This window comes from Methylobacterium sp. UNCCL125 (assembly GCF_900116795.1).
GTDB lineage: Bacteria > Pseudomonadota > Alphaproteobacteria > Rhizobiales > Beijerinckiaceae > Methylobacterium > Methylobacterium fujisawaense.
This window is the reverse complement of the sequence record NZ_FPBW01000026.1, coordinates 1-54,744: the sequence shown is the minus strand read 5'-3', so window position 1 is coordinate 54,744 and position 54,744 is coordinate 1. Positions and strand designations below refer to the sequence as shown.

Genomic DNA, 54,744 nt, shown 5'->3' with positions numbered 1-54,744 from the left:
GCCGCGTTTCATGGAAAGGTCCGGGTGGAAAGACGCCAAGTTCAGCCGCCTGTCATGAGATGGACGCCCGAGGTCGTCAGCGTTCCGACCAAATCCTCATCGCCGGCGCACAGGCGAAGCACTTGATTAGCCCTCATTCGGCTTGGTGAACTTGCACTTGCCCTGCAGCGACCACGGCCCCCGCGCCCCGACCTCGGCGCAGAACGCATCGACCGCCCGGGTCACACCCGGGAAGCGGCCGCCCAAGCGATCGTAATCGTCGGCGATCAGGAGGCCTCCAGGCCGCAGGACCGGCCACCAGGCGCGCAGGTCCGCCGCGACAGACGTCTCCTCGTGCCCGGCATCGAGATGAATGACGTCGGCGGTCACACCGCGCAGACGCAGGAGTTCCGCGGCATTCAACGAGTCGAGCGGCAACGGCACGATGTGGTCCGTCATGCCTTCGCGCACCACATTGGCCAGGAAGGTCCGGTAGAGGCTCGGATAGCCATGCTCGGTGGCGAGTTCCGCGAACAGCGCCTCGTCCGCCCAGTGATCAACGGCTCCGAGCCACGTATCGACCGCGATCACGGTGCCGGCGACCTCGTTCTCGGCCATGGTTCGCGCGAGGAAGAGGGCGCTGGCCCCCTTCCAGGTGCCGATCTCGATGACCACACGGGGCCGGAACTCGATCACCGCCTCCTCGAGGTAGGAGTGGATGCTGCGCCAGCCCTGCAGGTCGGCGGGGCGTAGGTCCGCCGGGGGATCCGCGAACGGGTCGCGGCCGTGCCACAGGGCGGCGATCAGGTCCTGACGGGTCATGGCACTCTGATTTGAGGGTGTTGGAAGGCCCAGGAGGGGCAGACATTTAGGAAGAGCAGTGGGGTCATCGAACGGCGCGGGCCTGCGCGTAGAGCGCCTCGCATCGGTCGAGCCAGCATGCGCGGGTGAACAGGCGCAGGACACGCCCGCGCGGGATCGGCCGCGGGATCGCGAGCGCCTCGCCGATGGCACGGGCAAGACCCGCCTGGTCCCCTGGTGCCGCGAGGGATCCGGCTTCGCCGACGACCTCCGGGACGGCGCCCCGGGCGAAGCCGGCGACCGGCAGGCCGCAGGCCATCGCCTCGATCGCCGCCAGTCCGAACGGCTCGTCCCAGCACGGTGTGGCCAGGAACACGGAGGCGCGGCCGACCTCCGCGGCCAGGGCCGTCCCGCTGAGCTGGCCGCCGTAGCGGATCGAGCCGCCGAGCAACGGCGCGACCTGGGCCGCCCAGTAATCCGGCTCCTCGACCGGGCCGAACAGGGTCAGGGGCAGGCCGGCTTGGCGCGCTGCGCCGATCGCGTGCTGCGCGCCCTTGTCGGGCGTGATCCGCGCGCACCAGACGGCGCTGCCGTCGCCGTCCGGACGATACGGCCAGGCGGCGGGATCGATGCCGTTGTGAAGCACCGAGGCCTCCGGGGGCGCCCCGTCCGGCCACCACGCGTCGAGATGCGCCCGGGAGGGCGCGGTGATCCGGTGTCCCGGGGCGGGGCTCGCCTGCACGAACCAGCGCAGGGCGTCGTAGGGCGGTACGTGCAGCGACGTGACGGTGGGCGTCGCGGCGGTGCGCCGTTTCTCCAGGGGCAGACGGCTCAGGCTGTTGTTGTGCAGCACATCGAAGCCCCCGGCAGCGATCCGGTCGCAGGCGGAAGCGTAGCCGTCGTCGAGATGAGCCTTCAGGCCCGCATCGCCCCGGTGCTCCAGGCCGGCATGGCTCCGCTCGTGATGGACCGGGATCACAGGATCCAGGGCGAAGCGCGCGTCGCTGTCGCCGGAGGCGAACAGGGCGACGCTGTGGCCCCGGGCGGCGAGACCGTCCGCGAGGCTCCACGTATAGGCTTCGAGGCCCCCCGCGAAGGGCGGGGCGATCGGATGGCGGAGATGGGCAAGGAGCGCGATCCTCACGCCGTCACCGGCGCCGGCGATTTCGCGGCGGCCCCGGCATCCGTCCGAGCCTCGATGGCGCGGATCACCGACGCCGAGTTGGTGTAGGGCTGGTGGCCCAGCTGACCAGTCAGCGCGAGGTCGGCGGCGTCGGGCCGGCGCAGGATGCGGATCGGCCGGTCGGGCGTGTCGTCGATCAGGCCCATCACTTTGAAGGCGTAGAGCCAGTGGCCCATGGTGCGGTAGCCCCACTTGGCCTCGAACAATTCGGCGTTGCGCACCACACTCTCGAGGTGATGGACCGGCGGCATGTGGTGCGGGTGGTACTGGTGATAGGCGCGCGCGCCCTTGATCCAGGCGATCGGGATGCCGCTTCGGTCGAGGAGCTTGCCGAAGTCGGTGTCCTCGCCGCCGTAGCCGGTGTAGCGCTCGTCGAAGCCGCCGGTCGCCAGGAAGGTCGCCCGCCGGATCGCGAAGTTGAGCGACCAGAAGCAGCGGTAATCGTTGCAGATCTCGATGCCGGAGGCCGGGGGGCCGCGGCGGTCGGAATGCCGCTCCGCCACGGCATCGAGGCCGGCATAGTCCCAGGTCACCAGCGTGGCGCGCTCGGGCAGATGAAGCACCTCGCCCATCAGCAGCCCGTCGAGTTCGGAGAGCCCCCGCGCGTAGTCGGCGATGAGGTCGGGCGCCGGGATGCAATCGACGTCGAGGAAGACCACGGCGTCGCTGTCGACCGCCGCCACGCCGCGGTTGCGCGCCGCCGCCAGCGGCAACTCGCGGCCCCCCACCGGAATCTGATGCACCGGGAAGCCGACCTCGGGCAGGTCGTAGGGCGTCTCCTGCATCACTGCGACGATGAAGGCGGCGGGGGGCTGCGTCTGGCGCTCCAGGCCGCGGAGCACGTTGCGCAGATGCGTCGGCCGGCCCTTCGCGAGGGTCACCACGGAGACGGTGGACATAAGGCGATCGGGCTCCGGTTGGGTTGGGGAGACGGCGGCGGTCACTCGGCGGCGATGCCTGGAAGCGGGACGGTTTCGGCGCCGGCCGGTCCGCAATCCCAGAGCGCGTCGGTCAGCCCTTCGAGCCAGCCGGCGGCGCGGGCAGCGGCGTCGGGGGCGTAGAGGCTCCGCAGGGGAGCCCCGTCGAGGGCGCGGGCGCGGGCGAGGAGGTCCCGCCAGCCCCGGAGATCACCCGGCCAGGCGGGCGCCTGCACGGCGGCGCCGAGCCGGACCAGGGCCTCGGCCTTGCGGGTCTGCTCGGCGAAGTAGCGCCATTCCGGCATCACGATCAGGCGGCCGCCGACCCGGGCGATCTCGTGGACCGTGTTGTCGCCCGCCGAGGCGATCACGATGTCGGCGGCGGCGAGGTAGTCGGTGACCGAGGACACCCAGCCGAGTTCGCGCAGATTCGAAAAGTCGGTCTCGTGGCCCTCGCGGTGGGTCGGCCCGAGGGTGAGCCACAGGGCGTCGGGTTCGGCGCGGGCCGCGACCGTGAGGGGCGCGTAGGGCGTGCCGCTGCCGCCGCCGCCGGTCACCGCCACGACGATCTCCCGTGCAGGATCGAGGCCGAGCTTGGCGCGGGCCTCCGCGCGCTCCGGCACCCGATCGACGCTGGTGCACAGGCCGCCGCTGTAGAAGGTCTTGGCGCGCAGGTGTGCCGGGTAATCGTCTTGCTCCAAGCGCTCGTCGAAGGGGGCGAGCATTCCGACGCAGGCCTCGTAGGCGCCGACATGGCCGATATCGGACCGGTCGCCGTGCATGCGGATCTGCACCGCCGGCACGCTGGCGATACGCGCGAGCAGCGCGATCTCCGCCGAGACATCGACCACGAACAGGCCGATTCCACGCTCGTCGAGATGGTCGAGGATCGACCGCATGGTCCGGCGCATCGCGTCGAGACCCAGGGGAACGCAGTGCATCACCTGGGGCGTCGGCTCGGCGTAGAGGCGCGCCGTCGGCACGGCGGCGCCGATCATGTTGGGCAGCGCCACGATCTCGATGTCGCGGCCGAACCCGTCGAACAGGCGTGGATCGGCGGTCAGCACCGAGACGGCCCGGTCACGAGCAAACTCGGCGGCCACCGCCATCGTGCGGTTGGCGTGGCCGCGGCCCTGATGATGAACGAAGAACGCGATCGGCTTCTTCATGGCGGTGGGTTCGGGCTCGCTCTCAAGAGAACAGGGCGTCGGGCCGCAGGGCCGCGGCGATCTCGGGTTCGGTCGGCGGGCGGATCAGGCGGATCGCGGGGGCGGCGACGTCCCAGTCGATCAGCCCGGCCGCGCGGAACTGGTCGAGCCAGTAGGTCATGCACCAGCGCCCGTGCCGCGCCCGGAAACGCGCCGCGTTGGCGAGGATCGACGCGAAATGCTGCAGCGGCGGCACGTGGACCGGATGGTGCTGGTGATAGGCGCGAGCCCCCGCGACCCAGAAGACCGGCAGCCCGGCGGCGGCAAGCCGGGCGGCGAGGTCCGTCTCCTCACCGCCGTAGCCGACGAAAGCCTCGTCCATGCCGCCGGCCGTGCGCCAAACCGCGGCCGATAGGGCGAAGGACAGGCCCCAGAGCTGGCCTGCATCGGGTTCCGGCCGCAGGCCGTTTTCGGGCAGGGCGGGCCGGGCCGGATGGGCTCGGCCGAGGCGGTCGAGTACCGCCGGCTTGCAATCGCCGGTGCCCGCCCCCGGCGGAAGGTAGAGGACCTCGCCGAGCAACAGCCCCTGCGCCGTAGCGCCGGCCCGCGCATAGGCGTCCGTCAAAGTCGGCGACGGGATGCAATCCACGTCGAGGAAGACGAGGAGTTCAGCGCACGCTGCCTCGGCGGCCCGGTTGCGCGCGGCGGCCAGCGGCATCGGCTCGCCCGGCACGTGGAGGTGCCGGATCGGGCAGCCGGGATCGGGCAGGTCCGGCGCACGCTCCGACTGCATCCAGGCGATCACCAGCTCTCGCGGGGGCAGCGTCTGGCGGGCGAGACCCTGCATCAGGTTACGGAGGCGGTCGGCCCGGCCGCGGACCAGGGTCAGGACGCTGGGAGCCGGCCCCTCCTCGTGCTCAGCCGGCATCGGCGAGCATCCGGCGGAAGTGCGAGACCCCTTCAATGATGCCCCGGGCGTGGGTCCGGCGGGACACGTAGGAGTGCTTCAGGGCGGCATGGCTTGCGAGGTCGTCGGAATAGTTCGCCACGATGATCGCCTGCACGCGGGCGCCGAGCATCTCGATGTCGTTGCCGGAATCGCCGGCCACGAACACGGCGTGCTCCGGCAGGTCGTACAGGGCCCGGACGTGGTCCACGGCAGTGCCCTTCGAGGCGGCCTCGGGCAGGACGTCGAGATACCGTCCATGACTGTGAATCACACGCGCGGCGATGCCGGCCTCTGCCAGACGCGCGCGGACGCGCCGTTCGGTCTCGGTGTCACCGAAATAGCTCAGCTTCAGGGCCCGCTGCTCCAGAGGACCCTGGGGGCTCAGCCCATCAAGCCTGTCGAGCGCTGCCTGCACGGCGGGCCGATCCCAGCCGGGCTCTATGATCCGGCGCCACGCGGCGTCTGCCGTGTATGTCACGCCGTTGGCGTCGAGGTGGTAAATTTCGGATCCCACCGAGGTGATCATTACCTGGGGCCGGGGGCTGTCCTGTTGCTCCAGCACGGCCATCGCGCTGTGGAAGGACCGGCCGGTTGCGACGCCGAAGGCGAGCCCCGCCTGCCGGCTGCGCCACCGGCGGAAGATTCCCATCGCCGCATCGCAGCCGACCAGCGTGTTATCGATGTCGCAGACGAGCAGCTGCCGGGGTGTCTGGGTGGGCGGCTCCGGGGACAGCAGCGCGCGCAGCAGGACGTGATAGCGGGCGGCGTGCCGGTCCCAGTCGTAGGCTGCAGCCGCCCGGGCGCCGCCAGCCACGCAGCGTGCGTAGAGGACCGGATCGCCCAGGATCCGCAGGCACGCTTCCGCGATCGCCCCGTGGGTGCGTGGATCGACCAAGAGCCCGTTGCCGCAGGTCTCGACGATGTCGTTGGGGCCGCCGCTGTCGGTGGCGACCAGCGGCAGGCCGGCGGCAGAGGCCTCGAGTAGCGTCAGGCCGAAGGGCTCGTTGAGGGCCGGGTTGACGAACAGGCCGCCGCGCGTCCGGGCATGGGCGTAGATCGCCGGAACGTCCTCCGGACGGTGCGTCTTCGGGTAGGCGACGCGCCCGTAGAGATCGTAGCGATCGATCAGGACGAGGAGGTCGCGCATGGTCGCGGCCATGTCGCCGTCGAGGGTATCGATGTCGTCACGGGTCCCGGCGATGATCACGAGGTTGGCGTGGGCCTGGAGCGCACGACTCTCGCCGTAGGCACGCACCAGCGCAGCGAGATTCTTGCGCGCCACCGGCCGGGCGAGCGCCAGGATTGCCGGCCTGTCCGGATCGTCGAGGAAACGGTCGATCGCCGCGTCGACCCGGGGATGGGTCTGGGCCGCGGCGAAGCGGGCGAGGTCGCTGCCCGGAGGCAGGACGCGGACGCGTCCGGGATCGTAGGCCGCATAGCCGGCGTACTGCACCTCCGCCTCGTCCCGCGAGGAGGCGATCACGAGCTGGGCTCGCGCCACAGCCTCCTCCTCGGCGGCGATCCGGCGGGCGAGATCAGGCCGGACGGGGGCCGTGCCCAGCATCGTTGCCTTCACGCGTCCGAGGGAATGGGCCGTGAAGACGAAGGGGATGCCCAGGCGATCTTCCACCAGGGCCGCCACCGTCGCCGCGTCCGCGTAATGCGCGTGAATGAGATCCGGCGCCCGGGCCTGGGCGGCGATCCAGGTGATGAGGTTTTCGGCGAAGGACGCGACCTCGGCGTGCATCGCCTCCTTGGCGCGGTAGTCCGGGGACGCGCTCGCGAGCCGCACGAGCGTGACCTTGTCGGCGATCGGCTCTTCGGGCACGGCGTAGGCGGCCCCGAGGGAGCCGCGAAACAGACGGGTCGCCACCACGATCCGCGTGAGATCGCGGTCCTGCACCGAGGCCGAGACCAGATCGAGCAGGTAGCGGATATGGCCGCCCGTGTCGGCGGTGAGCCCGTAGACGACGCCGTCGCCGCGCAGGCAGCCCTGCAGGGCGATATGCAGGACAAACATCAGGCGTGCGCTGCGGCTCTCGCGCGCCGCAGAACGCTTAACTTATGTAAAGCGAACGCCGCGCCCCGGCTTAACATATGTAAAGAGGTTGCCGTGCTTCGCGTCGCGCAGGTCGCTCCGAACATTTTTCCCGTTCCCCCAGACCATCACGGCGGCACCGAGCGGGTTGTGCACGATCTCAGCACGGCGCTACGAAGCTTGGGTGTGGAACTAACATTATTCGCCCCATCGGACAGTGCGACAGACTTACCGCGCGTCGGCAATTACCCGAGTCTCGCGGCGCTGGAACGGCAACACGGGCGCGTCGCACCCGGGGTGCCCGCCGCCCTGGAGGCTCTGCAGCTGGAGGACCTGCGGCAGCGGCTCGACGATTTCGACATCGTCCATTGCCACGGCGAATTCGCCCACGCGGCGCTGCTGGGCGCGCGGCGCCGACGCAGCCTGACCACCATCCACTGGCGGGTCGACGAGCTCGACCGGGCCTTGTTCTTCCAGGGCTTCCCCGACCTGCCCGTCGCGGCGATCTCGGCCGCGCAGGCGACCGGCATCCCGGCCGTGAACCTGGCCGGCATCGTCCATCACGGCATTGACCGGGCGCGCTACGCCTTCCGCGCCGCGCCGGACGACCATGTCGCCTTCGTGGGTCGCATGACCGACCAGAAGCGGCCCGACGTGGCGATCCGGGTCGCTCGCGCCGCCGGTCTGCCGATTTGGCTCGGCGGCACGATCGATGTCGGCAACCCGGACTATTTCGACCGCTGCGTGCGTCCCCTGCTGAGCGTCGACGCGACCTATCTCGGGCCCGTCGACGATACCCGGAAGGGCGAGCTCCTGGGCGGCGCCCGGGCGCTCCTGTTCCCGATCGACTGGCCCGAGCCCTTCGGCCTCGTGATGATCGAGGCGATGGCCTGCGGCACTCCGGTGGTCGCCTGGAACCGCGGCTCGGTTCCCGAGATCGTCGAGGACGGGGTGACGGGCTTCATCGTCTCCAGCGAAGCCGAGGCGGTCGCGGCCCTCGCCCGGATCGGGCAGCTCGACCGCGCCGCGATCCGCCGCCGGTTCGAGGAGCGCTTCACCGCCGAACGCATGGCCCGGGATTACCTCGCCCTCTACCACCGCCTGCACGCCGCCTGATGCGCACCGCCTTCCTGGCCTGGGACTACCCGCCATCGCCGAGCGGGCTCTCCACCGCGGCCCGAGAGATCGCCGAGAGCCTTGCGCAGGCGGGCGCGGAGGTGACGGTGTTCACCCTCGACCGGACCGGACACGAACGGATCGGCGGCGTCACCGTGTCGGGGCTCGCCCTGGCGCCTGGCAGCTCCCTCGCGCGCCTGCGCCTCTGGGGCTCCGCCGGCCATCTCGCCGCCCCGCTCGCCTTCCGGCGTGCCGTGCTGGAGGCGCATCGCCAAGGGCCCTTCGCCGTGATCGAGGCGACCAATTGGTATGCGCCGGCTGCCCTGCTCGCCGGCCGGCGGGATCTGCCGCTGGTGACCCGCAGCTCCACGCCGGCCGCCTTCACCCGCGAGCCGGCCGGCAGCCTGCGGAACCGCCTCGACGGCTGGACGGCTGACCGCCTGGAGCGTCGGCAGGCTCAGGCGAGCGCTGGGCTCATCGCAAACACCGCGACGCACGCGGGGGTGATCACCCGTTGCTACGGGCTGACCGGGCGGCAGCCCGAGGCGGTGATCGGTCTCAGCCTGCCCCCCGAGGTCGCCGAGGCCGCGAGTGGCGCCCCCTATCCGGAGGCGGCGGAACCGATCAGCCTGCTCTTCGTCGGGCGGGCGGAGGCGCGGAAGGGGTTCGATGCCCTTCTCGGCGCGGTCGCGATCCTCGGTGCCGAGTGGGCGAGGGGCGCGCTGCCCGCCTTCCGGCTCGACCTCGTTGGGGTGCCGCCGGACGATCTCCCGGCCGATCTGCCCGATGTGGCGCGGCCGCACATCCGGGCCCGGGGCCGGATCGACGGCCGGGCGCTGTCGGCGGCCTACGCCGAGTCTCACGCGGTGCTGGCGCCCTCGCGCTACGAGAGTTTCGGCCTCGTCTACCAGGAAGCGCTCGCCTACGGCCGGCCGGTCGTGGCCTGCGCCGAGGATGCGAGCGCCCGCGCCTTCGTCGGCGTGCCCGGCGCCGGCCCCCTGGCCGCGGCCGCGACCGGGCCGGCCCTCGCCGACGCCCTGCGTCCGCTCCTCACCGATCCGGACCTGCGCCGCGCCTATCGCGCCCGCGCCCTGGCGGCGGCCGGGCGCTTCAGCCGGGCGAGCCTCGGGCGCGAGACACTGGCGCTCTACGAACGGGCGATCACGGCGGCGCGGGGCCGCTGATCGTGCAGCCGCAGCAGATCCGGTCCGCTCCGACCCGTCAGTCTGCGTAGGGGCGCAGCAACGCGGCCTCTTCCTCCAGACGTCCGCGCCCGGGATCGAGCGCCTCGTAGCGCCGCGACCGTGCCCGGACATGGGCCGCGCTCAGGCGATGCTCGATGCCGCCGTGCAGGGCGATGAGGCTCCCGGGCCAGCCGCGGTCGAGAACCGGGCGCTCATGGACGCGGCCGGCGTAGACCAGATGGGTGCGGTTCAACCGATACTGGACATCCGGGAACACGTCCGAGAGGACGCCGTCGACCCGGTTCGCCCGGGCGAGCCCGATCGAGACGACGGCCTCCGCCTCGGCCAGGGCCGCCAGGGCGGGCAGCAAGCGGCCGGTCGCCGGGCCGAGCGCCTCGTCGGCGTCGAGCTGCAGCATCCAGCCGTGGCGGGCGAGGCCCTGGAGGGCATTGCGCTGCGCGGCGAAATCCCCGTCCAGGGGGCGGGCGGCCACGCGCACCGCCCCCGCGGCGAAGCCCGCGACCGGAACTGGCTCCGCCGCCCGCGCCGGCCCGTCGATCAGGATCGCGACGTCGTCCGTCCAGCCAGCCTGCGCCGGCAGCGAGGCCAGGACCGCGTCCCGGTCCGCCGGACGGCAGAGGAGGCCGAGGGACACCGGGCGCCCGTCGGCGGCTTCGAGGGCGAACAGCTCAGCGTCGGCCGCCCGGGTACCGTGGGGGTGTCGGAGTTCCGCGCGGCCGGCTGCGTCGCGGGGACGGACGCCGAGCCGCCAACGGGTCGCGGCGCTACGCAGGGTATAGAGGTCGAGGCCGTAGGGCGCCTCCGGGTCGGGCGCGAAGACGGGACCGGCGAGGCTTCGGGCCAGATGCGCGCGGCAGGCCTCCGGGGCCGCGCCGTGCGCGAGCAGGACCCCGCAGGCGTTGCAGGCCAGCGGGAAGGCGCGGCGCGCGCCGCCCGGATAGGACAGGGTCCGGTCGCTCGGCCCGATCATGGCGGCGGCACAGACGAAACACCGGCGCATGATCCCATCTCCCACGCCCGCGATCCAGCAGAGGGGCCTGGATGCGTCGGGCCCGCGCCTTACCTCCGCGGTTCCCATAACCCCTGCCGCACGTGATCCCGGACGTCGACTCCCTCCCTGCCGGACGCGCCGGCCTACCAGCCGACGGGTCCCTCGCCATCGTGGGCAACGCGCCCGGAGCGGGTGCGTGCGCAGCCGCGATCGATGCGGCGGACAGCGTGGTCCGCTTCAACAACGCGCTCGGCTTCGGCGGCGGCACCGGCCACCGCGTCACGCATCTCGCCCTGGTCAACCGCGGCGGCCAGCCGCGGGAATGGCTGGCGGACCGGCGCTTCCTCGAGCGCCCGGTGGTCCGCGCCGCGCAGGCCTTCATCCTGCCCTTCCCGATGCTGCCGGCGGAGCACAACGTCCCCGAGCCGATCTGCTGGACCCGCGAGCTTCTGGCGCGGCTGCGTCCGTTGGGCCGCCCGGTCCTCCTCCTGCCCGAGACGCTGCACCAGCAGGCTCACGCCCTGCTCGGCCCGCGCACGGCGGGACACCCGAACCCGAGCACCGGCGTCCTCGTGACGCTCGCGCTGCTGCTCGGCCGCCCGGCGGGTGCAGGACCGGCGCAGGTCTTCGGCTTTGGTTTCGACGGCTGGCCCGGTCATCCCTGGGCGGCCGAGCGTGCATGGTTCGCCGAGGCTGAGGCGGCCGGACGCATTCGTGTGCATCCACCATCTCTGACCGAGCAATAACGTCATGACCACGCTGATCACCGTCCTGAAGGGCGGCGGGCGCTACGACGCCACCTGGGTCGCCCGCCTCGCAGGCGGCATCCGCCGCCATGCCCCGGCTTTCGAACGGATCGTCTGTCTTACGGACCTGCCAGTGGCCGTCGCGGGCGTGGAGACGATCCCGCTCCGGCACGCTTGGTCGGCCTGGTGGGCGAAGATGGAGGCGTTCCGGCCCGGTCTCAGCACGGGTCCGACCCTCCTGTGCGACCTTGATACGGTGCTGACCGGCCCAGCCGATGCCCTCGCCGAGCCCGGCCTCGCCGCGATGGAGGACTTTTTCCACGCGGGGCGCCTCTCCAGTGCGCTGCTGCGCTGGTCCGGGGACGAGCTCGCATCGCTTTACACGACCTTCGCGGCCGACCCCGACCGCTGGATGAGCCCAGGATCCTGCGGCCCCGTGCCGAACGCGGTGCATGGCGATCAGGTCGTCATCGACCACCTGCTGCGTCGGAGTGGGCGGCAACCGGATTTCATCCAGCGCCTCCATCCCGGCCTGCTCGATTTCTATGACCCCCGGCGCGATTCCCATGGCCCGGTCGTGATCTTCATCGGACCGGCGAAGCCGGATACGGCGACTGGAGCCGTGCATGCTGCGTGGACGCGTAGCTGATGGAGGATTCTCGACGTCGTCTCGGCTACAACTTCTGAAGCGTTATCGTGATCAGGTCGGCCGCGGGTAAAGACGACCTATCTGGACAGAAGCTCCGAAGCTGCCCTTTGCCTACGGGCTACGTTCTTGCATGATCCTACGCGTGCCAGTGGCTCGCAGTCGGGCAGGGAGAATGTCCGCATTTCGGGCGGCGGCATTCCGAAGCGGAATGGCAGGTTTCGGCTAGACCACGTCACGCCGACCCACAAATGCGCGCAGCAGCGGACATTCGGCTTCGTGTCCATCCCGGTCATTCAGCGTGTTTCGAGGACGCTCCGAAGCGGACATCCCTTCCGCAAAGATCCCAGGCCGGAGAAGCTCCTACACGGTGAAGATTTTTGCGCCTTCCACCGGTCGCCGCTCGCAGGCAGTGGCACCGATCAGGCTGGCGCCGACCGCGAAGGTCCCGTCATCGACCAAACGCTCGCCGGTGCGGTGCTGCACAGTGATCCTGAACGCCGCTCGAGGTAGGTCGTCCCGAGCGCCCGCGCTTCATCCGGCAGCAGCCACGCTTCACAGCCCCCTCACGGGCTGGTCGGCACCACGGCCCCGACGCTTGCCGCCCGAGCCTTCAGCCTTGCGGCGGCCGCGGCGTAGCCTCCGCCAGCGCCATCGATGAAGTGCATGTGCCCGCGGCCGGGCACCGGAGGGCTGATGCAGGTCAACTGCGCAGCCAATTGCCGTTCCAGCCCGAAATGGCAGATCCCCCGCGCCTCCGCACCGGCGAGCTGCGCCTCCAGCTGATCCGCGAAGGCCTCTGTGCAGTCCAGCGTCATCCGCAGCGCATCATCGTATTTGCGGAAGTCCGTATTCCCGACGATCTCGTGCCGAAGCGCGGCCGGATCGAACCCTCCCACCCGCAAGCCGATGCGGTAGATCAGGTATTCGGGGATCGATCGTGCCACGAGGCGAAGCTTGCGCCAGAGGCGGCTCAGACGGGAGCCCGGCATGGCGCGCAGTTCAAGATCCAGGCCCGCCCACGGTCCGTGCATCTGCGGTCCCTCATCCTGCATCGGATGTGCGACCTCGGCACTGATCTCCACACTGTGCAGGATCTCTTGCACGAGTTGCCGGAAGGCCGGCGCGTCGCCGCTGTGCTGCGGCACGAGCATGAGCGAGAGAATCAACGCGTGGCGGGGACGGATTGCCTGCCAGCGGCAGGAGAGGCCGGTCAGGTCGGGCTGGCTGCCAGGCTCAGCCGGTGCGACGGCATAGTCGCCGGCCTTCATGGCGGCCTCTGCCCAGGGCAGGCCGCCTCCGCTGAACATGGCATAGGAAACGTGAGCACTGGGCGCGTAGCGCGCGACGCGCACGTCGAGTCCGCGATCGCGCACGGCTGAGACCGGTACCAGAGCGGTGCGCAACTCGAGCTGCAGCGCCTCGCGGACCCAGACGGCCGTTGCGGCCAGCGCTTCTCTGGCGGCGTCTACGTCTTCCGGGGCAATCGCGAAGCTTGCCCCGTCGCCGGCGAAGACGAACGGGAACGCGCGCCGGCCGAGGGCATTCGAAACGGCCGCGATGATGGCTGCGCCGGCCGCATTGACCGCCTTGTAGCGGCCGAGCCCGATCTGCTGCTGAGAGCCGACGACATCGGTCACACCCAGCCACCAGGTCGTGGGAAGCGGCCGATAGAGGCCTGGATCCATGAGGCTGGAGAAGGCGGTAAACCGGGGCAGGCTCGCGTAGAAATCAGGGGTCGTGCGGCCCATTGCGGGTTCGATTGGCTCCTCTGCACGTCCCGATGTCCTCGTCGCCGTCATCGCCCTGCTCCCCGGCACAGCCTCGGACGCGCGGCGCGCCCGGAACGCGGCACCGACATCTTCCTTGGTGGGACCACCATCACCACGGTCGCGTGCACGCCTTCAAGCGAACGCGCTACGGCGGCGACAAACTCACGACCGCTCCGCGCTGCCGCTCGGCTCATGTCTAATGCGGTTGCGGTTTGACTTTCGATATTCGAGCGGCGTCTTCGAGACGAATGGGTCCGGGGTGCCGGCTCCCATCCCGTCGTCACGGCAAGCTTTGGTGTGACGACGTCGGCCAACCGGCCGCCGCTGCGGGTGCAGCGGCGGCCGATCGCGCACCGGGGCCTCAATCAGCCGAAGACGGATGCTCCGTCAGCTGCAGACGCGCTCATGTCCGAAGAACAAGGGGTTGTAGACGACGCGGCAATCCCTGAAATCCGAGCTCAGGAAGTAGCCACCCGTGGGATAATTCCAGTCGAACCCGCCGAAGTGCCGACGGTAGCCACGGTGGTGGAAGTATCGATGGTGGCCGAACCCGCCGTTTCCGAAGCGACCGTACCCGAATCCGCGATGGCCGAAGCCGCCGTGATGGCCGAAGCCGCCGTGACCAAATCCGCCGTGACCGAACCCGCGGGCATCGGCGCTGGCGGCACCGCCGGCCAGTGTCGCCAGCGCGAGACCTGCGACCATCATCGTCTTCGTCGAAGTCGTCTTCATCGTGCTTCTCCCTGTTGGGGTGACAGCACTCTGCGCCCGACGATGGCCGGCCGCTGTGACCGCGGTCACAGAGGCCCGGAAACGCGGCGTGGCGCGGGATCTATGGCAGCCGCGCAGGTTCGCGCGTCAACCAAACCGCGATGGGTTGGGACCGTCCGCGGATGGAAGCCGTCCGCCGCTCGTCGAAGAGGCCGGCCGGCTCAACGATGCCGGCAGCCGTCAGGAGATCGGCGCTGACGGCGAGGCGGGCCTTGGCCTCCGACGCCACGGCCAGCAGGCGGCTCGCGACGTTGACGGTATCACCCGTCGCCGTGACCTGCTGATTGGTGTCGCTGCCGAGGCGCGAGAGGATCGCCGGTCCGGAATGCGCGCCGATCCGCACGTCGAGCGCCCGTCCGGCGCCTGCCAGTTCGGGATCGCGCGCGATCCAGTCGCGGGTCCGGACGATGAGATCGCTGGCCGCCCGCACGGCGTTTTCCGCCTTCGCGGGATCGGGGTCCAGGGCGCCGAACACAACCATCGCGCCGTCGCCCATGAAGTTGACGACGAGGCCTTTGTGCGACGAGGCGGTCTCGTCCACGAGATCGTGGAACGTTTTGAGGAGGGCGCGGGTGCGGACCGGGCCCAGGCGCTCACTCTGGCCGGTGAAGCCGGTCAGATCGATGAAGAGCACCGGGATCTCGCGCGTGAGGGGTGCGGCCAGATAGGTCGGGTCCCAGGCGAGCCGTTCCGCGAGCGCGGCGGGTTGAAGTCGGCGCAGGGCCTGCTCCGATCGCGCGAGCCTCAGGCCCTGGCGGCGATCCAGCGTCTGGCGCGCCACCGCGCACAGGAGCGTCGGCAGGCCAGCGGCTGCGAGCGGCAGGGCGGCGCTCATCCAGATGCCCTGGCTGAAGGCGACGGTGCCCAGAGCGAACCAGGCGGCCAGGAGGAGGAGTACGAGGATGGCCGCTGGGAGCGGTGGGGCCAGCGCGATCAGGAGCACGGCGGCGCCCGCGAGAATCCCGGCCGCCACCCCGTCGAGCCGCCGAACGCGCGCATCGCGCACGAGTCCGTCGCCCGTGGTCAGATGGGCGATGCCGGTCGCCAGCAGTTCGACGCCGGGCATCACGGGATCGAACGCCGTCGCAAAGGTGTCGCTGCCCCCGAGTGCCGTCGCGCCGATCACCACTACACGGTCCGCCAGAGCGGCGACGGGTGCCGTTCCATCGAGAAGTGCGGCGGCGCTCAAGGTCTGGATCGTGCGTCGCGGCCCGTAGGGACGGAGAGGAAGATGATAGCCGAGGTCGAGCCGGATGACGGCAGGCCCGATCCGGACCTGTCCCTCGGTCAGGACCGGATCGCTCCGGGCCGCCAGGGCCGCTGTGCGCAGGACGAAATGGGCCGCAACGCCGTTGTCCGCCCTGGCAACGAGAGGAAGGTGCCGCGGAACGCCGGCGGCGTCCTCGGACAGGTTGACGAGTCCCGTCAGCGCGGCCGCGCCGATCACCGGGATCGGGCGATGCACGGCGGTGGCGACCGGGATGCCCCCTTCGTTCGTGGCCTCGTCGAAGACGGCTGCCGCCGCCAGGACGGCGGGCACCTTGCGGAGGGCGGCGGCGAGGGCATGATCCGCCTCGGGCTGGCGCCCGTCTTCGAGGAACAGGACATCGACGGCGAGCGCACGGGGGTGGGCCGCGGCGATCGTTTCGATCAGCCGCGCCATCGTCGTGCGCGAGATGGGAAAGCCTCCTTCCCGGCGGACGATTTCGTCGTCGATGGCGACGATCGCGACATCTTTGGGCGGCATGCGTGGACCGGCCAGGCGCATGCGCAGGTCCGTCGCCGCCGCCTCCAGGTAATCGAGGGGCGTTGCCCGTCCGGCGATGTGCAGGTGCGCGAGCCAGCCGCTCCACCCCAGCGCGGCCACGAACATGAGGAGGGCGAAGCGTCGCTTGGTCCGCCCGGGGCGCGAGATCGACTCAAGCCGCGGCACCGGACCCGCGGCTCTCACCGCCCGAAGCGCTCGAGCAGGCTTCTGACGCGCTCCTGCGGCCACCGTCGCACGTCCAGGGGGGCCTGATCCTCACCGACATCGACGCCCTCACCCGGGCCGAGCGTGACGAACACGGCCGGGGTGTTCCGGCGCGCGACGGCGACGCGGCCGCGAGCCACGAAAACCGCCGTCTTGGCGGTGGTCACATCGACGGCGTAGATCGTGCCGCGCACGGAGGCAATCGCGTGGGGGGTGAGGATCTGGAAGCCGCCCCGGCGCGTCTTCGAGCGCGTCGGCAGGGTCACGAGTACGGCGCTGCCGCCGATCTCCGCTCCCTCGAGCTGCCCGTCGCCGTCCCGATCCACCGGCCGTAACGTGGCCGCTCGCTCGGCTTCGAGCGTGAGCCCGTCGGTGCATCGCAGGATCCGCAGAGGCGGGTCGAAGCGGGTCGTTTCCGTGCAGCGCGTCTGGGCATGGACGGTGACAGGGACGACGACGGCCGCGAATGCGGTCACGACGCGCGCGAGATTCCTCATGGGGTGGATCCCTTCTGCCGCCTCAGAGCCGTGAGGGCGCGCCGAGGGCCGCCAGACGCGGCGCGACCTTCACATGCACGCGTGAGCGCCCAAGATCGATGATGCCGGATCGACGCCAATCCTGAAGGACGCGATTGACGCTTTCCCGCGCCGCGCCAACGTAAGCGGCGAGTTCTTGCTGTGTCACCTGGATTTCTGCGCCGTAATCCTCGGACAGCATAACCAGACGCCGCGCTAGCCGGGCATCGAGGGGAAGGAGCGTCGCCTCCTCCATGCGCTCGCTCATCCAGCGCAACCGTCGGCACAGGAAGCCGATGATCCGCGCCGCCAGGGCCGCGTCGTGCGCCAGGAGTTCGAGGAAGTCCCGCCGGTCGATGACGAAGAGATCCGTCGTCTCGAGCGCGATGGCCTCTGCGGTGCGGGCATGGCCATCGAGCAGGGCGATCTCGCCGAAGACATCGCCGGGGCCGAGGAGGTTGAGCGTCACGGACCGGCCGTCCTCGGTGCCGGTGGCGATGCGGATCTGCCCGCGACGGATCGCGTAGAGGGCATCGCCTGGGTCCCCCTTCTGGAAGAGGATCTCGTGACGCGCAACGCTGCGCATCCGGCAAAGGCCGGCGATGGCTTGTAGAGCGTCTTGGCCCAGCTCGGCGAAGAACGCGTTGGCGGCCAAGAGCCCGACAAGCCTGTTCGGCGCGCTCACGACATCCTCTCTCGACTGTGCCGACCCAGGCTCGTGTGCGCTCCGCAAAGTTCTCCGCGGCGCAGCCTGGTGTCAGCATGATGCCGCACCGTGTCGCCTCTGACCGGCGGGCGGGTCCGTGACAAAACTCACAGCCCGGCTGGCCACGCCGTTCCACGAGGACCGGCTATCGGCCAGCGATCGCGTATGGCCGCCACCGCATCTCGGGGAGACGCGATCCGGGCTGCCCGCCGAACCTTCGGACGGCGCTGCTATGTCGGAGGTTCCCGCAGCCGGGATGCGGCTGTGACCGAAGGATCGGTTCGCCCCGAGGCTTTTCAGAAGGCCGGACCAAAACGCATCTCCGTCGGCAAGATCGACAACAATGGCGTGAGGGCGAACCGAGCCTATCACGCGAAGCGCGACATGCAGATCTGCGAAGATCTCTGTAACGCATTCGGGAGTCGAAGCGAACAGGCCCTCGTGAACTTCATCCCGCGCTTCCAGTGTGACGTCGATCACAGTCGCGGGGGTCGAAGGCATGGAACATCGACCCGAATTCCTGCGGCTCAGGATCATTTTCGCGGGACCCGCCGTGTTGGCGGGACAAAACGCTCCGTTAATCAGCAACGGCAGCGCAGCATTAGAAGGATGTTACATATCATGAGCCAGTCTCGTCGCGAGGACAGCGATTCATCCCGGCGCGCGCAGGAGAACCAGCAGCGCCTGGTCGCCGACCTGCGCTCGCAATACGATGTCATCATTTGCGGCGCCGGATCCTCGGGCTCGGTCGTGGCGCGGCGCCTCGCGGAAAATCCCGACCTGCGCGTGCTGCTGATCGAAGCCGGAGGCAGCGACGATGCCGAGACGGTGCTCGACCCTGCACAATGGCCGGCCAACTTGGGCAGCGAGCGGGATTGGGGATTTGAGGCGCAGCCGAACCCGCACCTGAACGGTCGTGCCCTGTCGATGTCGATGGGCAAAGGTCTCGGGGGCGGCTCCAGCATCAACGTGATGGTCTGGGCGCGCGGGCATCGCAGCGACTGGGATTACTTCGCTGCGGAGGCGGGCGATGCCGAGTGGAGTTACGACAACGTCCTCCAGATCTATCGTCGAATCGAGAACTGGCAGGGTTCACCGGATCCGCGGTATCGCGGCGAGTCCGGGCCGGTCTGGGTCCAGCCCGCCTCGGATCCCAGCCCCATCGCATACGCGATGCTCGATGCGGCCCGCGAGGTCGGCATCCCGACCTTCGCGCATCCGAATGGCGAGATGATGGAGGGGCCGGGCGGCGCCTCGATTTCGGACATGCTGGTTCGCGACGGCCGGCGCCAATCGCTTTACCGGGCCTATGTCCATCCTTGGCTCGACCGCCCCAACCTGACGGTCCTCACCGACACGACCGTGCGGCGCGTCCTGATCGAGCAGCGGCGCGCGGTCGGCGTCGAAGTGGTCCGCGCCGGGCAGGTCCTGGAGATCAGAGCCCGGGCCGAGGTGGTGCTGTCCCTGGGCGCCATCCAGACGCCCAAGGTTCTGATGCATTCCGGCATCGGGGACCATGCGGAGCTGACGCGCTTCGGCATCCCGGTGGTGCAGCACCTGCCGGGCGTCGGCCAGAACTTTCAGGACCATGTCTCGTTCGGATGCATCTGGGAGTATGCCGAACCCATCGCCCCCCGTAACAGCGGCAGCGAGGCGACCCTGTATTGGACGAGCCGCCCCGGGCTCGATGCGCCGGACGTGCTCTTCTGCCAGGTCGAATTTCCCGTGCCGAGCGATCGGACCGCGGCGCGCGGTGTGCCGGCGCAGGGCTGGACGATGTTCGCCGGTCTGGCGCGCCCGGCGAGCCGCGGCCGGCTTCGGCTGACGAGTGCCGATCCCGGAGTGCCGTTGGCGATCGAGGCCAACATGATGTCCGATCCCGCGGATCTGACGACGGCCGTCGCCTGCGTGGATCTGTGCCGCGCGCTGGGCAACGCCCAGGCGTTTCGTCCGCATGTCCGCGGAGAGGCCATGCCGGGCGACATCCGGGGAGACGCACTCGAAGACTTCATCCGTGATGCCGCCGTGACCTACTGGCACCAGAGCTGCACGGCCAAGATGGGCCGCGATGCCATGTCGGTGGTCGATGCATCGCTGAACGTCTACGGGATCGACGCTCTGCGCATCGCGGATGCTTCGATCATGCCGCGTGTGACGGCGGGAAACACGCAGGCCCCCTGCGCCATCATCGGCGAGCGGGCGGCACAGATGATCGCTCAGGCGCACGGCCTGTGATCACCCTGCGGGTCGCGGCCCGGCCGGGTTCTGCGGCTGACGGGTCCGGCTCTTCTGCTTCGGGCGCCATGCCGCGTCGTGGTGAACTTCATTCTGGCGGTCGCCGATGACTTTCCAAGACCTTCAACACACGCTGCGGCAGATGGGCGATGCGGCAAGAGGCCTTGCCGCGATCGGTGCAGCCCTACGCCTGCGGCAGGAGGCGCCGGATATTCATCCCGAGGTCGCGCGCCGGTTGCACGACGTGGTCGCCGCCGTGGTGCCGGGCGGCCTCGGTGACCTTGATCAGGCGCAGGTCTCCGCGTCCCTGGCCTCCGTCACGCACGCCCTGCAGGAGGCGCGGGATCTGTTGGAGTGTCCCGAGCGACCGCCCGTCTGGCAGGTCCGCGATCCTGCGATGTTGCAGGCTCAGGGCCAAGCCTCGCGGGTCGTCGTACGGCGCTTGGCGGCCCTGGCGGCCGACCGCCCGGCGCTCGCGGCCGCCCTCACCGGGCGCTTCCTGGATGTCGGCACGGGTGTGGGCGGCATTGCTCTCGAAGCCGCAGCGCAGTGGCCCTCGCTGCGTGTCGTGGGCCTGGACATCTGGGAGCCGGCCCTCGAACTGGCCCGTGCGAACGTGGCGGCAAGCCCATTCCGCAGCCGTATCGATCTCCGCCTGCAGGATGTGACCCAGTTCGATGATCCAGCCGGCTACGCGCTGACGTGGCTTCCGGCACCCTTCCTCTCCCAGGACGCGGCTCGGACAGCGCTCGACCGGCTAACGGTTGCCCTTGAGCCGAAGGGATACCTTGTTGTCGGTCTCTACGCTCCGCCTCCGGATCCGGTCGGCGCCGCGCTTGCAGCCCTGCGGCTGGCCCGAAGCGGCGGCCACCTATGGTCGTGTGCTGCGATGGAGGCTGAACTTCGCTCCCGTAAATTCACCGCCATCGAGACTTCTGCGGGACAGCCGGTCACGCTCATGATGGGACGACGCGCGTAGAACGCTTTCCGTCGAGGCGGTGGCCTGCCGCGACGGGGCGCATCAAGCCGGCCAGTACCGACCGGGTCCAAGGCAGCGCGATCAGGACCGACGATCGGGCGGCTCGAGAGCCGCTGCCGCGTCGCGCCTGCGAATGACTTTCGAAGGCGCGATCCGGTTGATGGGGCGCACCCTGAGGCCTCTGCCTGAACCGCTTCGAGTGTCCGCTCCGGTGCAGTTGGCCCCCCAGAGCGGACCGGCGGGTCTCGGCCAAATCCCGTCGTGGTGGCGGGCGCCCCTGAATGACTGGGTTGGGTGGTTTGCCGCCCTTCCGCTTTATAGTGCAGACCGGAGAAAGCGGACGTCCGGCGATTGCGCTCAAGCTCACCGAAAGTAAGGGGCCCCAGCGGAGATTGTTCGCCGCCAGATCGAACGACATTGAAACGAACTGACTAAGGTGAAGGTGAGGCGGTCATCCTGAAGCTCTCAAATTCTCAATGCATCGACAACCGCAGTATCCAGCGAAGTGCACGGCACGTCGCCGAGGAGTTCCATCAATCGACTTCCGTCGAGGCGCATCGCGTGCGCCCAGAACGGACGGACCTCCATGACTTCTCGGGGGAACCCACCGAACGGTGCGAGCGCGCGCATCAGCGCCCAGGGGAATCGGCGCTCGGGCAGGTCGGTGCGACCCGAAGCCCGGCGGACCGCAGCAACCATCGCGCGACCATCGGCATCGTAGTGGCCGGGAAACTGGAGCCGCTCGCATGGCAGCAGGCGATCTGCAGGCAGTTCCAGCAGGTGAATGATGGTCTCAGCGAGGTCGGGCAGGTACGCCCAGGCATGGCCAACGTCCCGCGTTGCGGGATTGACGATGCGCGTGAGCGGCGGCTTCGCCAGGGTCTGCGCGAACCAACTCTGGCCCGCCCCCGGTCCGAAGAAATCGCCCGCTCGCACGACGAGACTCCTCACCTCCGGGGCGGCCTCCGCCAAGCGCTTCTCCATCTCGACGCGGATCGCGCCCTTGCGCCCTCGCGGATGCTGCGTGGTCGTCTCGTCGATCACCGGGGCGAGGGTCGGGTCGTAGTTGTAGATCGTGCCCGGCAGGACGATCCGGGCGCCAGCCTCCTGCGCCGCCGCGAGCGTGTTGTCGAGCATCGGCAGGACTAGCCGATCCCACCCGCGATAGCCGGGCGGGTTCACCGCGTGGACGATGACGCTCGTCCTTTCCGCGGCGCGAACCACGTCCGCCCGGTTCATGGCGTCGCCAGCTTGCCAACCCGGTGCGACCGGGGCGCTCCAGGCAGCCGCCGCTCGGCTCGGATCACGTACCAAGGCAGTGACGTGCCACCCACGCGCCAGCATCGCTCGGGTCACCGCACCGCCGACGCCGCCCGTCGCCCCCAACACCAGAGCCGTTCTCATCGTCCTGTTCCTCCGTTCGTCCCCGCGTTGATGCGTCGAACGAGAGGTCCGGTAAATTGACGAGCTTCGATGGTCAGCCTATCGAATTTCGATGAGCAATGCGGATTGCGACTGGGACGATCAACGCGCCTTCCTAACGGTGCTCGACACCGGTAGCCTTTCGGCCGCGGCGCGAGCCCTCGGCCTCACCCAGCCCACTGTCCGGCACCGGATCGAGGCGCTGGAGCGGGCCGTCGGGCAACCGCTCTTCGTCCGCGGCGTGAACGGGCTGGCGCCGACGCCCGAGGCGCTCGGCTTGGTTGGGCACGTCCGGCGCATGGCTCACGCGTCCGAAGCGTTCCGGCGCGAGGCGAAGGGAGCGGCGTCCGAGGTGGCCGGCCCGGTCCGACTCAGCGTCTCGGACTTCGTCGGCATCGAGGTCGTGCCGCCGATGCTGGCGGCTTTGCGAGAGCGCCACCCGCGCCTCGCGGTCGAACTCCTCCTCACCAACACCAACACCGACCTACCCGGCCAGGAGGCGGACGTGGCGGTTCGCATGGCGCGGCCGAGCCAGAACTCGCTCGTGGCGCGCCACGTCGGCAGCATCCCGCTCGGGCTCTTCGCGTCGCCGGCCTACCTCGACCGGAACGGCATTCCCGAGACCGTCACGGACCTTACCCGGCACGCCATGGTCGGGCCCGACCGCATGCCGGCCTACCTCGCGATCCTGGACGCCCTGGGACGCGAGGCGGGCGGGCCGCTGCACGTCGCCCTGCGCAGCGACAGCCATCCCGCACAACTCGCCGCGATCCGCGCCGGCCTCGGCATCGGCGTGGTGCAGGTGCCGGTCGGCGAGCGCGATCTCGTGCGCGTCCTACCGGACCGCGTCGTGTTCGACCTCGACACCTGGATCGTGGCGCACGAGGACGTCCGGCGCAGCGCCCGCATCGACGCCCTGTTCAACCACCTCGTGGAGTCTTTTCAAGCCTACTGCTCCCGGTAGAGGCCGCCCTCAGCCGCTGGGCGCCGACGACACCAGGAGATCCCGCAGCCATGCCTGGGCCGGGTGCCGGTCCGAGCGCCTGTGCCAGAGCAGGTGGAACTCTACTGGGGCGAGTTCGACGGGGCAGGGCCTGACCGTGAGGAGAGGTGCCATGCCCGAGCCGGTCACGACGCCTTCCATCAGCGTCGCGACGAGATCCGTGCGCGCCACGAGCGCCGGTGCCGCGTACATCTGGGGGAGCACCACCCCGAGCCGCCGGCGAAGGCCGCGTTCGGAAAGGGCCTCGTCGACGGCGCCGAACCCGTCGCCCTCGGGGGAAACCAGGACATGCCGGGCGGCAGCGAAGGCCGCCGCGTCGCCGAGGCATTCGGCGGCCGGCGAGCCGGCCCTGGCGACGGACACGAATCGCTCGCGGAACAGGGGCCGCGCCAGGATACGCGCCTCGGTGCCGGGAGGTACGCCAACCGCCACATCGGCCAACCCCTCGTCCAGCAGGCGGACCGCCTCGTTCCTGTCCGTGAAGCCCCGGATGCGCAGGTCCACTCCCGGCGCCGCGGCCGCCAACGCCTCCGCGAGCGGCGGCAACAGGACGTGGGCGGGATGCTCGGAGAGCGCCAAGGTGAAGACGACGGACGCCTCGGCCGGACGGAAGTCGTCGCGCAGCGCCAGAGCCTCACCGACCGTCCGCAGCGCACCCTTCAACGGGGCGGCGAGATCCTGCGCCCGGGAGGTGGGGGCCAGGCCCTTGGGGCCGCGCACGAACAACTCGTCGCCCGTCGCCTTCCTCAGCCGGGCAAGCGCCGCGCTCATGGCGGGCTGGGTCAGACCGATGCGACGCGCCGCGCGCGTCACGTGACGCTCCTCCATCAGTGCATCGAACGCCACGATCAGGTTCAGGTCGAGCCCACGGTAATCCATGGCGTGGATGTTCACACATCAACACCATGCGTTTCAATGATGACCTACACCATCTTACGTCTCCGGGATTGGAACGGAGATCAAAGATGCCCCACCCCCGCATTCCCGATGGCGCGGCCCTCGTGCTCACCCACGGACAGCGCACGGCGCTGGAAGCCTTTTACGGCGCTCTTGGGCGCCGCGACGTCAACCTGCTTGACGGGGCCACGACGCCGGACTGGGAAGATATCCCGCTCGCACCGGGCCAAGGCCCCGGGCCGGAGGGCGCAAAGCCGGTTTTCCGGATGCTTCTCACCGCGTTTCCCGACCTCGTCGTCGAGATCGTCGACGTCCTGGCCGAGCGGGACCGGGCTGCGGTCCGCGCGCGCGTGTCCGCCACCCATGCCGGCCCCCTCTTCGGGGTTCCGGCAAGCGGCCGCCGCGTCGCGTTCGTGCTGCACGAGTTCCACGACTTCGAAGGCGACCGGCTCCGCCGCACATGGCACCTGGAGGACCTGTTCGGCCTGTTCTCGCAAGCCGGGGCCTTCCCGGCGCTTCCCGGAAGGCAAGGCTGATGCGCGCCCTTCTGATCGACGGCTACGCGCCGGTCCCGTCCGCGCACCTCGGCACCGCCGCGGATGTCCGGCCCGGGCCCGGGGAGGTCCGCATCCGGGTGGAGGCCGCGGCCCTCAACCCGCTCGACGCCAAGCTGGCGCACGGCGACATGACGGGCTGGTTCCCGCTGGCATTCCCCTACGTGCCAGGCACGGACTTCGCCGGTGTCGTGGACGCACTCGGTGAGGCGGTCACGGATCTTCGACTGGGTGATGCCGTCCTCGGACGCAGCGACCCGGTGGCGGGCGGTGCCCTGGCTGAAGCCATCATCGTCCCTGCCCGCTGCGTGACCCGCCGCCCTGAGGGACTGGACGCGAGCATCGCCGCTTGCCTTCCGACCCCGGCCGGCATCGCGTACCAAGCTCTGTTCGATCACCTCCGCGTCCCGGAAGGGGCGGTGCTGCTGATCCTCGGGGCGGGCGGCGCAGTCGGGCGCGCGGCGATCCAGCTGGCTCCCGCGGGGGTGGAGGTCGTCGCCTGCGCCGGCCAACCGCGCGGGACCGACCCGGCCTCCCCCGCACGCTGGGTCCGCCCCGACGAACCCGATTTCCTTCCTGTGGCGGCCAAGGCCGATTGCGTCCTCGATTGCGCCGGTGGGGAAATCCAGCACCGGGTTATCGCGGCGGTGCATCCGGGGGCCAAGCTCGCGGCCATCGTGGCGCCTGCGGACGAGGCGGCCGTTGTCGCTCGGGGCATCGAGGCTGCCTTCCTCGTCCTGGAGACGCGCCGGGATACGCTCGCCGCCATCGCCGATGCCGCGGCACGGGGTGTCCTGCATCCGGAGGCCCCGGCCGTCTTCGGCTTCGAGGAATCGGCGGCGACCTACCGCGACTATGTCGCCGGCCGCACGATCGGCAAGCTCGTGATGACGACCGGAGGCGGGCGATGAGCGGGTTCGGACACGGGCGCGGGGCCATCGTGACGGGCGCATCCCGCGGCATCGGCGCGGCCATCGCCCGGCGTCTCGCCGCCGAGGGCTTCGGCGTGACCGTCGGCTTCGGCTCCGATGCCGGCGCCGCCCATTCCGTCGTGGCCGAGATCCGCGGCCGCGGCGGCGATGCGGTCGCGGTGGAAGGCGACGTCACGCGTGAAGAGGACGTCGCGCGCCTCTTCGACGAGGCCGCGGCACGCTTCGGCGGCCTGGACGTACTGATCAACAACGCCGGGGTGATGTCGCCGATGCCGCTGGCTGGGCTGGATGGGGCTGCCTTCGACCGTCTCATGGCCGTCAACGTCCGTGGCGTCGTCAATGGCTGCCGGCAGGCTTGCGCGCGGCTCCGGGACGGGGGCCGGATCGTCAACCTGTCGACCAGCGTCCTGGCTATGGCCCCGGCCGGATACGGACCGTACTGCGCCAGCAAAGCGGCGGTCGAGGCCCTGACCCGTTGCCTCGCCAAGGAACTCGCGGCTCGCTCGATCACGGTCAACGCCGTCGCACCGGGACCGACCGAGACGGATTTGCTCACGGCGGCCAACGGCGCGGACCGCCTGGAAGGCTATGCCCGGATGACGCCGCTCGGGCGGCTGGGGCAGCCGGACGACATTGCGGGCGTCGCGGCTTTTCTTGCCGGGCCCGAGGCGTCCTGGGTTACGGGACAGGTGATCCGCGCGAACGGAGGCATGGCCTGACCGCGTTGCAGGACCACGGCCGTCGTTCGCGCCGGGGCGTGCCCTGAAACTTCAGAAGCGCCGGTGCCAACCGCCATGCCGGAAGCCGCCCCAACGGTGGCCGCCATGCCAGGCGAAGCCGCGGTGCCAGCTGTCTCGTCCGGCGGGGCATCCACGATGTCGGCCCGCAGCGCCTCGCCGTTGATGGCGCGCAGGATGGCGGGCCTCTGTGCCGGGTCGGCGTCCCCCAGGAGGGCCATGATGCCGCCGGCCTGGTCGAGGCGGGGGAACCGGGTGGCGTAGGGCGACCGTTCCTGGCCGCGCTGCCACTGGTCGATGCCGATGGTTGCCACGACCAGCAGCGAGAGCGCGCCCAGCAAGACCAGCATGATCCGCCCGAGCAGGCCAACGCGGGCCATCAAGGGGCGGCCCTCACGGGTGCCGCGAGGATGTAACCCGCGTTGCGCACCGTCTTGATCAGGGCCGACGCCGTGCTCCCAGCAACGTCGAGCTTGTGCCGGAGGCGGCTCACCTGCACGTCGATGGTGCGGTCGAAGTCGTCCGCCGTGCGGCCCCGTGTCCAGTCGAGGAGCTGGTCGCGAGAGAGCACCCGTTGGGGCCGCGTGACGAATCGTCCTCGAAGATGGCGATGGTGGTGCCGTCTGTCATGCCCCGAGGTTAGCTCGCCGGGGCGGGGCGGCAACGCAAAAATAGACGTCTTTACATATCGTTACACGCTTCCGGCGTCCCGTCACATCGGGGAACGGGACCGGCGCGATGGTCTTCCGCATCAAGACGGGCCCTTCGCCAGGGCGAGAGATGCGGAAGTGAGATCAGCATGGAGACATCCCCGATCTGGCACATCGTATCGGCTCTGGCCGTGGCCGGGACACTGGCGGTTCATGGCGGACCTGCGCACGCGACGCCGCGGCAGGCGCCTGCCGGCACGCTGCACTTCGATGATGGCGGCGAACGCTACCACGGCTACCGCATCGAGATGGCCCGGGACGTCCCGAACGCCGAGATCGGCCAGTTGCGTCAGGCGGCCGAGCATCAGGTCGACATCGTGGAGGCGACGAGCCTGGACGAGGGCACCAAAGCCTTCCTGCGCCGCTTCCCGGTCGTCGTCCATCCCGGGGCCGGTGAGCGCAGCCATTACAGCGGCGGCGACCACGTCGACATCGCGGTCGAGGACCCGAAGGACGATCGCCCCATCCTGCTGCACGAGTCCATGCACGTCTACCACTTCCGGAGGCTGCCGGGCGGCCGGAATAATCCGGACATCCTGACGTTCTACGGGCGAGCGAAGGACGGGGGCTTCTACCCGGCAGGCGCCTACCTCCTGACGAACCAGGGAGAGTTCTTCGCCATGACCGCCAGCGTCTACCTGCACGGCAAGCTGGCGCGCGAACCCTTCACCCGCGACGAACTCCGGCAGAAGCAACCGGTCTACTACCGCTTCCTCACCCGGCTGTTCGGCCCGGTCGGGACCTAAGCCCCTTCGCGCAACCGTAGCCAATTCCCGACACCCTGACATTCGAGGGAATGACCGATGACCACTCGATACATCGCGGCCTGCGTCCTGCTCCTGGGCATCGGGCCCGGCGTTGGCTGAAACCCTGCCCCTGCGCCACGGCGCCTATGTCGGCGTGGGCACGGATTGCACGAACCCGCGGAACGTCGAGTTGCGAACGTACGACGGAGGCGGTCTGGGGAGTTCGAAGGCGAATGATTGCCGGAGCCGGGTTCTGCACCAGCAGGGAAACGTGTTCGAAATTGAGCAGGATTGCCGCCAATTCGGCGGCCCGAAGGTCGAGGGTAGCACCGAACGCTCCACCATCCGGGTCGACGGGCCGGACCGCTACACGGACATGACGGACGGCGGCAACGAGAGCTTTCGCTTATGCCCCGGACTGAAACCGTGACGGCAGGAAACCTGGAGTCGACTGGTTCGTAGGACCAGAGATGGACCCTGATTCACGCCCACTAGAGACGATGCCGATCTTGAGGGCTGGACTGGTTCGGAAGCGTGAGGGCCGTTCAGGGTGGATTTGTGCCTTTCCGCTTCCGAGCCCAAATGGATTGAAGCGGACAATGGTTACTCCGCCCATACTGCTCGCGCAGGCTGTCTGCCCCGGCGGATTGATCCAACACAAAGTTCCCGTCGCTCGCTGGCGCAGCATTGCGCGCTGGCCCTTCGGGTGTCAGCCGCGACCGCTGGCGTCTGGGTCGGTTTTTCCTCCCCCAAGATGCTGGCGGTCGCGTCACTCGCCGAGGGCGGTGCCATGTCAGACGACGAGGATGAGGCATCCACGCCACCGCCATCGTTCGTCCGCATGCGATACACATTCGTCTTGCTCAACGAATACGCCGAGTGGTGCGATCTCTGCACGCTCTACGCCTTCGATGATGCCGAGGCTTTGGCCGTCTCGAAGACCTTGGCAAACGGCCGACCCATCAAAGTGTGGCTTGGGTTCCACTGCATCGGCGTCTTCTTAGGCACGGAGCACTGAGACCGAGCCCGGTCCGCCCGACCGTGCGCGCAGCCTCCGGAGGTGATGCGTCGAACAACTGTACAGGTCGGCGCCGTGCCGCTCTGCTTAGAGCGGCGAAGCCAGAGGACATCAGCTCTCGCCCCATCACAGGCTTTCGTGAGGCCTGCTCTACGCCCGCTCAAGAGGCATGCCGAGCCGGTTCGAGCCATTCGCCAGCGCCAGTGTTCAGTGGAGGCGGCGGGTGAACTCGGCAATGCCCTGGATCAGACGATGCAAGTGGTAGGGTACAAGCGTAGCGCCCGTCCGGACGGCCAAGACCTCAATCAATCCATCGACGAAGTGGGCTGAGCCGTTATAGGCGAGGGTCCAATCCGGGAACTGCCGCTCCTTGATGTCCTCGTAGACGAGGATCTGGACGTCCCGATGTCTCCGATCTCGGCTGATGCTCGTCATGAGCGTGTCGATTGATCCGCCAGAGCCTTCGAGGATCTGGGCGAACCAGTGTTGCAAGGCGACCAACGCGCCCGTGACGTCGAGCACGGCGTTGCGCGCGCGTGAAATCTCGACGATGTCGGTGATCTCGTCGGGCGTGGCCAGCTTCTGACTTATGTAGAGCAATGAGCAGTCCATCCTCGAAGCGATGCACTCGGCACGCTGACCGACTTTGATCCGGATCAATTTTTAGGCGGCGGGTTCCCTGCAGACAGATCGGTACGGCGCCTCGGTGAGCAGTCTTTCCTACGATAGGCGCTTGGGCGTTCATGATGCGGAATGCTCGCATTCTGGAACTGCGCGCTTCGGTCTCCAATCGCAGGCAACTCAAGCCGAACTTGCCGGATGGTCGCGAATGACCGGTTTCGAGAGGCGCCGACGATCATCGGCACGTCTCATATGAGTCGGCAGCGGGCCGTCCGCTTTTCCGGCGGACCTCCTCCGAAGCGGACTGGCGGCTTTCGGCCAGACTGCGTCACGCCGGATCGTCAGCGCACGCAGGACCAGACATTCGGCATTGCGCCCAAACCGATCTGGGTCGAAACGCGGACATCTCGAAAGCTGACCTGCGGCTTGAGCGGACATGCGGCTTGACGACCGCGCTGCAGGCCGCCGCGGAGGGCATCGGAGGCATCCCTTCGGTCTCGACGCGTGTCGGCATTCAGGGGGTCGATGCCGCGCTCGCAGATCCCGGCAGACATCTGGGCGAGCGTCGGATATCGCTTACGCGTTCCGCAGGAGGGGGGAGCCGCATCCGGGCGCACCTCACTGCACCTGCTCCGCGAGCCTGAGCAGTTCGGCGCATGAGGCGTTCTTGCCGGCGAAATCCTTCCAGGCCGTGTCGCGGGCCGCCTCACGCCATGTCTGAATGTGATCGGCCGTGAGTTCGTGGATCTTGGCACCGCGGGCGGCGTAGATCTTGGTGATCTCCTCGTCATCGGCCTTGGCGGCCGCGAAGGAGAAGGCCTCCAGCTCCTGGCCGATCTCCTGAACAGCCCTCTGCTGCTCCGGCGTCAGCGCCTCGAACGTTGCCTTGGAGATGATCAGCGGCTCCAGGATGAACCAGAAGGAGCGCCCCCGGCCGGCGGTGAGGTTCTTGGTCAGCTCGTCGAGACGGAACGAGATCAGGCTCGTGGAGGCGCTCACCGCCGCCTCCAGCGCACCGGTCTGCATGCCGATATACATCTCGCTCGACGGCATGGTGGAGACGATGGCGCCGGAGGCCTGGAACACGAGGTCCATCTCGCGGCCGCCGCCGCGGATCTTTACGCCCTTCACGTCGGAGGGCACGAGGATCGGGTGGACGCGCGAGGCGACCGCTCCCGATTGCCAGACCCAGGTCACGATCATCACGCCCTTGTCGTTGAGCGTTTTGGCGAGCCGCTCTCCGACCGGGGCGGTGCGCCACCGGGCGGCCTGATCGTAGTTCGTCACCAGGGCCGGCATCAGGGCGATGTTGGCCTCCGGCAGCTCGCCGCCCGCGTAGGAGAGCGGCACGAGGCTCAGGTCGACGGCCCCTTTGCGCACCGCGCTGAACTGCGCGAGCGTCTTCACCAGCGAGGAACCCGGATAGACCTGTACCGTCAGGCTGCCGCCGGTGCGCTTCTCGAGCTCATGGCCGAAGCGGCGGCAGATGCGGTCGCGGGCGTCACCGGACTCCAGAGTGCCGCCCGGAAACTGGTGCGAGATGCGCAGCACCTTCGGCGCCTGTGCCCGCAGCACGGCCGGGCTGGTGATCAGGCCGGCGCCGATCGCCGCCGATCCGAGCAGGTTGCGGCGTGTGACGATCATGCTGAGTCCTCCATCTTTTCCTGACGGTGAAGCCTGTCAACGATAGACGTGTTCGATCTCGGGTTCTGGGGCGACCGGCCGGCGGCACCCGACCCGGGCCGGGAGCCAACGTGTGCGGCGCGCGCCTCACAGGTGCCGCTCGCCGGCCTGGTCAACAGTTCTCAGGCGACGGTGCGGGCGGGTTCGGGCTGGATGCGCCCGCGCAGCCAGTTGATCACGCCGCCCGCGAGCAGGATCTCGATCTGGCGCGGCGACAGGTCGTGCCGCAGCCGGATCGTCGCCTTGCCGCCCCGGACGGTCGCGGTGATCTCCCGGCCCGCCGCCAGCGCGTCGGCGACGCCGGTGATCTCCACCGTGTCGCCCATCTCCAGCCGGTCGTAGTCGGCCAAGTCCTGGAAGGTCAGCGGCAGGACGCCGAAATTTACGAGGTTCTGCCAGTGGATCCGGGCGAAGCTCTTGGCCAGCACGACCTCCAGCCCGAGATAGCGCGGGGCGAGCGCGGCGTTCTCGCGGCTCGAGCCCTGGCCGTAATTCAGGCCGCCGACGATGGCGTGGCCGGCGCGCTCCTTGCCGCCTTGCTTCGCCCGCTTCGGGTAGGTGTCGTCGATCGGCTCGAAGGTGAACTCGCTCGTCTTCGGGATGTTCGACCAGTAGGGCATCACCCGGGCGCCCGCCGGCATGATGTCGTCGGTGGAGATGTCGTCGCCGGTCTTCAGCATCACCGGCACGCGGATGTCGGGCCCGAGCTTGCCGAGGTCGGGCAGCGTCGTGATGTTTTCGGATTTCTCCAGCCGCACCGCCCGGGCCTCCGCCTCAGCCAAGGGCGCCACCAGCATCGTGGTGTTGGCCGGCACCATCGCGGGCGGCACGATCCGCGGGTAGGGCATGTCGAGGGTGCGCGGATCGGTGATGATGCCGGTGAGCGCCGAGGCCGCGGCCGTCTCCGGGGAGCACAGGAACACGCTGTCCTCCCGGGTGCCGGAGCGGCCGGGAAAGTTGCGCGGCACCGTCCGCAGGGAGTTGCGGCCCGAGGCGGGGGCCTGGCCCATGCCGATGCAGCCGTTGCAGCCGGCCTGATGGACCCGAGCGCCGGCGTGGATAAGGTCGGAGAGCTGGCCGTCCCGGATCAGGGTCTCCAGCACGACCCGGGTCGAGGGGTTGATGTCGAAGGACACCCGATCGTGGGCGGTGCGGCCCTTCACGATGGCGGCCGCCACGGCGAAGTCGCGGAAGCCCGGATTGGCCGAGGAGCCGATGTAAGCCTGGTAGATCTCGGTGCCGGCGACCTCCGAGACGGGCACGACGTTGCCGGGGCTCGACGGCTTGGCGATCATCGGTACGAGGGTGGAGAGATCGATCTCCTCGTGGTCGTCGTAAGCGCAGCCCGCGTCGGCCGCGAGCGGCGTCCAGTCGCCGCCGCGCCCGACACCGTCGAGGAAGGCCTTCGTCGACGCATCGGAGGGGAACACGCTCGTGGTGGCGCCCATCTCGGCGCCAATGTTGGCGATAACGTGCCGGTCCATGGCGGTCAGGCCCTCCAGGCCCGGCCCGTAATACTCGATGATCCGGCCGAAGCCGCCCTCGACCCCGTGGCGGCCGAGCAGCGTCAGGATCACGTCCTTGGCGCTCACCCAGTCGGGCAGCGACCCGGTCAGCTTCACGCCCCAGACCCGGGGCATGCGCAGCTGCAGCGGCTCGCCCGCCATGGCGAGCGCCACCTCGACGCCGCCCGCCCCGAAAGCCAGCATGCCGAGCGAGCCGGCCGCGGGGGTGTGGCTGTCGGAGCCGACCAGCGTTTGGCCGGGCTTGCCGAAGCTCTGCATGTGGACCGGATGGCTGATGCCGTTGCCCGGCCGCGAGTACCAGACCCCGAATCGGCGGCAGGCCGAGCGCAGGAACATGTGCTCATCCGCGTTGAGCTGGTCGTTCTGGACAAGGTTGTGGTCGATGTATTGCGCCGCGAGACCGACCTTGACGCGCTCGACGCCCATCGCCTCCAGCTCAAGCATGACGAGGCCGCCGAGCACGTCCTGCAGGAGGGTTTGGTCGATCCTGAGAGCGATCTCGCCGCCCGGGGTGAGGTCGCCCTCGGCGAGGTGGGACTGGACGAGCTTCTGCGTCAGGTTCAACGCCATCGGGGGCCTCCCTGGTGATCCGTGTCGCGGGCTGCCGGGCGCTGGCCCGGGCTCCCGTCTTGTCGTCGCGTCCAGGCGCCAGGTCTTGCAGTATTGTCCAGCTTTGACCGGCGCGCCGTACCTCTAGTTACCTTATTGCAGAGTGAACGGGTTCGTGATGGACGATTTTGGATTGATAAAGACGCTCTTTGTCTCAAGGTACTCAAGGATCGCCGCGAGCCCGTTCTCCCGACCGATGCCGGAGTTCTTGAACCCGCCGAAGGGCGCGAGGTAGCTGACCACACGGTAGGCGTTCACCCAGACGGTGCCCGCACGCAGGCGCCTGGGCAGGTTCAGGGCCCGTCCGAGATCCGTCGTCCAGAACCCGGCGGCGAGGCCGTAGGGCGTGTCGTTGGCGATCGCCACGGCTTCATCGTCGGTCTCGAACGTCATGATCGATAGCAACGGGCCGAACACCTCCTCGCGGGCGATCCGCATCTGGTTGGTCACGCCCGTGAAGATCGTCGGCTCGACGAACCAGCCCTCGCCGAGCCGGGGATCGCTCGCCCGCTTGCCGCCGAGCACGCAGCGGGCGCCCTCGGCCTTGGCGATCTCGATGTAGTCCAGAACCTTCGCGAGCTGCGGCTCGGTGGCGATCGGGCCGACATCGGTATCGGCCGCGCGGGGATCGCCGAGGCGGGCCTCCCGCATGCGCGCCACGAGCTTCTCGACGAAGGCGTCGTGGATCGAGGCGTGCAGCAGCAGCCGCGAACCCGCCATGCAGGTCTGGCCGGCGGCGGCGAAGATGCCGGAGATGACGCCCTTGACCGCCGCGTCGATGTCGGCGTCCGCGAATACGATGTGCGGGGACTTGCCCCCGAGTTCCAGCGACACGCGCTTGAACTGGCGGCCCGCGGCCTCCGAGATTTTGGCACCGCCGAGGTCGGAGCCCGTGAAGGCGATGCGCTCCACGAGCGGGTGCTCGACCAGCGCGCGGCCGGCCTCGGCCCCGTAGCCGGTCACCACGTTGACGACACCCTTCGGGAAGCCCGCTTCCTCGAACAGCCGCGCCAGCCCGAGCATGGAGGCCGAGGCGAACTCGGAGGGCTTGACGACCACGGTGTTGCCCGCCGCGAGCGCCGGTGCGAGCTTCCACACCGTCAACAGGAGTGGCGAGTTCCACGGCGTGATCGCTCCGACCACGCCGATCGGCTCGTGTACGACGTAGTTGAACATGCCGACCTTGTCGGTCGGCGGCACCGAGCCCTCGATCTTGTCGGCAAGACCGCCGTAGTATTGGAACCAGCGCGGCAGGTATTTCATCTGGCCGAGCATCTCGACCATGAGCTTGCCGTTGTCGCGGACCTCCAGATCGGCCAGCTCCTGCGCGTTCGCGGCGATCACGTCGCCGAGACGGTGGAGCAGCAGCCCGCGGTCGCTGGCGGTCATGCGCGCCCACGGACCGTCGGAGAACGCGGCGTGCGCCGCGCGGACGGCCGCGTCGACATCCGCGGCGCCGGCCTCGGGGATCCGCGCCCAGACCCGGTTGGTGTAGGGATCCTTGGTCTCAATCCATCGCCCGGTGGCCGAGGCACGCCAGTCGCCGTCGATATACATGTCCAGGTCGCGCACGCCGGCCTCCGGCCCGCGCTCCGACGCGGCGCTTGAACCCGGCTGGCCGGGGGTCGAGGACTCGTCCATCCCTGATCTCCTGATCTGTGTCTGGTTCCCGCGCGTCCCCTGGGCCTCAGCGGCCGAGGCAGCGCTCGTAGATCCGAGTCGCCTGCGCGACGGTCATCGGCCGGGCCGCCGGCGCGACGATGTGGGTATCCTCGTCGATGTGCGGCGGCGTCTGCGGCGCGTAGAGGCCCGGAACCGCGAGGCGGGCCATCTCGGCGCAGCGCTCTGGCGGCAGGTGATCCGGCGTCAGATGGCGGGCGAAGCCGATGTCGTCGTAGAGGCGGAACAGGGCCGCGACGCCGGCCTCAATGGCCTGCGCGTCGGTGAGGCCGGCGACGTCGGCCCCGAGGGCCTCGGCCAGCCGTCGGCCCTTGGCGGGCACCGCCGCTGCGTTGTGGGCCATGGTCCAGGGCACGAGCGTCCCGACGCCGAGCGGGTGCGCGAGGTCGAGATGGCCTTCGAGGGGCAACGACAGGGCGTGCGCGTGGCTGAGCCGGGCGTTGCCGCAGGCGATGTTGGACATGGCCGAGGCGAGCAGGTTGTCGGCCCGCGCGGCCTCGTCGCCGTCGAGGATCGAGGCGCGCATCGAGGCGGCCTGCAAGCGGGCCGATTCCAGCGCCAGCGCGTCGGTGAGCGGCGAGGCGAGATCCGACAGGTAGGCCTCGATCGCGTGCGTCAGCGCGTCGACCGCGGGCAGGACCGCCGCGCTCCGCGGCAGCGTCGCAAGCACCGCGGGATCGAGGACGGCGACCGCCGGGAAGCTCAGCGGCCCGCCGGCGAGGAGCTTCAGGTGCCGTTCCTCGTCCTTGACGATGGTGAACTGCGAAACCTCCGACCCCGAACCCGCCGTGGTCGGCACCATGACCATCGGCAGCGCCGGCCGGTCGAAATTCCCGGCGCCCAGGTGATCGCGCAGGGTGGTGCCGTTGGCCGCGACGATCGCCACGCCCTTGCCGGTGCACATCACCGAGCCGCCGCCGACGCAGACGATGCCGTCGATCCGCTCCGCGCGGCAGCGGGCCGCCTGTTCGTCGATATGCGCGAGCCGCGCGTCGATCCCGCAGGCGTCGAACAGCGCGGTCTCGAGCCCCGCCGCTCTCAGGCTGTCTAGGACGCGGGCGAAGAAGGCTTGCTTGCCGATCACCGGATCGGTGACGACCAGAACGTTGCGACATCCCAGGCCGTGGGTCGCCGGCCCGACGCCGTCGAGGGAACCGGGACCCCAGACGACCCGGGTCGGCATGAAGTAGGTCAGGCTCATGGCACGCTCCGCTATGGCATCCGGCGTCAGGGCGCGGACTGGGTCAGGCCCGGGAGATGTCCGTCCCGCGCGTCTCGCGCGCGAACAGGAGGCTGAGGATTGCCGCGGCGACGGCGACGCCGATCGGGTAGTAGAGGCCGGAATAGACGTTGCCGGTGGCCGCCACGATCGAGAAGGCGGTGGCCGGCAGGAACCCCCCGAACCACGCCGAGCTGAGATTGTAGGGGAACGACATCGCCGTGTAGCGGATGCGCGAGGGGAACATCTCCAGCAACGCGGTGGTGGAGGCCGAGAAGGTCATGGTGCCGAAGCTCAGGAGGACGAACAGCAGCAGCACGATCATCGGCTTGTTGATGGCGTTCGGGTCCGCGTCGCCGAGCGGGTAGCTGGCGGCGGCCAGCGCGGCCTTCAGCTCGCGCTCGAACCGCGCCTTCTGGGTAGCCGCATCGGGCGTGTCGCCCGCGTAGCCGGCCACGCGCGCGGAGCCGACCTGCACCGTCGCCGGACCCGTGCCGCTGCGCCGGTCGTAGCTGAGGCCGAGCTTGGCGACCGCGTCCGTCACCACGTCGCAGGACGACGTGAACGTGGCGGTCCCGACCGGGTTGAACTGCACCGCGCACTCGGCGGGATCGGCCACCACGGTGATCGGCGCATTCTCCTGCGCCCGCGCCAGCGCCGGGTTCGCGTAGGTGGTCAGGGCGTGGAAGATCGGCAGGGTCAGCACCGCCGCCAGGACGAAACCCATCAGGAACACCGGCTTGCGGCCGATGCGGTCGGCCAGGGCGCCGAACACCACGTAGAGCGGCGCCGAGAGCGCGGTGGCGATGATCAGGAGCAGGTTGGCGGTCAGCCCCTCGACCTTGAGGACCTTGGTCAGGAAGAAGAACGAGTAGAACTGGCCCGTGTACCAGACCACCGCCTGGCCGGGGACGATGCACAGGGCCGCGATGAGGATCAGGCGCAGGTTGCGCCACTGGCCGAAGGCCTCGGCCACGGGGGCCTTCGAGCCCTTGCCCTCCGCCTTCATGCGCCGGAACTCCGGGCTCTCGTCGAGCATCAGCCGAATCCAGACCGAGATGGCCAGCAGGATCACCGAGACCAGGAATGGGATGCGCCAGCCCCAATCCGTGAACGGACCTGCCCCGAGGCTGAGGCGGAGCGGGATGATCACCCCGACGGCCAGCAGGAAGCCGAGCGCCGCGGTCAGGACCACGTAGCCGTTCCAGGCCGCACGACGGTCGGCCGGAGCGTGCTCGGCCACGTAGATGATGGCGCCGCCGAACTCGCCGCCGAGGGCCAGCCCCTGGATCATGCGCAGGGTGATGAAGGCGATCGGCGCCGTGATGCCGATGGTCGCGTAGGTCGGCACGAGGCCGACCACGAAGGTCGAGAGGCCCATCAGCAGGATGGTGACGAGGAAGGTGTATTTCCGGCCGACGAGGTCGCCGAGGCGGCCGAACACGACGGCGCCGAACGGGCGCAGCAGGAAGCCCGCGGCGAATCCCAGAAGTGTGAAGATGAAGCCCGCCGTCGGGTTCACCCCGGAGAAGAAGGCTTTGGCGATCTCAGAGGCCAGCAACCCGATCAGGAAGAAATCGTAGAACTCGAACACCGTGCCGAGTGATGCGGCCACGATGACGCGCTTCTCCTTGGCCGTCATGCTCGCGGCACGACCCAACACAGCGGCTGTCGCCATCTCACATCCCCCCGGACGCTGAGGACAGCACTGTGAGGCCGCCCGTCCTGTTCTGAAGTTCGACATCCGAACAAGGAGGTTCGGTGGTCGAGTGCTCAAACTCCGGGGCGGAGTCGGTCTGGGTGAGGCCAGGCTTCGGACGACGTTCGGGCGAAGAGTCTCGCGCCAGCACCGCACGGCCCCGGATCTACGGATCCAGGGGGCATTCTAGGCGCTTCCTCCCCGATCGGCCGTCTCGGCCTTGTTCACCCCGCCCGCGCATTCACGGCCGGAATTGGTGATTCGCGATCACATTTTTCTTCTATAGAAGAATTCACTGGATTGATAGGGGATGATGGAACGGCCCGCGGGCTCATCTTTTCGACGACGCTTGGATCGCCGGTGTAAAGCCCTGTATGGCGGCCCGTACTGCCGGGATCCTGGGATGTGGCTCGCCTTCGATGAAGACCTCGCCCGATCGTAATCGTGCTTTGACGGCCGACATCGGTCCATCACCGCTCGGCGACGAGAGCAGCAAGCACTACAGGGACGCTGAGTCGCAGGGGCGACTGGGCGAAACGGTCTCGAAAAATCTCGGCGGGCGCGTCCGTGACCTGCGCAAGAAGCGAGGCTTGACGCTCAACGAGTTGTCCGGGCGCTCTCAGGTGAGCCGGGCCTTCCTCTCCGCGATCGAGCGGAGCGAAAAGTCGCCGACCCTGCCGATCATCGTGCGCATCGCGCGAGGGTTGAACGTTTCGATGTCGGCCCTGCTCGGCGTCGAGCCGGCGGCGACCGGGGTAGCGTCGAACCGGAGCGCGGACCAAGTCACGTTCCGCGATCCGCAGAGCGGCTTCGAGCGGACGGTGCTGTCGCCCCTGCGCGAGGGCGGGGGCGCCGAGATCGTCAAGCACTGCATTCCGCCCGGCCAATCATCCGGGCTTCTGCCCGTCTATCCGACCGCGGTCGAAAAACATATCCTGATGCAGGAAGGCGAATTGACCGCCCTGATAGATGACCAAGAGTACAAAATCTCGTCCGGGGACACCCTCTCCTTCATGATCGAGTCGTCTTACCGTCTGTGTAACGAGGGGTCTGTCCCCTGCGTGTACATCGTCGTCATGGTGGAGAGGGGCTAGCGCGGGCAGCTGGGCGGGTCCGGCGGCCTGCGAGTCGTAGCGGCCTATGCGCGGCGGCCCATGCTTCACTTGCGCCGGGCCCGGGGCGAACCCGGCCCCGTGAACCGGCCAGCCACGACGGGGGCGGCGTTCGGGATCCGGCTTACGGCCGGATAGATCGGGTCTGCTTTCGCGTCGTGTCTCCTCCGGAGCGGACCAGCCGCTATCGGCCAGACTACGTCATGCCAAATCGCCATCGCGCGCAGAACCGGACGTTCGGCTTCACGTCCATCTCGGTCGCCGGCCTCAGTAAGGCGCTCAGTGTAGCGGATGCTGACGTAGTGCGAGCCGCGGTCGGAGTGGCAGACGAGGCCACTACCAGCGGAGGGGCGGCGCTCGTGCCTGGCCTGCTCCAGGACATAGAGGAGGCCTTGCTCCGCCCACATCGTCTTGTCCGCCGACGTTCGCAGGTAGTCGCTCACCGCACAGGACGTTTCGTCCAGCCCCGCCTCGATGATCTCGAGCTGGCGGACGAACGTAGGCCGGACGGCCAACAGGGCTTCGATGTCGCCGGGCACGGGCTTGGGAGCCAGGGAGACCAGAAGGTCCGGCAGGTTGTGCCTTTGGATGAAGGAACGGAACTGCCGCTTGTAGGCATCTCCTTCGATGATCGCCGGCCTGCCTGCGCGGATCAATTCGTCGGCCCATTGCTTCGCGATGCCGATGGCGCTCCTGGCTATGGCCAACGCGAGTTCCGGCGGATCCGTCACCTCGATGAGTTTCAGCAAAGGTGAAACGGGAGAGTGGTCGCCGTTCTCCAGACGGAACCGAGCAATCACGCATGCTCGAAGGTCCTTGTCCGCGGCTAGATATCTTTTCAGATGCGATGCGCACGCGGCGGATGTCGCGGTATTCTAGACCAGTCTTCCAGCCTTCGCGTCGACCGAAGCCACCTCGTCTTCGCTGCGGGCTTCGTCAAGCGCCTGGACCAACTTTCCTGTCCGCGTCGGCACCCTCCAAGCCAATGCGAAGGTCTTCCAGAGATCGGCCGTCCTGTCGGGCACCGGATTCTGCCTGGGCCCGCTCTTGCATTGCTCAAGCAGGACGGAGCCGTCCGGGTAGTGAACGGCGACATCGTCCAGGTGCTCGAGCGGGACGAGCGCTCCCGGCGGAGCCGTCAGAAGGTGATGGCAGAAGCGCACCGGCTGAAGCGCGAAGCCATTATACTGGCCAGGCGCCGCATGCGCGGCTTGCTTCGAGGCGATGTCCATTTCGTAACTTGAGGAACAGTTCCGCGAGAGAGAGGGAAGGTCATCTCCCTCGAGGTGCCCGTCACCCGATTTCCGTCGTCCTCCGCAGGTGCCGATGATGAGCCGCTGCCCCCGACTCGGCGAGCTCTGATGCAAGCCACGCGGGAGCACGCTTCCGGAGAGGCGGTGGGAGGCGACGATAGGACGTCCGCCGACTTGCGATCGGACGCCTCTCACCTCCGACCTTTGGATGGGAGGAGAATGCCGCCTACAGGACCCGTCGTCGATGGCGACACCTTCCACGGTGCGACGGCCCAGATCGTTGCCGGTCACGCCGCACGGTTCCTTCCGGCCGCCTGGCTCAGGCCGGGTTGAAGGAACCACTGTTCCTTCATTTCGAGCCTATCAGCTGTGTCGCGGCGCTTGGCGGCGCGAGACCGGTGTACCTTCAGAAGCTGGAGCCGGTGCCGCCGTGGGGGGACATATCGGGGTCAAACCGCGAATCTAACTTTCGCAAAATCCAGCAACCGCAGCGACTTAGATGATGTCGAGTCATGCTGGCGGAGACGGAGGAAGTCGAACCCTCGTTCCAGCTTAGAAGATGCAACTACAAAAAGATGCCGATGCGACTCCCTTGCTGGCGCAGGACCGGTGGCCGACGTGCCATCACCATCGGCGCGGTTGCCGGTCGTTGATCGCTTGAGCTGAAAGAACGAAAGCGCCATTTTAGAGCAATGGACCTGAAGCGGTCCATGCACACAGGCGACATCGGTACCAATCCGGTACGAGTTTACCGGTCGAATCGTCCGTGGCGCCGAAAAGCTCGATAAAATCAGTGGTAGCGAGGGAGGGATTTGAACCCCCGACACAAGGATTATGATGCCCGGCTTATGTGTTTCAGCTCAAGCGCTTAGCTGCTGAAATCGCGGCAAACCGCACCACCAGTACCAATGGTTTAGGTGTCGGATTGTCAAACCATTTGTTGCCACCTCGACACCCGAGCAGGCCGGCGTTACCCCTCGGCCATGGCCAAGGATCCCGCAACCGTCTCCGAGCTGCGCAAGGCCGGCGAGGTCAGCGATCAGGAGGTCGACGCCGCGGTCGACGCGGTGCTCGCGGATCTGGCAACCGAGGCCTTCCCGCTCGCGAAGGGCTGGACCCTCGACCTCGTCGAGACGCTCCGCACAAACACCCGCGCGGCCGAGGCGCTCACCACCGACAAGCCGGCCTGGAAGCGCAACATAGTTCGGACCGCGATCCTGCTGGCCAATCCGATCAAGGGATGACACCGCAGACGGCACCCGGGTGAATCTTCTTCGCCACCATATAGCTCTCAGAACCTATCCTCGGTTACTCGGCATGCAATGGCTTCGCGGTTGGGATCTTCGGAAGCCTGATGCTCGTCAGGGCGCTGCTGCTCATGTTCGTTGAAGGTCGATAGGCCTACGCCATGCCCAGAGACCGCACTTTCCGGTTCGTGATGTACTCACTGGTCGCTGTCGGCGTCGCTCTGCTGTTGCTGCGAGAGTTCTTGGGGTGATGAGATGACCGAGGCTCCCGCTCCTCTACGCCAGCAAGCCGCGATCCAGTACATGATGCGCCGCGTTGACGGATTCGCGCGCGGGCTAGGTCTGGACGAAGCAGTCACACGACAGATCGTTGAGAAGATCGCCGCCGACCTGCTTGATCGATCGGACGAGGAGCGGCTGGAGACGGCTCGCGAATGCCTGCTGATGGCCGCCTTGGCGTAGCAACATGACCTTCGTTTGGCGCCGCGCCTTCCCCGACACGCACCACGATTTCGTCGCCGAGGAAGCGGGTCAGCACGTCGGGCGCATCAAGCGGATCGACGGGGGGCCGCAAAACAGCTCGTGGACTTGGACCTGTACGGGCTGCCAGCGCGGGCACGAAGCGACGGGCGTCCGGCCGCTGAACGGCGAGGCCGCGACCCGGGACGAAGCGATCGAGGCGCTGGCCGCCGCGTGGGACCGAGCGAAGGCCTGGAGCGCGCGGACCGGGCGACCGCTGGCGTAAAGGTCAGCGCCTCTTCGCCGCGAACTCCCAGACCGGCGGCCCCAGGTCTGCCCCGGCTTCGTCCGGTAGCCGGAGAACCGGTCGAACACGATCCGGTCCGGCTCGACGCCAATGACCGGGCTGTCGCTGACCAGCAGTGCGCCGGCATATTCGCCACGCAGGAAGCCGTGCTCCGGATGAACGCCTTTGGGGCCATTCAGACCGAAGCCTCTGCTAGATCGAATAGCGGATCGCGGAAGAGACTACTGGAAGTTCGATTGTAACTAAGAGATATTCCTGGATCTAAAATTGGATCTTTGCCAAAATAAGCGGCAATTAGACCATCTCCGCTGAAACTTTCGGCTACGCTGTGCTCAGCTATGATTGAGCCACCAGCCGCCTCAATGATACGCAAGCAGCGCTGATGCGTTAGAGGGTCGCCGGATATGAAGTGGTGGTGTGTTGAAACAAGGCAAAATCGGATGGCGCCCGTTTCAAACAGCTTAGCACACGAGAGAAGGATCTCGGTTTCAACCCCCTGCGTATCACAATGCAAGAGATCAAGCCGATCTATGCCGGCGTCAGCCATCAGTTGCGGCACGCTTACTTGCGGGATTACCTTCACACCCGAAGACTCGGTTTCGAAAGGGCGAGGATCCAGTGTTTGCCCACCCACAGAAGCTTCAACGAATGTCATTTTTCGGCTGTTAAGCGCCGCGTTTTGCTTTCCGATCTCAATGTGCTTTGCATCAGGCTCAACTCCGATCACCGATGCATCTGGGCGCGCCTGCAACATCCAGAGCGAGTAATATGCCCAGAAACAACCGAGCTCTATCATTCTAGGCTTTTCAGGCATGAGCTTGATGATCTCGTGGAAGACTGCCTCTTCTTGCGGTTCGTGGTGCCCGCGAAGGCGCTTGATAATCTCAGCCATCCAGGCGCCGTGGTATCCACCGGACACAACGCGAAGCCCATTATGCATGATCTGCACGTCGCGCTCGCCATCCCTGACGATCTGCCCTGCGCCGAGCACTTTAGGGATGGCCTCCGCATCCCGACAGTTGGCCGTCATTTCGATGCGGAATCGTTCCTCACGGGCACGAGGTTCGTCGAGGGGCGTGAGGTGGGACGATATGCTTGAGTCTACCATGTCGATCCTCGAGACCGTCCAGCTGGGTCGCGGCGCTGAGCGATCACTCTATACCGCGCCATTCTGCTGATGGGCGAGGCGTGCTCGGACAGGCGCTCGATCTGGTCGCGCCAGGTGGCGACGGCGCGAGGGAGGTCGGACATGTTTCGGCGGTAGCGCCGCAGGCTTAATGGATCCTCATCAGCAGATGCCTACGAGGTTTCGTGCGTGCGCGATCCGATCGTAGTCCCTTGCGACACATACGCACAAAGCGTACATCCGAGCATGATCTTCGAGTGGGATGACGCGAAGGATGAAGCGACGCGCGACGAGCGCGGCTTCGGGTTCGCGGACGCCGCCGGCATCTTCTTCGGCCGCTACGTCGAGTGGCAGGACACGCGCCGCGACTACAGCGAGGTTCGCATGGTGACGGTCGGTGAAGCGGACGGCCTTTTCTACACCGTCGTCTACACCGACCGGCAAGACGCCGAAGGTCAGCAGGTACGCCGCCTCATCTCGGCTCGGCTGGCGAACAAAAAGGAGCGCTTGCTATGGCGCGCATGACGCTGGACGAACTCCGTAATCGAGCCTCGACGGTCGATCGGGCGAAGGTCGAAGCTACGACCGAGACTGAGATCGAAGCACATCGCGCGGCCGACGGCGACGATAATCTGCCGGTGCCGGCCAACGCGCACGTGGTCGAATCCCCGCGGGCGCTGCGCGTGCGGCTTGCCTTGACGCAGCCCGAGATAGCGGCGGCCCTTGGGATCCCGCTCGGGACGTGGCGCAACTGGGAACAGGGACGTGTGAGCTTGGAGCCCGCTGCGGTGTCACTTCTTAGGCTGGTCTCTCTCGATCCTGTTGGTGCCCTCTCGGCACTCGGGCAGAGTGAATGGTTCGAGCACAAGATCCATTCCGACAACATCAAGCCCTCCGTCCGGAGCGGTACATACAGCCAAGTTGGGCCTCGGGTCGTGATGGTGAAGCGGCAGGCGAAGCTCTACCCGATGACCATCAAGCGGTCGGCGGTGTCGGGCGGCTTCGTCAACGTGCGAGCAGCTGGGGCCAAGCCAAAAAGCAACAAGCCCAAGACGGCCTGAACCTCTCGACAGCGTCATCCCGGCGGCTATCCTGCCGGAATGCGCACAGCCTAAGCCGCTCGGCCCCGCCCCGATCTGCTCACGGGGCGGGGGAGCTTCCGATCTCACCAGCGTGTGAGCCGAGCCGATACGCAACGCGGCTCAGTCAGACGATGTACAGAGGCGGTTACCGCGGGGTGCCTGCGCTGAGCGAGCGGGCGGCCCGCGGTGGGACCCGATCGGAAGCGGCCAAGGCGGGCGAGCCGTGCGCACCGATACTCACCAAGCCTTAACCAACCGGCGGCACGTGACGGGCTCGGTTTCCAAGGAGACGCCGTTGCCGAAGTGCCTGATCATCACCATCCCGCACGATCTCGGAGCAGCAGAGGTCCGGCGCCGGATCGATAAGCATATGGACTGGGCCCTCCGACGCCTTGAGGCGGAGAAGATCCAGGTCGAGGCCGAGGACTGGTTCGGCAATCGCCGCGCGTTCGCCGGTCGAGGCTACGGCCAGACGGCAAGCATTGCGATCCAAGTGGCTGATGATGCGCTGCAGATCGAAGCGCTGGTGCCCTGGATGGCGGGCATGTTCGCGCCAGTCATCGAAGCGGTGGGACGGTACTACGCCGGGCGATTGCTTTCGAACGAAGGCGCATCCTGACGCGAAAAAGCCCGCGTCGGCGGACCGGGCGGGCCTTCCCAGATCCGAGCCCCGGGGGATGTGAGGCCGAATCTGGACCGATGGTAACGCGCTCATGAGCATAAGAAAGCCCCACGCGGCGGTGCCGGCGGGGCTGCTAGTTTTGCATGCACCCATGTGCCCGAACGGGACTGTCGCGTCGAGCCGAGTGAGCTAGAGTCCCGGACGGTGCGCTCTGCGCGACACGCGGCGGTCATGAAATGCATTTTGCTATTCGCCCTGTCCAGACAGGAGAAAAGCCGACTGAACCTGGCTGGTATGTCGTTCATGTCCCACGTACAGGACAAAATGAGATCGTGCGCGTGCACGAAAGGCGTACTTCCACATCAGAGCCGATCCTGAGTGTGACCTTCACTGGCTCGGGTGATCATTATCCAATGACCACGGTGGCAGTCACGTTCATCGCCCAAATTGATCCAGAGCAGATCCAACGAAGCTGATTTTTCGGCCGCCCCTCCAACGACACAGGGTTCGAAACGACGAAAGGCGCCCCGGTCGAAGCCAGGGCGCCCAGAGCGTTGACAGATGTTAACGGCGGCCGGTCAATCCGGCGGCCGATGCATGAACGCCTTCAGCATCGCCTCGCGGGTCTCCTTCATCTCACCTCGCACCGAGCTGACCATGTCGTCGATGCGCCGCTCCAGCCGGGTGATGACGTCGCCCGTCACGTAGGTCCGCGCCACCTCAATCTTGAAGGCGTTCAGCTTCTCGTCGAGAGACCGGATCTCGATCTTGGCCGCCGCCATGTCGATCGTGAGCGGCGAGACCGCCTCCTTCGTGCCGGTGCGCAACTTCCCGATGATCCAGTCCGCGCCCTTGCCGAGCGCGATCAGGAACAGCGCGAGCGCGATGAGCTGCGCCCAGGTGATCGGCCCGGGCGACAGGAAGGACGTGTCCATGGCGACGGTCTTTCGCGGCCTACCCCCTGCGGGGGAGGTGGAGGGTGAGGGCTACTTGCCGAAGATCCGGCGAACGGTCGGGGCGATGCCGGCGACACCGATCACCGAGAGCACGATGGCGTTCTCCATCGCGTCGTACGGCGCCGGCAGCTTCGCGACCTGCCAGTTGAACCGGAAGGTGCTGTCCAGGACGATCGCGCCGAAGTGGATCATGCAGAACCCGAACGCCGTCGGGATCATCCAGGCCGTCCAGGGCGAGAGGTGCTGCTCGGCGCGCTCCTGCGCCACCACCTTCCGCTCCTCGACGTAGGCGGTGAGCTGCGCCTGGGCGACCGTGACGTCGCCGGTGACGTTCTGCGCGTTCGTCAGCACCCCGTTGTCGGAGCGCTTGTTGAGGTAGGCGAGCACCGCCTGGACGATGCCGGAGCCGAACAGCTTCACGAGGAGGCTGCCGGCCATGGCGAAGATGGCACCCATCAGCGCGGTCCTCCGGCCGGCGGCGGGCCGACCATGGCGAGGCGCCGGATCACGATGCCCAACACGACGCGCGCGATGGCGAGCATGGAGGCGGCCTTCGCGCCCCAGCCCGGCGGCAGCAGGACGGTGAAGTCCACCCCGGCCAGCGCGTCGAGGATGTCGGGCACGGCGAGCACGAGTGCAAGCGCGTAGATCCGGTACCCGCGCGCGGCGGCGTACCAGCGCAGGATGCCGCGCCGGACCCGGCGGAAGCGAGGGCGCAGCATGTCAGGCCACCTTTGTCTTGCGGGAGAGCAGGGCGTGGACGCGCGCCCAGAAGCCGGGCTCGGCCACGGCGGTCGGCACCGTCGAGGCGGCCGGAGCGTAGGAGGCCGGCGTGGCGGGCTGAGTGGCGACCGGGGTGGCCTTGCCGAGGGCGTCGGGCATCCGCGCGCCGAGGAGCGGCATGCCGGCGGCGATCAGCGCGGCCTCGGCCTTCTTCGCGTAGCTGGCGATCAGCTCGGCCTTGTCGGTGCCGTTCACGGTCCGGCGGGCGCCGACGTAATCGCAGACGTCGCCGTGGATGTAGTCCTCCAGCGCCTTGCCGGTGAAGTCGCCCTTCTGGGACACGCCGCGGGTGACGCCCTCGACGAGGATCCGCTTCGAGATGGTCGGGTCGAGCGCGAGGTCCGGATCTTCGGCCAGCGCAACGCCAAGCAGCAGGCCCATCCGGCGATAGTTGTCCTCGAAGGTGAGCTGCACGTCGCCGCGGCCGTAGAAGCTCAATCCCTTCGCGTTCGGCAGCGCGTAGTTCCGGCTGATCGCGCCCCGGGCAAACAGCTTCGCCACCGCCGCGCGCGCGCCGGCATCGGTCGTCGCGAACCCCTCGCGGACCGGCTGCATCCGGCGCCCGGTCTCATGGAACGAGGTCGCGATGATGTAGGCGAGCAGTCGCCGGTCTAGGACGCGCGCGTAGGCCAGGAACACGTCGAGCAGGTGGTTGAGCCCGTCGACCTGCGCCTGCGTATACGAGCCGAACATCGGCTTCAGCGCGGCGAAGAACTTGGTGCGGTCCAGGCGCGTTCGCGCGCCCTCGTCGGTGGACGTAGCCATGGCGGTCTCCGGGTCAGCCGAGAATGGCGAGGTGGACGCGGCCTACGCCCGACAGGCCGATGGCCCGGGCCGCGCCGCGCGAGAGGTCGATCGCCCGGCCGGCGATGAACGGCCCGCGGTCCGTGATCCGGACGACGACCGAGCGGCCGGTGGCTTCGCAGGTCACCCGCACCCGGGTCCCGAACCGCAGCGTCTTGTGCGCGGCCGTGAGGGCGTCCTGATCGAAGCGGGAGCCGTCGGCGGCGCGCCGCCCATGGAAGCCCGGACCGTACCAGGAGGCGACTTCGGCATGGGCGCACGGGGTCGATCCCGCGAGCACGAGGCACGCGAGGGCGGCCCGCACCGGGAGGCGCAGGAGCATCAGGACCTCTTGAGAGGAGAGCTTAGGAGGGGACCTTAGTGGCCGGTGCTCACCGCTGGATGGCGGCGAGCGTTGGTGTCAGCTCTCGGGTGACGCGGGAGGATCGTCGAGGCTCAGTAGTTCGACGTCGGCAGGGATCTGCCGACCATACCGGCTCTGTAGGTCAACGACACGGTGGCATTGACCAGTGCGGCGCCGGACGCATCGGAGCAGCGCACGCCGAGCGTCGTGGCGTCGGCGTAGTACAGCCGCGCGTCGGGACAGGACGGCGATGGCGAGAGTTGCACGTCGTTGGGGGTCTGGCCGACGTTATGGGGGAAGGCGAACTGCCCGGTCGCGCTGGTGGTCGAACTCAGAAAGCCCACGTCGAACGTCGCGAATACGCCCGTCCCGCCCGCACGCGGCGCCCCGCCGTTAGGGGCCGACCAGCCCGTTACGCCCGCCAGTGCCCCGGCGCCGTAGATCGTCTGCGCTGCATTGGCTCGCAGGTACTGGCCGATGCGGACCTGAGCACCGTTGACGGCTACAAACGCGGGCGCGCCTGTGCCGGCCCGATTGAACTGTCCCTCGTGGAACGTGCCGATCGAGAGCAGCGCACCGGCGCCGGTCATATAGGCGGCACCGCCCCGCAGGTTGTTGGCCTTCCAGTCGTCGATCGCGACGGAGACGTTCGGCGCGCCGTTGTTCTCGATGCCGTAGTGCGCTCCTGTGCTGTAGGGGTCCTGGTACATCGTCCCCCAGCCGATATGCAGGTTCGCGTACTGCGCGCCCGCATCGAAGGTCAGGAACGTCCGGGCATTGTCGGCATAGACAGCCTTCCAGCTGTGCTCGGACGCGACCCCTGTCCCCGCGCCGGTGGCGACCAGCTGGCTGTATCGCAGGGCCGACTTCGCGAAGATTGTGAACAGGTAGCCGCCGTCCAGGCCATCGACCCGCTGCATGATGACGGTGTCGAGATTGTTGGCGGTGTAGCTGTTAACGAAATCTGTATTCTGCCAATAGGGCCACGCATCGACATAGTCGATCTTATTCTTGTCGTTAGCGCGCTCAATCAGAAGCGCGTTCTGCATGAACTGGCCGCGCAGGCGCTTGACCCAAGTCCGCATCCCAACGTTGCCGGTGACCTTCAGCCCCTTTGTGGCGTTCAGCATCGTCATGTCGACGACGCTCTCGGCCGCACTCAGCACCACGTCGTAATCGGCGGCCAGGGGCGCCCAGCCCGCGGCCGGCGCGGGTTGATCGCGGTACGTGCCGATGCCGACGAGCTCGTTCGCGCCCGCGTACCCGGTGTTCTGGAACAGGAAGCCTACGCCCGCATGGGCGAGATGGAACCACGAGCCGACGCCGCGTGAGCCTTGAAGGTTGCCGGGGTCGATCCCGCTTCCGCGAACCCGCAAGGGCGCTCCGGAAACCGTGACGGTCGAGGTGAGCTTGAACCCCTTGCCCGCAGCGACGGTCGGAACCGAAATCTCGGCTCCGAGCGCGGCGGCGGCACTGAAGGCGGCTTGAACCCGCGCCGTATCGTCGGTCGTGTCGTCGCCCTTAGCTCCACACTGGCGCAGATCGATCGTGACCTTCCAGTCGAGCTTCCATCGCGCACCGTCCGCGCCGACCAGGACCGTGCAGCCGTTGTCGGCTGAGGTCTTGTCGGTCGGGTCGAAGCGGTAGCTCGCGCCACCACCGTCGCCGGCGGCATAGAAGCCAAGGGTCGACACAGCGCGGAAGTAGGCGCCGCGCGGGCTGCCACGCAGATCTGCGACCGTGCTTACACCCGAAAGCCACGCGACGACCCGGGCCAGGGTGCCGTCGAGCGCGCCGAGGCTGGGCACGACGCTGGTGCCGGAGACGTTGCCGCGCGAGCTGTCTCCGCGCAGGATCACGCCGTCCAGGTTCGGCCGATACAGGTCGGGCGAATTATAGCGGGGCGCCTGTGCCGGATCATAAGCCGCCGCCTGGAGAGGCAGCATGATGGCGAGTGCGCCAGCTACGGTACGAAGAAGCATAGAGTCGGCCCGGATATTGGAGGGATCGCGCGGCGCGGATGAGGGCTCACTGGCTCTCATAGAAGCCGGAGATGTAGAAGACCGCCCCGTCCTGGCCGGCGTAGGAGTTGTTGCTCGCCGCGGTCACCGAGGCGAAGGCGGCGCCAGCGGGCGTGTAGGCCTGGAGTGCCGCTCCGGTTTTCGCGTTCTCGCGCCCGAAGGCGGTGTAGGGGCGCGCCGAGGAAACCGGCAGGCCGGACGGCAGCCCCACGTTGAGCGCGGTCGCGCAGGTGCCGTTGGTCGTGATCGTGACCGTGGCCTGCCAGAACACGATCTTGCCGACGACCTGGTACCCGCCGGTCGCGGTCGCGCTGGTCAGAGACCCGCTCGGACAGGCGAGGCTCGGGGTGTAGGCCGTGAACGGCCCTTGCGGGACGGGCGGCGGCATGAAGGCGGCGCGTGCCGGCAGGACGAGCGCGGCACACAGGGCGAGGATGAGCGGCAGGCGGCGCATGCTCAGTGCTCCCGGGCGGTGATGGCGAGGCCGGCCGCCGAGCCGATCGCCGACATCGCGCCCGTCTCCACGAACCCGGGTTCGCTGGAGAGGTACGAGCCGGCGGGCACCTTGATGTTGCCGCCGCCGGGCGCCGCGGTCGCGGTCGCGTCGAAGTTGATCCAGATGTCCCCGGCCGAGTCGTTCTTGATCTTCCAGCCTTGCCGGCTCGTGTTGGCCGCCATCAGGGGCGTGGCGGTCGTGCCGACGGTCGTGGACCGGTTCGTGCCGGCGCCGCGGACGGTGGTCGGGATGGGCACGCCGGCCGCGGTTCCCTGCACGCTCAGCGCGGTGCCTGCAGCGGTGCCCGCGGCGTTGGCGATGCCGGGCAGATAGGTCGGGACAGCATTGGCGCCTGTGACGGCAGCACCGGCCACCCGGAGATCGGCCGAGAGCGCGCCGCTGTTGACCACGACGCCATTGGTGGTGCCCGGCGTGGTCTGGTCGATGCCGAACCGCCCGACGATGGCGGTCCCGGCCTGAAGGGTCGTCTTCAGCGTGCCGCCGAGCTGTCCGGCGATGGTTGCGAGCCAGCCGCGGATGCCGGTGCCGGCGTTGGCGACTGCCGGCGATGCCGGGTCCGCCCCATCCTTCGCCGCGCCGGTGAGCTTACCGTCGATAGAGGACAGGCTGGTGTTGCCGGCCTGGGCCGTCGCGTCGAGGGCGAAGGCGTTACCGATGGTGCCGATCTGCGCCGCGCCGGCACCGAGGCTCACGGTCCCGGAGACCGGTTGCGTCGCGGGGAAGTTGCCGACCGCGACCGGCTGCACGACGCCGGACCCGTCGACGGAGAGGCGGCCGCCGACCAAAGCTGCCGGTAGGCGGTCACGGATCGCGGCGAGGACTGCGGCGATGCCCGACTGCGTGCCGAGCAGGCGCGTCACCTTGGCGATGAGCGATCCGGCTGCGGCATCCGAACCCGTGGCCACATCGGATGGCGTGCCGAGACCCGTGGCCAAGTTCGAGAGCGTGGCGTTGGCGGTCGCGAGCAGCGCCCGGCACGCCTCGAGGCGCGCATCGGTGGCGATCAGCGCACCATCATCCAGAAAGCCCGTCACCGGTCCGGTGGCGAGGCCTGTCGTGTCGACGGTCAGCGTCATCACCGGTCCGGCGATCGCGGCATAGGTGAGGCCCGAGCGCCCCTTCGCGAACAGGAACCGATTGGTCGGCTCGTGCAGAACCGCCAGCACGGTACGCGGGTCGAAGCCCACGCCGAGCGCCGAGAAGTCGAGCGTGCCGGCAGCGGGATCGAGGACGATGCCCGTGAGGATGGGGGGCAGCTTCATGTCAGATCCCGCCGAAGATGAGGGCTGTGGTGATGCCGATGTCCTCGGCCTCGCCCTCGCTGATGCCGCCGAAGTCACTGACCCAGGATGGTCCGAGCCCGGCCAGCGTGGTCGCCACGACGAGGTGGAAGCTTCCCGCCTGGATCCGCCCGGCCTGGGGCACCGAGCCGTCGAAGTGCCGCCAGGGCCGCGCGCCAAGACTGTCGACGTTCAGCGTCGGGCTGCCCGAGTTGCCCCTGTCGGCCTGCACGAGGAGGGCGAGGCCCGGGCCCATTCTGGCCACACCGGATGCCGTGCGGGCGAGGTAGGCGTTCGCCAGACCACCAGTGCGGATCGCGCCGCCCTGATCCGCCAGGAGGGCAGCCTGTGCCGCCATCAGGCTCCGGACGAGACTAGGCAGATCACGCGCCGAGGTGCCGTCGCGCGCCGGCACGTCGGGGTCGGCCGTCGCGTTGGCGGCCGCCTGCTGCGACCAGTCGAAGGCACCCATCTCAGTCCTCCGTCGTCACGGCGAACTGGCCGTTGTTGAACCAGAGATTTCCCTTCCCGGGTGGCGGTGCGGTCGGCAGGATCGCCCGGAGGGCGGCCATCAATGTGCCGAGGTTCAGCACGCCAAGGTCGGTCGGGGCCGGATTGACCTTGCGCCATGCCGGCGCGCCGGAGGCGACGGCCTCGTCCCAGACGACGAGCTGGTACTCGCCCTTGCGCATGGCGCCCGGGGCGAGCTCGCCCCCATCTGCTGCTAGGAGCCGAGCCGGCCCGAAGCCGTCGACCGCCAGCGCCGGCTCGGCCACGCTGTCGCGATGGGCCCAGAAGCCGATCATCACGCCGGGTGCCGGCTTCAGCCCCGAGGTCGTCTGCACCTCGAAGACGTCGCTTAGGCCCTCGGAGACCAAGGCGCCGCCCTGGTCCGCGACGAGCATCGCGACGCCCGCCATGATCCCGCGAGCCGCATCGGGCAGAAGCCGGGCCGAGGTGCCCGGGAGGGCGGGTACGGCGGCGTCGATCTGCCCGTTCTCGGTCGGGTCCGTCTTCCACTTGAAGGCGCTCATCCGGTCCTCAGGTCTTGATGGCCCAGGTCACCACGGCGCCCGGCGGCACGTTCGGGTGCGGGTCGCCCGAGCCGGCCGTGTCGATCACCAGCGTGTGGGTGTGGTTCGGCGTCGGATCGATCGTGTGGGCGTGGCTGCCGTCGATCGAGATGCCGTGGCTGTGCGTGCCGCCGGGATCGGTCGCGAAGCTGTGCGAGTGGTTGCCGGTCGCGACCGTCGTGAACGTGTGGACGTGCGGGCCGCTCTGCGTGGTCTGGCCGTTGCCCTGAGAGCCCAGGTTGATGCCGGTGACGACCTGCGCGTTGTTCGGCGTCGCGGTGCTGACCAAGCCGTAGCCGTACTGCACGACGTGGGCGTGGTCGCCGCTGATGTCCGTGGTCCCGACGTGGGCGTGGTTGCCCGTCACGTTCGTCGAGCCGGTGTGGTCGTGGGCGCCGTCGATGTTGGTGCCGCCGTGGTTGTGCGCCCCGGCATTCTGGATGGTCGGCTGGAAGAAGCCCGCCGGCGACATGGTCGAGGTGTGCATGTGCCGCGGCATCTGCGTCGCCAGCATCGCCACGGTCTCGGCGCCGCCGAGATAGCCCAGCGAGCCGACGAGACCGCCGGCGCCCGAGAGCAGGTTCAGCCCGCGGTTGGCGCCGAACAGCGACCGGCCGCGCAGATCGGGCAGGTTGAAGGTCGTGAAGCCGTCGCCGTTGCCCCAGAACGTGCTGATCGAAGCGAGCAGCGCGGCATAGCTGGTGCGCGAGACCGGCCGGCCGTCGCAGATCTCCCAACCCAGGGGCACGTTGGGGCCGCCGAACGCCGCGATCTTCCCGGCCGGCTCTGTCGTCGGTGACAGGGTGCGGTAGACCTGCGCGTCGGGGTCGTACACGACCGACCAGACCGTCGGGTAGATGTCGCCCGGGCCGAACTGGCTCCCGTCCGAGCGCAGCCACGGCTTTGGTGTGTTGCCGTCCGCCTGCAGCGTGCACGGGTTGAGGTTGGTCGTCGTGGTCCGGAACTTGAGCGTGTGCGCCTGGGCCGCAACCTTCGCCGACAAGGTCTGTCGGGTGATGACCGTATAGGCGTCGGAGCCGTAGGCCTGGTTCACGCCCGCGTTGTCGAGCATCCAGAGCTTCACCGAGGCCATCAGCGCGCGCATGGCGTCGTTGATGGTCTTGGCCGGCTGGCCCTCGTTGAAGATGATCGGCGGATCCGAGACGTCGTTGCCCGAGGGCGCGACGTCCCAGTTGGCTGCACCGGGCATAGAGCCGTCCTCGGGTTAGCGGGTCGTGGTCGCGCCGGGCAGCAGCGCGAAGAAGCGCTGCGCGTCGAAGGCGGGGGCCTGCCGGCGAGCCGGATGCATCTGCACCGGGGCCGGGGCGGGCGCTGCGGCAGCCTGCGCCACCGGGGAGGCGGCCGGCGCATCGGCGGCGGTGAGCGTCCGGAGCAGCGAGGCGACCTGGAGGGTGCGGTCCGCCTCGGGCGACTGCATGGTGGCGCCGCCGGAGGGCGTCACCGAGTTGGGCGTCCCGGACACAGTCGGCCCAGCGAGCCCGAACGCACCGTTGGGCGAGGCCGAGCCGGGCGAGAACGCTCCGCCGAGGAAGGCCGCTGCCTTCGCCCGGTGCCCGGCCATCTGAGTGTTGACCTTGTCGGCTACGGTGCCCGGCGTGCCTCCGTTCGCCGTGTCGCTCCGGTCGTAGAGCCCGGGCCGGCCGGCATTCACCGTCGAATAGAGGTCGAGCATCCCCATGCCGGGCTTGAAGCCGCGGTCGGTCAGGTAGCGCTCGACGGCGGGAAGCTGGTCGGCGAAGCTCTGGTCCTGGCTCGCGCCGTATTGCTGCTGCTCGGTCGGCCCGAACTGGATTAGGCCGATGTGCCGATTACCCGAGCCGCCCCGGATCGAAGGGCTGAACCCGCTCTCGAACGACATCACGGTCGCCAGGTCGAGCGGGTCCGCGCCGATGCGCTGCGCGCTGGCGATCAGCGCGTCGCGGTCTGCGGCAGTCGGCATGGGGGCGGTCCTGAAACGACAAAAGCCGCCCTTGCGGAGCGGCTTTCAGGGTCCGGCGCGCAGCGCTGCGGACG

At 68.6% G+C, this 54,744-nt stretch carries 55 protein-coding genes and 2 pseudogenes; 20 read left to right on the top strand and 37 right to left on the bottom strand.

Going from position 1 to position 54,744, the window contains the following annotated elements; genetic code table 11:
• Positions 1 to 126: 126 nt before the first annotated feature.
• From BM396_RS23970 to BM396_RS23945, 6 genes are all read right to left on the bottom strand, one after another.
• Positions 127 to 801, bottom strand: a complete 675-nt coding sequence (locus tag BM396_RS23970) for a class I SAM-dependent methyltransferase (RefSeq protein ID WP_043384594.1) — start codon at positions 799 to 801, stop codon at positions 127 to 129.
• 64 nt (positions 802 to 865) lie between these two features.
• Entirely contained in the window at positions 866 to 1,924 is a 1,059-nt protein-coding gene (locus tag BM396_RS23965) for a glycosyltransferase (protein WP_043384596.1), read from the bottom strand.
• The gene (locus BM396_RS23960; protein ID WP_043384598.1) at positions 1,921 to 2,862 is read right to left on the bottom strand and encodes a glycosyltransferase family 2 protein; all 942 of its coding nucleotides are present in this window, start codon (positions 2,860 to 2,862) and stop codon (positions 1,921 to 1,923) included. Before BM396_RS23960 ends, BM396_RS23965 begins: the two co-directional genes overlap by 4 nt.
• Positions 2,863 to 2,903: 41 nt before the next feature.
• On the bottom strand, positions 2,904 to 4,049 hold the full coding sequence (locus BM396_RS23955) for a glycosyltransferase (protein ID WP_043384605.1): 1,146 nt from the start codon (positions 4,047 to 4,049) through the stop codon (positions 2,904 to 2,906).
• Positions 4,050 to 4,071: 22 nt separating this feature from the next.
• Positions 4,072 to 4,956, bottom strand: coding sequence for a glycosyltransferase family 2 protein (locus BM396_RS23950; RefSeq protein ID WP_051976138.1), 885 nt, complete (start codon positions 4,954 to 4,956; stop codon positions 4,072 to 4,074).
• Positions 4,946 to 6,997, bottom strand: coding sequence for an HAD-IIB family hydrolase (locus BM396_RS23945; RefSeq protein ID WP_043352927.1), 2,052 nt, complete (start codon positions 6,995 to 6,997; stop codon positions 4,946 to 4,948). The genes BM396_RS23950 and BM396_RS23945 overlap by 11 nt, the downstream gene beginning before the upstream one ends.
• Before the next feature lie 93 nt (positions 6,998 to 7,090).
• On the opposite strand from BM396_RS23945, the gene BM396_RS23940 reads away from it, so the two are divergent.
• Both BM396_RS23940 and BM396_RS23935 read left to right on the top strand, forming a co-directional pair.
• Positions 7,091 to 8,131, top strand: a complete 1,041-nt coding sequence (locus BM396_RS23940) for a glycosyltransferase family 4 protein (protein ID WP_043384607.1) — start codon at positions 7,091 to 7,093, stop codon at positions 8,129 to 8,131.
• Positions 8,131 to 9,315 (top strand): glycosyltransferase family 4 protein, encoded by a 1,185-nt coding sequence (locus BM396_RS23935; protein ID WP_043384609.1) that lies wholly within the window; start codon positions 8,131 to 8,133, stop codon positions 9,313 to 9,315. The genes BM396_RS23940 and BM396_RS23935 overlap by 1 nt, the downstream gene beginning before the upstream one ends.
• Before the next feature lie 37 nt (positions 9,316 to 9,352).
• Here BM396_RS23935 and BM396_RS23930 read toward each other — a convergent pair whose 3' ends face one another.
• Positions 9,353 to 10,336 (bottom strand): glycosyltransferase family protein, encoded by a 984-nt coding sequence (locus tag BM396_RS23930; RefSeq protein WP_043384612.1) that lies wholly within the window; start codon positions 10,334 to 10,336, stop codon positions 9,353 to 9,355.
• 92 nt (positions 10,337 to 10,428) lie between these two features.
• On the opposite strand from BM396_RS23930, the gene BM396_RS23925 reads away from it, so the two are divergent.
• Positions 10,429 to 11,073, top strand: coding sequence for a hypothetical protein (locus BM396_RS23925; RefSeq protein ID WP_043384615.1), 645 nt, complete (start codon positions 10,429 to 10,431; stop codon positions 11,071 to 11,073).
• A 4-nt stretch (positions 11,074 to 11,077) separates the two neighbouring features.
• Positions 11,078 to 11,722: a hypothetical protein gene (locus BM396_RS23920; RefSeq protein WP_043384617.1), complete on the top strand. Its 645-nt coding sequence runs from the start codon at positions 11,078 to 11,080 to the stop codon at positions 11,720 to 11,722.
• Positions 11,723 to 12,082: 360 nt separating this feature from the next.
• Here the strand turns inward: BM396_RS23920 and BM396_RS33720 are convergent, their stop codons facing one another.
• From BM396_RS33720 to BM396_RS23895, 6 genes are all read right to left on the bottom strand, one after another.
• On the bottom strand, positions 12,083 to 12,205 hold the full coding sequence (locus BM396_RS33720; RefSeq protein WP_257791603.1) for a hypothetical protein: 123 nt from the start codon (positions 12,203 to 12,205) through the stop codon (positions 12,083 to 12,085).
• 80 nt (positions 12,206 to 12,285) lie between these two features.
• On the bottom strand, positions 12,286 to 13,470 hold the full coding sequence (locus BM396_RS23915) for a DUF3095 domain-containing protein (RefSeq protein WP_043384620.1): 1,185 nt from the start codon (positions 13,468 to 13,470) through the stop codon (positions 12,286 to 12,288).
• 408 nt (positions 13,471 to 13,878) lie between these two features.
• Positions 13,879 to 14,223: a hypothetical protein gene (locus tag BM396_RS23910; protein ID WP_043384625.1), complete on the bottom strand. Its 345-nt coding sequence runs from the start codon at positions 14,221 to 14,223 to the stop codon at positions 13,879 to 13,881.
• A 100-nt stretch (positions 14,224 to 14,323) separates the two neighbouring features.
• The gene (locus BM396_RS23905; protein WP_244538942.1) at positions 14,324 to 16,195 is read right to left on the bottom strand and encodes a CHASE2 domain-containing protein; all 1,872 of its coding nucleotides are present in this window, start codon (positions 16,193 to 16,195) and stop codon (positions 14,324 to 14,326) included.
• A 14-nt stretch (positions 16,196 to 16,209) separates the two neighbouring features.
• A complete protein-coding gene (locus tag BM396_RS23900) occupies positions 16,210 to 16,731 on the bottom strand; it encodes a FecR domain-containing protein (RefSeq protein WP_043352866.1) in 522 nt (173 codons plus the stop codon).
• Between the two features lie 22 nt (positions 16,732 to 16,753).
• Positions 16,754 to 17,434, bottom strand: coding sequence for a Crp/Fnr family transcriptional regulator (locus BM396_RS23895; RefSeq protein WP_043352864.1), 681 nt, complete (start codon positions 17,432 to 17,434; stop codon positions 16,754 to 16,756).
• Between the two features lie 642 nt (positions 17,435 to 18,076).
• Here BM396_RS23895 and BM396_RS23890 point away from each other — a divergent pair.
• Entirely contained in the window at positions 18,077 to 19,690 is a 1,614-nt protein-coding gene (locus BM396_RS23890; protein ID WP_043384630.1) for a GMC family oxidoreductase, read from the top strand.
• 106 nt (positions 19,691 to 19,796) lie between these two features.
• Positions 19,797 to 20,669 (top strand): methyltransferase domain-containing protein, encoded by an 873-nt coding sequence (locus BM396_RS23885; RefSeq protein WP_043352860.1) that lies wholly within the window; start codon positions 19,797 to 19,799, stop codon positions 20,667 to 20,669.
• A gap of 465 nt (positions 20,670 to 21,134) precedes the next feature.
• Here BM396_RS23885 and BM396_RS23880 read toward each other — a convergent pair whose 3' ends face one another.
• Complete coding sequence (locus tag BM396_RS23880) at positions 21,135 to 22,073, bottom strand: NAD(P)H-binding protein (protein ID WP_043384633.1); 939 nt, start codon at positions 22,071 to 22,073, stop codon at positions 21,135 to 21,137.
• 91 nt (positions 22,074 to 22,164) lie between these two features.
• On the opposite strand from BM396_RS23880, the gene BM396_RS23875 reads away from it, so the two are divergent.
• Positions 22,165 to 23,055 (top strand): LysR family transcriptional regulator, encoded by an 891-nt coding sequence (locus BM396_RS23875; RefSeq protein ID WP_043384636.1) that lies wholly within the window; start codon positions 22,165 to 22,167, stop codon positions 23,053 to 23,055.
• A 9-nt stretch (positions 23,056 to 23,064) separates the two neighbouring features.
• On the opposite strand, the gene BM396_RS23870 is transcribed toward BM396_RS23875, so the two are convergent.
• Positions 23,065 to 23,988 (bottom strand): LysR family transcriptional regulator, encoded by a 924-nt coding sequence (locus tag BM396_RS23870; RefSeq protein ID WP_244447733.1) that lies wholly within the window; start codon positions 23,986 to 23,988, stop codon positions 23,065 to 23,067.
• A 71-nt stretch (positions 23,989 to 24,059) separates the two neighbouring features.
• Here BM396_RS23870 and BM396_RS23865 point away from each other — a divergent pair, with 71 nt between their 5' ends.
• From BM396_RS23865 to BM396_RS23855, 3 genes are read left to right on the top strand one after another with little or no spacing between them, the layout of a single operon-like run.
• Positions 24,060 to 24,527, top strand: a complete 468-nt coding sequence (locus BM396_RS23865) for an ester cyclase (RefSeq protein WP_051976139.1) — start codon at positions 24,060 to 24,062, stop codon at positions 24,525 to 24,527.
• Positions 24,527 to 25,456 (top strand): NADP-dependent oxidoreductase, encoded by a 930-nt coding sequence (locus tag BM396_RS23860; protein WP_051976140.1) that lies wholly within the window; start codon positions 24,527 to 24,529, stop codon positions 25,454 to 25,456. Before BM396_RS23865 ends, BM396_RS23860 begins: the two co-directional genes overlap by 1 nt.
• Positions 25,453 to 26,196, top strand: a complete 744-nt coding sequence (locus tag BM396_RS23855; protein WP_043384639.1) for an SDR family oxidoreductase — start codon at positions 25,453 to 25,455, stop codon at positions 26,194 to 26,196. Before BM396_RS23860 ends, BM396_RS23855 begins: the two co-directional genes overlap by 4 nt.
• Before the next feature lie 397 nt (positions 26,197 to 26,593).
• Here the strand turns inward: BM396_RS23855 and BM396_RS23845 are convergent.
• Positions 26,594 to 26,806 (bottom strand): annotated as a pseudogene (locus BM396_RS23845) (winged helix-turn-helix domain-containing protein); the annotation flags it as partial.
• 207 nt (positions 26,807 to 27,013) lie between these two features.
• Here BM396_RS23845 and BM396_RS23840 point away from each other — a divergent pair.
• The 3 genes from BM396_RS23840 (at position 27,014) to BM396_RS23835 (ending at position 28,688) form a co-directional block, all read left to right on the top strand.
• The gene (locus BM396_RS23840; protein ID WP_051976141.1) at positions 27,014 to 27,670 is read left to right on the top strand and encodes a hypothetical protein; all 657 of its coding nucleotides are present in this window, start codon (positions 27,014 to 27,016) and stop codon (positions 27,668 to 27,670) included.
• A 112-nt stretch (positions 27,671 to 27,782) separates the two neighbouring features.
• Complete coding sequence (locus BM396_RS32295) at positions 27,783 to 28,100, top strand: hypothetical protein (RefSeq protein ID WP_139239535.1); 318 nt, start codon at positions 27,783 to 27,785, stop codon at positions 28,098 to 28,100.
• Positions 28,101 to 28,460: 360 nt separating this feature from the next.
• Complete coding sequence (locus BM396_RS23835; protein ID WP_139239534.1) at positions 28,461 to 28,688, top strand: hypothetical protein; 228 nt, start codon at positions 28,461 to 28,463, stop codon at positions 28,686 to 28,688.
• Positions 28,689 to 28,895: 207 nt separating this feature from the next.
• Here the strand turns inward: BM396_RS23835 and BM396_RS23830 are convergent, their stop codons facing one another.
• From BM396_RS23830 to BM396_RS23805, 6 genes are all read right to left on the bottom strand, one after another.
• Positions 28,896 to 29,348 carry a BLUF domain-containing protein gene (locus BM396_RS23830; RefSeq protein ID WP_051976142.1) on the bottom strand — a complete coding sequence of 151 codons (453 nt, stop codon included), beginning with the start codon at positions 29,346 to 29,348 and terminating at the stop codon, positions 28,896 to 28,898.
• A gap of 579 nt (positions 29,349 to 29,927) precedes the next feature.
• Entirely contained in the window at positions 29,928 to 30,953 is a 1,026-nt protein-coding gene (dctP, locus tag BM396_RS23825; protein WP_078946990.1) for a TRAP transporter substrate-binding protein DctP, read from the bottom strand.
• Positions 30,954 to 31,114: 161 nt separating this feature from the next.
• On the bottom strand, positions 31,115 to 33,088 hold the full coding sequence (locus BM396_RS23820) for an aconitate hydratase (RefSeq protein ID WP_043384643.1): 1,974 nt from the start codon (positions 33,086 to 33,088) through the stop codon (positions 31,115 to 31,117).
• 132 nt (positions 33,089 to 33,220) lie between these two features.
• Positions 33,221 to 34,684 (bottom strand): aldehyde dehydrogenase, encoded by a 1,464-nt coding sequence (locus BM396_RS23815; RefSeq protein ID WP_199807254.1) that lies wholly within the window; start codon positions 34,682 to 34,684, stop codon positions 33,221 to 33,223.
• A gap of 130 nt (positions 34,685 to 34,814) precedes the next feature.
• Positions 34,815 to 36,008, bottom strand: coding sequence for an iron-containing alcohol dehydrogenase (locus BM396_RS23810; protein ID WP_043384646.1), 1,194 nt, complete (start codon positions 36,006 to 36,008; stop codon positions 34,815 to 34,817).
• 43 nt (positions 36,009 to 36,051) lie between these two features.
• Complete coding sequence (locus BM396_RS23805) at positions 36,052 to 37,704, bottom strand: MFS transporter (RefSeq protein WP_043384648.1); 1,653 nt, start codon at positions 37,702 to 37,704, stop codon at positions 36,052 to 36,054.
• A 440-nt stretch (positions 37,705 to 38,144) separates the two neighbouring features.
• On the opposite strand from BM396_RS23805, the gene BM396_RS23800 reads away from it, so the two are divergent.
• Positions 38,145 to 38,819, top strand: coding sequence for a helix-turn-helix domain-containing protein (locus tag BM396_RS23800; RefSeq protein ID WP_158713291.1), 675 nt, complete (start codon positions 38,145 to 38,147; stop codon positions 38,817 to 38,819).
• Between the two features lie 278 nt (positions 38,820 to 39,097).
• Here BM396_RS23800 and BM396_RS31930 read toward each other — a convergent pair.
• Positions 39,098 to 39,226 (bottom strand): annotated as a pseudogene (locus BM396_RS31930) (IS3 family transposase); the annotation flags it as partial.
• Positions 39,227 to 39,712: 486 nt separating this feature from the next.
• Entirely contained in the window at positions 39,713 to 40,069 is a 357-nt protein-coding gene (locus BM396_RS23790) for a hypothetical protein (RefSeq protein WP_043384652.1), read from the bottom strand.
• 1,004 nt (positions 40,070 to 41,073) lie between these two features.
• Between BM396_RS23790 and BM396_RS23785 the strand changes: the two genes are divergently transcribed.
• The 3 genes from BM396_RS23785 to BM396_RS23775 all read left to right on the top strand — a co-directional run bounded on the left by BM396_RS23785 (position 41,074) and on the right by BM396_RS23775 (position 42,082).
• Positions 41,074 to 41,334 carry a hypothetical protein gene (locus tag BM396_RS23785; protein WP_043384654.1) on the top strand — a complete coding sequence of 87 codons (261 nt, stop codon included), beginning with the start codon at positions 41,074 to 41,076 and terminating at the stop codon, positions 41,332 to 41,334.
• A 258-nt stretch (positions 41,335 to 41,592) separates the two neighbouring features.
• The gene (locus BM396_RS23780; protein WP_043384657.1) at positions 41,593 to 41,799 is read left to right on the top strand and encodes a hypothetical protein; all 207 of its coding nucleotides are present in this window, start codon (positions 41,593 to 41,595) and stop codon (positions 41,797 to 41,799) included.
• Between the two features lie 4 nt (positions 41,800 to 41,803).
• Complete coding sequence (locus tag BM396_RS23775) at positions 41,804 to 42,082, top strand: hypothetical protein (RefSeq protein ID WP_043384659.1); 279 nt, start codon at positions 41,804 to 41,806, stop codon at positions 42,080 to 42,082.
• A 196-nt stretch (positions 42,083 to 42,278) separates the two neighbouring features.
• Here BM396_RS23775 and BM396_RS23770 read toward each other — a convergent pair whose 3' ends face one another.
• On the bottom strand, positions 42,279 to 43,211 hold the full coding sequence (locus BM396_RS23770) for an FkbM family methyltransferase (RefSeq protein WP_081948705.1): 933 nt from the start codon (positions 43,209 to 43,211) through the stop codon (positions 42,279 to 42,281).
• A 264-nt stretch (positions 43,212 to 43,475) separates the two neighbouring features.
• Between BM396_RS23770 and BM396_RS23765 the strand changes: the two genes are divergently transcribed.
• The 3 genes from BM396_RS23765 to BM396_RS23755 all read left to right on the top strand — a co-directional run bounded on the left by BM396_RS23765 (position 43,476) and on the right by BM396_RS23755 (position 44,930).
• Positions 43,476 to 43,754: a BrnT family toxin gene (locus BM396_RS23765; protein WP_043384662.1), complete on the top strand. Its 279-nt coding sequence runs from the start codon at positions 43,476 to 43,478 to the stop codon at positions 43,752 to 43,754.
• A complete protein-coding gene (locus tag BM396_RS31925; RefSeq protein ID WP_051976144.1) occupies positions 43,742 to 44,290 on the top strand; it encodes a helix-turn-helix domain-containing protein in 549 nt (182 codons plus the stop codon). Before BM396_RS23765 ends, BM396_RS31925 begins: the two co-directional genes overlap by 13 nt.
• Positions 44,291 to 44,534: 244 nt before the next feature.
• On the top strand, positions 44,535 to 44,930 hold the full coding sequence (locus BM396_RS23755; RefSeq protein ID WP_244538941.1) for a polyhydroxyalkanoic acid system family protein: 396 nt from the start codon (positions 44,535 to 44,537) through the stop codon (positions 44,928 to 44,930).
• A gap of 581 nt (positions 44,931 to 45,511) precedes the next feature.
• On the opposite strand, the gene BM396_RS23750 is transcribed toward BM396_RS23755, so the two are convergent.
• From BM396_RS23750 to BM396_RS23695, 12 genes are all read right to left on the bottom strand, one after another.
• Entirely contained in the window at positions 45,512 to 45,868 is a 357-nt protein-coding gene (locus BM396_RS23750) for a hypothetical protein (protein WP_043384664.1), read from the bottom strand.
• Positions 45,869 to 45,919: 51 nt separating this feature from the next.
• Positions 45,920 to 46,345 (bottom strand): hypothetical protein, encoded by a 426-nt coding sequence (locus BM396_RS23745; RefSeq protein WP_043384666.1) that lies wholly within the window; start codon positions 46,343 to 46,345, stop codon positions 45,920 to 45,922.
• Positions 46,345 to 46,611, bottom strand: a complete 267-nt coding sequence (locus BM396_RS23740; RefSeq protein WP_091994975.1) for a hypothetical protein — start codon at positions 46,609 to 46,611, stop codon at positions 46,345 to 46,347. The genes BM396_RS23745 and BM396_RS23740 overlap by 1 nt, the downstream gene beginning before the upstream one ends.
• A 1-nt stretch (position 46,612) precedes the next feature.
• Positions 46,613 to 47,437 carry a glycoside hydrolase family 19 protein gene (locus tag BM396_RS23735; RefSeq protein ID WP_051976145.1) on the bottom strand — a complete coding sequence of 275 codons (825 nt, stop codon included), beginning with the start codon at positions 47,435 to 47,437 and terminating at the stop codon, positions 46,613 to 46,615.
• 13 nt (positions 47,438 to 47,450) lie between these two features.
• Positions 47,451 to 47,798, bottom strand: coding sequence for a septal ring lytic transglycosylase RlpA family protein (locus BM396_RS23730; protein ID WP_043384669.1), 348 nt, complete (start codon positions 47,796 to 47,798; stop codon positions 47,451 to 47,453).
• A 113-nt stretch (positions 47,799 to 47,911) separates the two neighbouring features.
• Positions 47,912 to 49,765: a hypothetical protein gene (locus BM396_RS23725; RefSeq protein WP_091994972.1), complete on the bottom strand. Its 1,854-nt coding sequence runs from the start codon at positions 49,763 to 49,765 to the stop codon at positions 47,912 to 47,914.
• A gap of 82 nt (positions 49,766 to 49,847) precedes the next feature.
• Positions 49,848 to 50,294 (bottom strand): hypothetical protein, encoded by a 447-nt coding sequence (locus BM396_RS23720; RefSeq protein WP_091994970.1) that lies wholly within the window; start codon positions 50,292 to 50,294, stop codon positions 49,848 to 49,850.
• 2 nt (positions 50,295 to 50,296) lie between these two features.
• A complete protein-coding gene (locus BM396_RS23715; RefSeq protein WP_091994967.1) occupies positions 50,297 to 51,619 on the bottom strand; it encodes a hypothetical protein in 1,323 nt (440 codons plus the stop codon).
• 1 nt (position 51,620) lies between these two features.
• On the bottom strand, positions 51,621 to 52,109 hold the full coding sequence (locus tag BM396_RS23710) for a hypothetical protein (protein WP_043388574.1): 489 nt from the start codon (positions 52,107 to 52,109) through the stop codon (positions 51,621 to 51,623).
• A gap of 1 nt (position 52,110) precedes the next feature.
• Positions 52,111 to 52,671, bottom strand: coding sequence for a hypothetical protein (locus tag BM396_RS23705; RefSeq protein WP_043388573.1), 561 nt, complete (start codon positions 52,669 to 52,671; stop codon positions 52,111 to 52,113).
• A gap of 7 nt (positions 52,672 to 52,678) precedes the next feature.
• On the bottom strand, positions 52,679 to 53,920 hold the full coding sequence (locus tag BM396_RS23700; RefSeq protein ID WP_091994964.1) for a phage tail protein: 1,242 nt from the start codon (positions 53,918 to 53,920) through the stop codon (positions 52,679 to 52,681).
• A 15-nt stretch (positions 53,921 to 53,935) separates the two neighbouring features.
• A complete protein-coding gene (locus BM396_RS23695) occupies positions 53,936 to 54,670 on the bottom strand; it encodes a hypothetical protein (protein WP_043388579.1) in 735 nt (244 codons plus the stop codon).
• Between the last annotated feature and the right edge of the window lie 74 nt (positions 54,671 to 54,744).

What these genes read in the sequence shown, in the direction of transcription:
- BM396_RS23970 (WP_043384594.1), bottom strand. Translation starts at nt 801, where the DNA reads ATGACCCGTCAGGACCTGATCGCCGCCCTGTGGCACGGCCGCGACCCG.
- BM396_RS23960 (WP_043384598.1), bottom strand. Translation starts at nt 2,862, where the DNA reads ATGTCCACCGTCTCCGTGGTGACCCTCGCGAAGGGCCGGCCGACGCAT.
- BM396_RS23955 (WP_043384605.1), bottom strand. Translation starts at nt 4,049, where the DNA reads ATGAAGAAGCCGATCGCGTTCTTCGTTCATCATCAGGGCCGCGGCCAC.
- BM396_RS23950 (WP_051976138.1), bottom strand. Translation starts at nt 4,956, where the DNA reads ATGCCGGCTGAGCACGAGGAGGGGCCGGCTCCCAGCGTCCTGACCCTG.
- BM396_RS23945 (WP_043352927.1), bottom strand. Translation starts at nt 6,997, where the DNA reads ATGTTTGTCCTGCATATCGCCCTGCAGGGCTGCCTGCGCGGCGACGGC.
- BM396_RS23935 (WP_043384609.1), top strand. Translation starts at nt 8,131, where the DNA reads ATGCGCACCGCCTTCCTGGCCTGGGACTACCCGCCATCGCCGAGCGGG.
- BM396_RS23930 (WP_043384612.1), bottom strand. Translation starts at nt 10,336, where the DNA reads ATGCGCCGGTGTTTCGTCTGTGCCGCCGCCATGATCGGGCCGAGCGAC.
- BM396_RS23920 (WP_043384617.1), top strand. Translation starts at nt 11,078, where the DNA reads ATGACCACGCTGATCACCGTCCTGAAGGGCGGCGGGCGCTACGACGCC.
- BM396_RS23915 (WP_043384620.1), bottom strand. Translation starts at nt 13,470, where the DNA reads ATGGGCCGCACGACCCCTGATTTCTACGCGAGCCTGCCCCGGTTTACC.
- BM396_RS23910 (WP_043384625.1), bottom strand. Translation starts at nt 14,223, where the DNA reads ATGAAGACGACTTCGACGAAGACGATGATGGTCGCAGGTCTCGCGCTG.
- BM396_RS23900 (WP_043352866.1), bottom strand. Translation starts at nt 16,731, where the DNA reads ATGAGGAATCTCGCGCGCGTCGTGACCGCATTCGCGGCCGTCGTCGTC.
- BM396_RS23890 (WP_043384630.1), top strand. Translation starts at nt 18,077, where the DNA reads ATGAGCCAGTCTCGTCGCGAGGACAGCGATTCATCCCGGCGCGCGCAG.
- BM396_RS23885 (WP_043352860.1), top strand. Translation starts at nt 19,797, where the DNA reads ATGACTTTCCAAGACCTTCAACACACGCTGCGGCAGATGGGCGATGCG.
- BM396_RS23880 (WP_043384633.1), bottom strand. Translation starts at nt 22,073, where the DNA reads ATGAGAACGGCTCTGGTGTTGGGGGCGACGGGCGGCGTCGGCGGTGCG.
- BM396_RS23875 (WP_043384636.1), top strand. Translation starts at nt 22,165, where the DNA reads ATGAGCAATGCGGATTGCGACTGGGACGATCAACGCGCCTTCCTAACG.
- BM396_RS23865 (WP_051976139.1), top strand. Translation starts at nt 24,060, where the DNA reads ATGCCCCACCCCCGCATTCCCGATGGCGCGGCCCTCGTGCTCACCCAC.
- BM396_RS23860 (WP_051976140.1), top strand. Translation starts at nt 24,527, where the DNA reads ATGCGCGCCCTTCTGATCGACGGCTACGCGCCGGTCCCGTCCGCGCAC.
- BM396_RS23855 (WP_043384639.1), top strand. Translation starts at nt 25,453, where the DNA reads ATGAGCGGGTTCGGACACGGGCGCGGGGCCATCGTGACGGGCGCATCC.
- BM396_RS23840 (WP_051976141.1), top strand. Translation starts at nt 27,014, where the DNA reads ATGGAGACATCCCCGATCTGGCACATCGTATCGGCTCTGGCCGTGGCC.
- BM396_RS23835 (WP_139239534.1), top strand. Translation starts at nt 28,461, where the DNA reads ATGTCAGACGACGAGGATGAGGCATCCACGCCACCGCCATCGTTCGTC.
- dctP (WP_078946990.1), bottom strand. Translation starts at nt 30,953, where the DNA reads ATGATCGTCACACGCCGCAACCTGCTCGGATCGGCGGCGATCGGCGCC.
- BM396_RS23820 (WP_043384643.1), bottom strand. Translation starts at nt 33,088, where the DNA reads ATGGCGTTGAACCTGACGCAGAAGCTCGTCCAGTCCCACCTCGCCGAG.
- BM396_RS23815 (WP_199807254.1), bottom strand. Translation starts at nt 34,684, where the DNA reads ATGTATATCGACGGCGACTGGCGTGCCTCGGCCACCGGGCGATGGATT.
- BM396_RS23810 (WP_043384646.1), bottom strand. Translation starts at nt 36,008, where the DNA reads ATGAGCCTGACCTACTTCATGCCGACCCGGGTCGTCTGGGGTCCCGGT.
- BM396_RS23805 (WP_043384648.1), bottom strand. Translation starts at nt 37,704, where the DNA reads ATGGCGACAGCCGCTGTGTTGGGTCGTGCCGCGAGCATGACGGCCAAG.
- BM396_RS23800 (WP_158713291.1), top strand. Translation starts at nt 38,145, where the DNA reads ATGAAGACCTCGCCCGATCGTAATCGTGCTTTGACGGCCGACATCGGT.
- BM396_RS23790 (WP_043384652.1), bottom strand. Translation starts at nt 40,069, where the DNA reads ATGGACATCGCCTCGAAGCAAGCCGCGCATGCGGCGCCTGGCCAGTAT.
- BM396_RS23785 (WP_043384654.1), top strand. Translation starts at nt 41,074, where the DNA reads ATGGCCAAGGATCCCGCAACCGTCTCCGAGCTGCGCAAGGCCGGCGAG.
- BM396_RS23780 (WP_043384657.1), top strand. Translation starts at nt 41,593, where the DNA reads ATGACCGAGGCTCCCGCTCCTCTACGCCAGCAAGCCGCGATCCAGTAC.
- BM396_RS23775 (WP_043384659.1), top strand. Translation starts at nt 41,804, where the DNA reads ATGACCTTCGTTTGGCGCCGCGCCTTCCCCGACACGCACCACGATTTC.
- BM396_RS23770 (WP_081948705.1), bottom strand. Translation starts at nt 43,211, where the DNA reads ATGGTAGACTCAAGCATATCGTCCCACCTCACGCCCCTCGACGAACCT.
- BM396_RS23765 (WP_043384662.1), top strand. Translation starts at nt 43,476, where the DNA reads ATGATCTTCGAGTGGGATGACGCGAAGGATGAAGCGACGCGCGACGAG.
- BM396_RS31925 (WP_051976144.1), top strand. Translation starts at nt 43,742, where the DNA reads ATGGCGCGCATGACGCTGGACGAACTCCGTAATCGAGCCTCGACGGTC.
- BM396_RS23750 (WP_043384664.1), bottom strand. Translation starts at nt 45,868, where the DNA reads ATGGACACGTCCTTCCTGTCGCCCGGGCCGATCACCTGGGCGCAGCTC.
- BM396_RS23745 (WP_043384666.1), bottom strand. Translation starts at nt 46,345, where the DNA reads ATGGGTGCCATCTTCGCCATGGCCGGCAGCCTCCTCGTGAAGCTGTTC.
- BM396_RS23740 (WP_091994975.1), bottom strand. Translation starts at nt 46,611, where the DNA reads ATGCTGCGCCCTCGCTTCCGCCGGGTCCGGCGCGGCATCCTGCGCTGG.
- BM396_RS23735 (WP_051976145.1), bottom strand. Translation starts at nt 47,437, where the DNA reads ATGGCTACGTCCACCGACGAGGGCGCGCGAACGCGCCTGGACCGCACC.
- BM396_RS23730 (WP_043384669.1), bottom strand. Translation starts at nt 47,798, where the DNA reads ATGCTCCTGCGCCTCCCGGTGCGGGCCGCCCTCGCGTGCCTCGTGCTC.
- BM396_RS23725 (WP_091994972.1), bottom strand. Translation starts at nt 49,765, where the DNA reads ATGCTGCCTCTCCAGGCGGCGGCTTATGATCCGGCACAGGCGCCCCGC.
- BM396_RS23720 (WP_091994970.1), bottom strand. Translation starts at nt 50,294, where the DNA reads ATGCGCCGCCTGCCGCTCATCCTCGCCCTGTGTGCCGCGCTCGTCCTG.
- BM396_RS23715 (WP_091994967.1), bottom strand. Translation starts at nt 51,619, where the DNA reads ATGAAGCTGCCCCCCATCCTCACGGGCATCGTCCTCGATCCCGCTGCC.
- BM396_RS23710 (WP_043388574.1), bottom strand. Translation starts at nt 52,109, where the DNA reads ATGGGTGCCTTCGACTGGTCGCAGCAGGCGGCCGCCAACGCGACGGCC.
- BM396_RS23705 (WP_043388573.1), bottom strand. Translation starts at nt 52,671, where the DNA reads ATGAGCGCCTTCAAGTGGAAGACGGACCCGACCGAGAACGGGCAGATC.
- BM396_RS23700 (WP_091994964.1), bottom strand. Translation starts at nt 53,920, where the DNA reads ATGCCCGGTGCAGCCAACTGGGACGTCGCGCCCTCGGGCAACGACGTC.
- BM396_RS23695 (WP_043388579.1), bottom strand. Translation starts at nt 54,670, where the DNA reads ATGCCGACTGCCGCAGACCGCGACGCGCTGATCGCCAGCGCGCAGCGC.